The sequence below is a fragment of the Bradyrhizobium sp. Leo114 genome (assembly GCF_055229415.2).
Window position 1 is genome coordinate 115,343 of the sequence record NZ_JBUYEN020000015.1, and the last position, 55,637, is coordinate 170,979.

Consider the following 55,637-nt stretch of genomic DNA (forward strand, 5'->3'; position numbering starts at 1 on the left):
TTCAAGATGATCAACGAGCGCGGCGGCATCAACGGACGCAAGATCAACTTCATTTCGTACGACGACGGATACAGTCCACCAAAGACCGTCGAACAGACGCGAAAGCTTGTTGAAGGCGACGAAGTGCTGCTGATGTTCAGCATGATCGGCACGCCGACAAGCGCCGCCGCCCAAACCTATCTCAACGCAAAACACGTTCCTCAACTTTTCACTGCCAGCGGCGCAGCCAGGTTCGATGATCCGAAGGCGGCTCCATGGAGCATGGGATGGTCGCCGAATTACGTCACGGAGGGCCGAGTCTACGCCCAGTATATCCTGAAGAACTTTCCGGGCAGCAAGATCGGCATCCTCTACCAGAATGACGATATCGGCAGAGACTACCGCAAAGGCATTCGCGAAGCTCTCGGCGACAATGCTGCTTCCATGATCGTAGCCGAGGTGTCTCACGAGACATCCGAGCCGACGGCGGATTCGCAGGTCTACAAGATCAAGGCCGCCAATCCAGACATCTTCATGGCGCTGACGACCACCAAGTTTACTGCGCAGGTCATCCGGAAGATTGCGTCCCTGGGATGGAAGCCGGTCCGCATCATCTCGAGTTCGGCGGCCGGGATTACAAACGTGCTGCAACCGGCGGGCCTGGACAATTCAAAGGACGTCTTGAGCTCTCAATATATGAAAGATCCGAACGATCCTCAGTGGAAGGACGACGCCGGCATGAACGAGTTTAGAAAGTTCATGCAAGAGCACTATCCGGAAGGCGACAAGACGGATCTGTCCAATGCCTACGGATATGGATCGGCGACCGCCCTCGTGAAAGTTCTGGAGCAGTGTGGCGACGATTTGACGCGCGAGAACGTGATGAAGCAAGCGGAATCTCTCGATCTTTCGATCGGAGTCTATCTGCCCGGCTCGCGACTTAAGACCTCCCCGACCGATCACGCACCATTGGAGCAGATTCGCCTGATGAAATTCACCGGCGAGACGTGGGAGTTCTTTGGTGAACTAATCGACGGTCACAAGGATCGCTGATGAAGGCTGGGAAGCTCTCCCTACGGCAGGGGCGGATAGAATGAGGATTGAATGACCGGCGCGTTAGCGGGCAAGCGCATCGTCGACCTGAGCACTGTGATCGCGGGGCCGCTATGCGCCCGCATTCTCGGCGACTATGGTGCCGACGTTATCAAAGTCGAGCCGCCGGGTGGCGATCCGCTAAGAATTGCAGTTCCGGCGCGAAGCCGAAAGATGAGCGCCTATCACCTGCTCCTAAACAGAAATAAGCGCTCACTCACTCTGGATTTGAAGAAGGAAGACGCAATCGACGTCGTCCGCCGACTTGCGGCAGGAGCCGATGTGTTGATCCACAACATGCGTCCCCGTGCTCTGGAGCGGCTTGGGCTGGGCTACGAGTCACTCAATCGGGCAAACCCGAAGCTCGTCTGTACGAACATCATAGGCTTCGGCCGCCAAGGTCCTTATCGGGACCGTCCTGCGTACGACGATTTGATTCAGGCGATGAGCGGCATCGCTTCGCTCGCAGCTCGAGGAAAGGACGGCGTACCTCGCTATCTTCCGCTTAACGCGGTGGACAGGCTCACAGCCGTCACCGCAGCTCACGCAACTCTCGCCGCACTTGTCCGACAAGAACGAACGGGGCGCGGACAAGCGGTCGAAGTCCCCATGTACGAAAACGCTATCGAATTCATGTTGGGAGACCACATGACCGGAGCGCTGTTCGACCCACCGCTCGGCGACATCGGGAATGTGCGCGCCGTGTCACCCGCCCGGCGGCCCTTCCCTACCAAGGATGGCGCGATTTGCGTGATTCCGTTTACCGACAAGCACTGGCGCACCTTTTGCGACGTTACTGGTAAGACGGACTATAAATCGGACGTGCGCTTTTCGACCCAGGAGGCGCGCGCGAAGAACCCCGAGGCCGTGCTTGACGCAATGGCTGCCGTTCTCGCTACGCGGTCAACGGCCGAGTGGCTCGAGCTCTTCGTACAGTCGGAAATTCCCCATGGGCCAATGCACACCTTGGAAGACCTCCTTGAGGACGCTCACCTAAAGGAGGTCGGCTTCTTCGTCCGACGGACGCACCCGACTGAAGGCGACATCGTCGTTCCTCGCCCGGCAGTTTGGATGTCCGAGACTCCTCCCACTATCGCCGGAGACGCCCCGACTGAGGGAGCCGCGACCCGCGAGATTCTACGCGAGTCCGGCTATGACGACACTCAGATCGAACACCTCATTCAGTCCGGTGCAGCTTTCGAGGCCGGCAACGGCCCTTGATCAATTAAAGAGGCGCTTCCGCCTCGCCCAAAGTCGCGGCCACCATTCGAACACTTCACTGAGGCATCCAGACCATGCAGTTCACTCACATTAAGCTCGATATCGAAGATCAGATTGCGACTTTGACGCTCAATAGGCCGGACGCGAGAAATGCACTTTCGGACCCAATGCGGCACGATCTTGACGAAGCTCTCAAGATCCTACGCGCCCGCGCCGGCGCCGACGTCAAGGTTGCTATCCTAACTGGCTCGGGCGGTGCCTTCTGCGCGGGTGGCGACGTCAAGTCCATGCACGAACGCGGCGGCAGTAGAACCGCCTTTGCCGCCCGCGAGGGCTTACGCGAATCCCATAATCGGATGATGGATTTGCTAAATCTAGAAGTTCCTGTGGTGGTAGCGGTAGACGGCGCGGCAGCCGGTGCCGGCTTCAACTTGGCTCTCGTGGGCGACTTCATTCTGGCGAGCTCCCGCGCATTTTTCGTTCAGAGCTTCGTTCGCATCGGCCTGGTGCCGGACTGGAACGGGCTCTTTCTGCTTCCACGCCTGGTCGGACTCCAGAAGGCGAAGGAGATCATGTTTACGGGCCGACGGATCTCAGCGGAAGAAGCACGAGGCCTGGGAATCGTGCACTCGATCTACGAGCCGGAAGCGCTTATGGATGCGGCTCGAGAACTTGCTCGCCGCCTCTGCTTGGCGCCAACGCGCGCAATTGGACTGACCAAGAACATTCTGAACCAGTCGTTCCATCTTGACGCCCGTACCGTCCTTGAGCTGGAGGCATATGCCCAGGCGACGGCTCGCACCGACGAATATCATGCCGCAGCGGTCAGGCGATTCGTAAACAAGGAGCCGACACTATTCGATTGGAACGCGAAAGCGAAGGAATAGAGGACGGAAGAGATCGGCAAGCTCGCAACCTGATTGCGAGCATCGCCACATTGCCTCGCAGAAGCTCTGGGTGCGCATCGATGACCGCCATTGCCTATGACTACCCCGAAGATGTCCGCATGCTTCTCGACGCGGTCGCAAGCTTTCTGAAGACGAAAGTATTCCCGCTTCACGAAGGGCATGAGCGGCTGCTGACCGATCAACGCCTGCTATACGAGAAAGACGGTCGGTTCAGCCCCGACGTGCTCCACCTGATCCAAAACGTCCGTGTCGCCTCTGCGCAAGAGGGGTTCTATGCGATGTGCGCTCCTCAGCACATGGGCGGCGGCGGCTTTCCGCTCGTCGCCTATTTCGCTGTCTGGGAACAGATATTCCGCATGTGCGGGATGAAATATTGGCTAGGTCACCACGTGTTGAGCCATTGGGCCAAAGGCCCCAGCGCGGTTCTCGACAATTTGCATCCCGATGCGAAAGCGTCGCTGCTACCCAATATTATGAACGGCAAGGCGACGCTTTGCTTCGGTCTCTCCGAGCCGGAAGCTGGCTCCGATGCGGCGATGATCAAGACCCGTGCAACTCCCGAAGGCGACGGCTGGCGTCTCAATGGCAACAAGATCTGGACTACCAACAGCCCTCACGCAGACTACGCGGTCATCTTTGCAGTGACGGATCCTGAGCGCGCCGAACGTCGCGCCGGGGGCATCAGCACGTTTATCGTTCCAACTGCCTCGAACGGCTTCATTATCGAAAAGGTCATTCGAATGTGGGGCAGCTCTGGTGGCGACGAAGCGATGCTTCATTTTGATAACGTGCGGCTCGAGCCGATGCATCTAGTGGGAACATTGCACAGCGGCTTTCGTACGGCAATGCTCGGAGTGAACCTCGGGCGCATCTATAACTCGGCTCGCGTCGTGGGCATCGGACGATGGGCTCTCGAAATGGCTTTCGAGTACGCAAAAGTGCGCCAAACCTTCGGGCAACCGCTCTCAGAGTACCAAGGCGTAATGTTTCCGCTGGCCGAGTCGGCGATGCAAATTCATGCCGCTCACTTGATGAGTTTAAACGTCGCCCAACTGATCGATCGAGGCGCCACTGCGCAAAAGGAACTCTCGATGACCAAGGCCTTCGCGGTCGAAGCCGGCGTTAAGGCCGTTGATCGGGTCATCCAACTTCACGGCGCGATTGGCATGACGAACGAAATGCACCTAACCGACGCTTACATTACAATGCGAAAGATCAACGTCGCCGACGGGACGAACGAAATTCTTCCGCGTCAGATCGTCAAGCAAATGCTCGCCGGCGATCTGGCGCTTTAGAAAGGGATCTTTTGTGACCAGCCGTATTCCTGAAAAGACCACGCTGTTCGCGGACCTGGCTGTGCCAATCATTGCGGCTCCAATGTTCCTCGTAACCGGCCCAGAGCTCGTCGCCGCCGCGGCCGAAGCTCGCGTGGTCGGCGTCGCCGCGTCATCGTCTACGCGATCGTCAGAAGAGTATGACGAGTGGTTTGACAAGATTGATCAACGGCTCGTTGCATTCACCAATCGTACTGGCAGGACGGTCGGTCCTGTTGCCGCGAACATTGGGGCTCCGTCGCGCGAACGAGGCGACACGCCGAGGCATGTTCGGGATTTGGAAGTCTGCCGGAAGCGGCGAGTTCCGCTAGTTATCACCGTGAAAGGCGATCCGACCGAACTCGTTAGTGAGGTGCACGGCTGGGGCGGCCAAATCTTCCACGATGTAACCACGCTTCGCCACGCAGAGAAGGCCGCTGCTGCCGGAGTGGATGGACTAATACTCATCTGTGGTGGAGGCGGCGGGCATGCAGGCACGCTGAATCCATTCGCGTTCTTGCCGCAGGTAAGAAAATTCTTCTCAGGCACGATCGTACTAGGTGGAACGATCTCAGACGGTCGATCCATCCGAGCCGCACAAGCTCTCGGTGCCGAACTTTGCTACATGGGTACTCGCTTCATCGCTACGCAGGAATCGATGGCTCCTGCCGAATACAAGTCGATGATTGTGAATAGCCAAAGTCATGAGATTGTTTACACGCCGGTCTTCACTCGAGGCGTCAACTGCAACTTCCTCCATAGGTCGATCGCAGACAATGGATTCCCGGTTGATCGCCTTGTCCAGTTCACACGGGAGAACCCGGATCGTCTGGCAGAACGAAAGCCGTGGCGCGATCTGTGGTCCGCAGGCCAGGGCGTTGGCTTGATCGACGACATCCCGAATGTACACGAGCTCGTCGCACGGTTGGCGCGCGAGTATGAAGCGGCCGCCCCAACATCGTGAGGTGCAAGAAAGACCGCGACAAAATGACCTGCTTCGCCCTCGGTCGGCCTGGTCCAGCTACTACTTACCGTCGCAAGGATGCGGAGGCGCATCCTAGCGAGCAGGCTTGTCGCTCCAAAGGACGGGTGGCGATCCCATGATGGCGGTTCAGATCGAAAGATATGGTGGGCCAGAAGCACTCATATTGCGCGAGGTTCCCAAACCTGTGCCGCGACGGGATGAGGTGCTGGTCAAACTTGCATTCTCCGGCATCAACTTCATGGATATTCACACTCGCGAAGGCAAGTACGCGAACTCGAACACCTATCCGCAGACGCTACCAACCACTCTTGGCATCGAGGGCTCGGGTGTAATCGAGGAGATCGGCAGCGACGTTCACGATCTCGTTCCGGGCGATCGAATAGCATACTGCCTGACCTGGGGTAGCTATGCCGAGTTCGCGGTCGTTCCGGCCTCACGTGCTGTTCGGTTGCCAGCAGAGATCTCGCTAAAGATCGCCGCGGCAGCGCTGTTTCACGGCCTCACCGCGCACTATCTTGCTAACGATGTCGGCAGGCTGGGGCCTGGGATCTCGGCAGCGGTGCTCGCTGCCTCGGGCGGCATTGGCCAACTCCTCGTTCAGTTAGGGGCGAGAGCCGGTGCAACAATGTATGCCGTCACTAGCTCCGGCGAACGAACGATTGCAGCCGAGGCGCACGGCGCCGCCAAAGGTATTCTCTATGAAGGTGGGCGCTTTGCTGACATCGTTCGGAATCTTACCAGTGGGCAGGGAGTGGACGTGGTCTATGATCCGATCGGCAAGCCGACCTTTCACGATAGCTTGCGAGCCGCTCGGAAGAAAGGCCTAATTGTTAGCTTTGGTAGCGTCGGCGGCCCCATTCGCGATATCGATCCAATTGAGCTTGGCGAGAGCGGCTCTTTGTTCTTGACGCGCCCTCGGCTGGCCGATCACATTTCCGATTCTCCAACGCTTCGCAGGCGCGCGATGGAGATATTCCAAGCCATCATCGAGAGATCGCTCTTCGTTGATATTGAGGAAACGTTCAAGCTGGCAGACGTCGAGAGAGCGCATCACAACCTCGCTCGTCGCAAAACGAGAGGAAAACAATTGATTGGCTTTTCTTAGATGTCGTCGTTGCCGAGGGCCGGTCTGGCTGTCAAGTCCAACTCAGACTCGGTCTTCCTGGTCGGGTGACACCCTAAAGAATCTCGTTTGCCCGGCTTGATCGGCGGATCTCAACGGCTCTCAGGATATGGGATCGAGCTAGGCCATCCTTAACGTTCGACGCACCTCCAAGCCGATCTCACAGCATCCACTCGTAGGTATAGAATAGCAGAATGGCATGCCATTCTATATAGTGGAACTCCGAGCATACACAGCCTGTCTTTTCATCTCCAGCAAGCAAGCTTAGAGCTGCTTTCAATCGGCGCCTGGTAACGCGCGGGCACGCGGAAGGCTGTTGATCGCCTACACTCGACCCCACTCGCTGTGGCCGTGTCAGCGCGCACCTGGTCAGCGTCATGGTGCTTCTATTGGAAGGTGAGATTGCGCTCACGCACGATCTTGGCGGCGGAATCATAAGATTCCTGGATCAATTCACCCCACTTTGGGCCGTCAATGTACTCAGGAATTCCATCGGAACCATCAAAGACCTTGCGGTAGGCATCTCCCTCGACGATGCGCTGGAGGGCCGCCCTTAGCTTGAGCACAATCGGTTCTGGCGTGCCTGCCGTTACGGCGATGCCGACGTATACCGGCACCCGGAAGTCCGAATAGCCTTGCTCCGTCGACGTTTTGACGTCCGGAACATAGGACTGTCTCTCAGGCGAGAGTGCAGCGATCGCTCTTATACTTCCGTCGTCGACGTAGGGTTTGATCGACGTAAGCGTCGATAATATTATTGGCACTCGACCTGCGATCACATCCATAATCGCCGGTGCGATCCCGCGGTAGGCAATATGAGTGAGATCCAGTCCCAGTCTGGCCGCCCAAGCTTGAGTGTGCAAGTGTGAGGGACTGCCCGACCCTGACGAAGTGTATCCTGTTCCTGGATGCATTCGAAGATAAGCGACAAGTTCCTCCAGAGACGTTGCGCCGATAACCTTGGGGTTTACGAAGAGGAACGCTGATTGCGTCAATATATTCCCCAGCGGGGTTGCCTGCTGAACGAACTGAAACGGCTTTTTTTGGGCGACATGAGCTACGGCCGTGGAGCTCGGTAAAAGTATTAGCGTATGGCCGTCAGGTACGCTTCGTTCAAGAGCGGCCAGCCCGACAATTCCTGTTGCGCCTGGCTTATTCTCAACGACTACGGTCTGCCCGAGCTCCTTCGATAGCCCGTCGGCGATCGTCCGCCCCATAAGGTCTGTCGGCCCACCGGGCGCGAACGGCACGATCAGGGTTATTATCCTGCTTGGATAGCTTTGTGCGTTTGCGGCGAAGGCGAGCTGGACGCCAAAAATACAGAGGAAAATGCTTCGGATAGCGCTTCCCATTTGTCGTACTCCTGTCCTTTCAATTGAAATACAGGCGGATGGGAGCCGGGCTCCTCACAGCTTGACAACAGCGCGCGCAGGTGCAAATTGTCAACAGTTTTCATCGAGCCACCAAGAGCGCACAGCCGGGCCACCGTCAGTTACCGCTCGACGGAAATCTGAAGCACGCTCGGGTTGAGCATGCCGCGGGTTTAGCAATGCATCGCGTCTTTCAGAATTTCATAGATCGTCTGTCAACAGCAGACGACGCTCGTGACTTTTCGAGAGTACTGGCGGACACAGCGGCTGGATTGGACCTATCTTGTTTCGCCTATCTCGCTCTCCAGAGTGAAGCAACAACGACGCCACACCTAATATCAACGTACCCTTCTTGCTGGACAACTCGCTATTTGAACGAGAATTATCACACGATCGATCCGGTCATTGGAGAAGCTCTGCAGACGCCGGAACCCTTCCGATGGGGAGCCGATTTCACTTCGAGATCTAGTTCGTTTGAGGAGCAGCAGTTCCTCGATGAAGCCGCTCAGTTCGGGATCCGATTTGGCTTTACCGTTCCCATTCACGACGGGCACGGTCCAGTTGCCGCTCTGACCTTCGCTGTCGACGAGAAGCGGCCGCCATTTGAGAAATGCATCGATTCTTATGAACGCGTTCTTCAGCTCATGGCGATGTATTTTCATGCACACGTACGCCGCAAGCTCGCGGATGAATGTAGGGTAGATAGGATCCGCCTGTCTCCACGCGAATTCGAATGCTTGGAATGGGCTTCACAAGGAAAGAGCGCTTGGGAAATAGGATGCATTCTCGGCATCTCGCGCAACACAGTGGCCTACTATCTGGAAAACGCGAAGGAAAAGCTGGATGTTCGCACGATTGCACAAGCCGTGACGCGCCTACCCGCTGCAAATAAAAGAAAGCAGAATTAGGACACAGCCCCCCTACAACTACAGGTAATGATTCAGGTCAATAATCTCGCTTCAAAAGAGGTCTTGAACGCCTCTGGAGGGATTATGATTCAGTTGATCACACCTGCTTCGTATGGAGAGTTTTCTGACACTCTCGTTGAGATGCATCGGTTGCGACATCGTGTTTTCAAGCTGCGAATGGCATGGGAAGTTCAGACCAGTGGCGGCATGGAGATCGACGATTTCGATGCGCTGCATCCCGACTACCTAAGTCAAGTCGGTGATGACGACGAAGTGCAAGGTTCCGTTCGCCTACTTCCCACAGTCGGCCCGACCATGCTTCGCGATACGTTTCCTGCGCTTCTAGGAGGCCAACCCGCGCCGTCAACTCCGCTAGTTCGGGAAAGTAGTAGATTCGCAATCGACGTTGCTACCGACGCTCCAAAGGGGGCTCACGGCATAGCTCTTGCTACTTACGAGCTTTTTGCTGGAATGGTCGAGTTCGGTCTATCATGACAGCTTACTGACATCGTTAAGGATCCCGATACAGGCAAACGATTGTCTCGCCCAAACCCTCGTGAGGAGTGGCAGAGCATTGATGTGCCCAACTGCGGATCGTCGAACAGTCCGTTTGGGAGCAGGCGCACGCTTTGAAGACTGAGAAGGGGCATTTGGCCAGCCACATGAAGCGACGGTCGCCGCATCTCCTGTCTGGTCTCCTTCGGTGCGGTTGTTGCGGATCTGGCATGTCAGTTCACGACCGCGACAAGACTGGAAAGACCAGGATTCGTTGCTCAGCTGTGCGCGAGAGTGGCAGTTGCTCGAATCGCAGGATCATCTACCTGCGCGACATCGAAAGACTCGTGCTCAGCGGGATGGTCGAGGAGTTGAAGGACCCACGGCTGATCGAGACCTACGTCCGCAACTACAACAGTGAGCGAGAGCGGCTTGCGGGGAACGCCTCCTCGGAGCGCCTGCGGCTAGAGGCGAAACGTGACCGGATCGAAGGCGAGCGTCAGCGCAACATTGATCTCGTGATCAGGTACGTGATTTCCGAGGAGGATGCCAAGCAACGGATCGCCGAGCTGAAGCAAGAACGGTTGCGCGTCGAGGCGGAGCTGGCTGCCCTCGAGGAGGCCCCGACCCCCACCTCACTGCATCCGGCAACGCTGGACCGCTACATCGAGACCGTCAATGCGCTTGCCGACACGATAGCAAGCCACGCAAGCGCGGAGGACGACCGCGGACCGTTGGTCGCCGACTTCAGGTCCCTTGTGCACAGTGTCATTGTACACCCGAAAGGCCCTTGGGAAGGCTTCGAGGTCGAGGTGAAGGGAAAGCTGGCTGCCCTGCTCGGCGGACGTGTCTTTCCGGAGGCCCACCATAATAGTGGGTCATACGTGGTAGCGGGGGAGGGACTCGAACCCCCGACCCCAGGATTATGATTCCCGTGCTCTAACCAGCTGAGCTACCCCGCCACGGCGGCGCCGTTGCAGCATGCAGATGCCGCGGCGCGAATGCGCGGCATATAAGGAGTGGGCGGACGGCCTGTCAAGCAAAGCAGGCCGTCGGCCGGCCTTCTGCCAATATGCCTCCTGCCAACAAGCCGCCAGCCAAGGTGCTGCGAAACGGGGGGCTATTTTGGCCGGACGGAGGGATCGCCGCCGGGGCTGCCGGGCGGCGGGATCACCGGAGTATTGCCGCCGTCCGGGGGCGGTGCCCGCATCTCGGGATCTACGCCCGCAGGCGGGCACAGCACGCCATCGGAGCGCGACAGTTTTTCGCCGAGCGGCTCGGATCGCTGCCCGGTGGTGGTATCCGGCTTTGCGTTGGGATTCGCCGGCTGTTGCATCGGCGTGCAATTCTCGCCGCGCTGGGGCTGGGGCGGCGCGGTCTGCGCCGGGGGCGTCGTCGGCGCAGGCGGGGCCTGTGCGACCGCCGCACCCGGCACCGCCATCAGCACACCGAAAAAGACAAGTGACTGGTTCATCCGCATGCGAAGCAAACGGCCGGCGCGCGCGGAGGTTCCGGCCAAAACCGCATTCACGATTTGCGGAAGCGGATCAGCGAAAAATGCCCCATTGGCGGCATCGGGCGCCGCTCGGCAAGGCTGACGCCGCCATGTTTCCTGGCCCAGTTGGCGAGCCGCGCCCATGGAAATTCCGGCCGCCAGCCGAGCCTTCGGGCAAGCGGCGCGAAAGCCAGTTCGAACAGGCGCCGCGGCCCGCTTTCGGCGCCGATGTGATTGACCAGGATCAACTCGCCGCCAGGCTTCAGCACGCGGATGAAATCATCCAGCGTCGCCTCGGGATCCGGAACCGCCGTGATGACATATTGCGCCACCACGGCGTCGAAGAACGAATCCGGGAACGCGAGGTTCTTGGCGTCCATCACCGCCAGCGTCTCGACATTGGTCAGGCCCAGCGCCCGCACGCGCTGCTGCGCCCGCCGCAGCATCGGCTCGGAAATATCGACACCGCAAAGTCTGGTGCTGCGCGAATAATCCGCCAGCGACAGTCCAGTGCCGACGCCGACATCGAGCACGCGACCACCGATCCGGTCGGCTTCGGCGATCGTCGATTGCCGGCCCTGATCGAACACCCTGCCGAACACGAAATCGTAGATCGGCGCCCAGCGCCCATAGGCCTTTTCGACCCCCTCGCGGTCGATATCCGCCGCCATCCCCTGCCCCGAATTTATGTCAGCGCACGGCCTCGGCGAGAGGCCGCACCATCGCAGCCACGTTCCTCGCGGCCGCGCTCTTGATGAATCCGCCGCCGAGCACGCGCGCCTGGCCAGACGGCGCGTCGTAGAACACGCAGGCCTGCCCGGGCGATACGCCCTCTTCGCCGGCGACGAGCTCAACCTCGTAGCCGCGATCGGTCCTACGCAGCCAGGCCGGTTGCGGCGCGCGCGTCGAGCGCACGCGCACGAACAGCTCGATACCCTCGCCGATGACGCGGTCGAGCGCGCCATCGCCGATCCAGTTGACGTCGCGCAAGAGAATGCGATCCATGCGCAGCGCTTCGCGCGGGCCCACCACGACACGGCGGCTCGCCGCATCGAGCCTCACGACATACAGCGGCGCGCCGGTGGCGATCCCCAGCCCCTTGCGCTGGCCCACCGTGAAATGAACGATGCCCTGGTGCTGGCCGATCACCTTGCCGTCGAGATCGACGATGTCGCCGGGTGCGACCGCATTCGGCTTCAGGCGGCTGATGATGTCGGTGTAGCGGCCGGTCGGCACGAAGCAGATGTCCTGGCTGTCCTGCTTGTCGGCGATCTCGAGACCGAAGCGGCGCGCGAGTTCGCGAACCTGCGGCTTGGTCATATCGCCGAGCGGAAAGCGCAAATAGTCGAGCTGCTCGCGCGTGGTCGCGAACAGGAAATAGCTCTGGTCACGATCGGCGTCGGCGGCGCAGACCATCGCCCGCGATCCGTCGGCGAGGGGCCGCGAGGCGACATAGTGCCCGGTCGCGAGCACGGCGGCACCGAGCTCGCGCGCAGTCGCGAGCAGATCGCGGAACTTGATGGCGCGGTTGCACTCGATGCATGGCACCGGCGTCTCGCCGAGCGCGTAGCTGTCGGCGAAATTGTCGATCACCGATTCGCGGAAACGACTCTCATAGTCGAGCACGTAATGCGGAATGCCGATCCGCTCGGCGACATTGCGGGCGTCGTGGATGTCCCGGCCGGCGCAGCAGGCGCCCTTGCGATGGGTCGCGGCGCCGTGGTCGTAAAGCTGCAGCGTGATCCCGACCACATCGTAGCCTTCCGACTTCAAGAGCGCAGCCGTCACCGATGAGTCGACGCCGCCGGACATGGCGACCACGACCCTGGTGTCCTCGGGACGGCCTTCGAGATCGAGACTGTTGCGCATGGAAGAGGTCATCGATTTCTGTCGCGAGCAGCCGTTGCCCCCGCGACCAGCGTTAAAAGCGGACTTTACCCAGAAGGCTTTGGAGCATCGCCGAAAAAGGCCGATTTGCCTCGTCGGGGCGCAGGAAAAGCCACCCTTTAATATAGGCCGTATCGCCGCGAAGCAATCAGCCGTCCTTGGAAGAGATGTAGACGGCAAATCTTGCCGCCGGGCAAAAAGCGAACCGCCGGGCCATTGTTCCAAATCCCGCATCCTTCTCGTAAACCACTGTAATATATGGATATTTTTTCGCAGACTTGCTGGCCCGCTCCTTGCTGATGGGGAACTGAATTCCATCCTGAGGGTCGGTTGTGGTCAAGGTCGCGCAAGAAGCATTGGCAGGCATGTCGTTTCAGGCCAATTCGCCGAGGTCGGCGCGACCGGATTCCGGCCCCGCGCCCGGAAATGACAGTTTTGCCGCACTGGTCGACAGCAACACGGCGGCCCGCAACGAGCGCCCCGACGACAGTTCCCGTGCGCCGCCTGCATCGGCGCGCCGGAACGATGATCCTGCTCCGGCGGCGGACTCGAGGTCGCGCGATGACGGCGCCGGCCCTGACCGCTCTGAGCGGAACGATGTCGGTGCGCGCAACGACGTCGGCTCCAGCACCCGGGCCGACAAAGCCGATCAGCCTGATTCGAAACCCGACACGCCAAAGTCCGATTCGGCAAAGTCGTCGAAGCCGAAGGACGATGTCCCAGCCAAGGACGATGCCAAGAATGGTGACAAGGATGGTGATGAGTCCAAGCAGGACGACGGCACCGCTGCAACCACGGTGATAACAGCGACGGTTTCCGCAGTCGTCGGGAGCCCCGCGAATGCAGCGCCCGCAACACCGCCGGTAGCGGACCCGGCCGCCGCTCCGCTCGCGACGGCAGCCGCGGCCATCGCGGCTGTGGCCTCGGTCGCCGGTACAGCTCCCGCAGCGGCCGACGCGGCCAAGACCGATGCCCAGGCCGAAGCTCAGGCGGACGCCAAAGCCGTAACCGCCGTTTCCGTTGGCGCGGAGGCAGTTGGCGACACCGCGACCGGCATCGCACTGTCTGCAGCCGCCGCCCCCTCGCCGACGCCGCAGGCGAAGGCCACAGCCCAGTCAAAGCCGACGCTGACCGCGAAGGACGCCATCCCCACGTCCGGCGCACAAGACAGCGCGACAGACTCCACGCCGGCCGAAACACCGACTGGCCTTGTCCCGGATATCGCCCCGCCAGAAGCAGCCGCCGGCAAGCAGAAAGCCGAGCACGCCTTTGTTGACGCGGTGAAAGCGGACGCCTCAGGCAATTCCGCGCAGACGCCGTCCGCGCACGCGGCAAGCCATGTGGAGTCGGGCGCAGCGAACACCGCGCAAACGCTGGCCGCCGCATCCGACAACGCTGCGCAGGCGGCCGCCATGATCCAGCCGCAGATGCCATCCACGCCCACAACGCCGGCGGCCAATTCGCAACTGACCGTGACCGCGGCAACAACCCATGGCAATGCGGTGCCGGTCAGCGGCCTCGCACTGGAGATCGCGGCCTCGGCCAAGAGTGGCAAGAGCCGCTTCGAAATCCGGCTCGATCCGCCCGAGCTCGGGCGCATCGATGTTCGCATCCATGTTGACACCCATGGTCAGGTGACGTCGCATCTGACCGTCGAGCGGCCGGAAACGCTGCAGATGTTGCGCCAGGACGCCAACCAACTGCAGCGCGCGCTGGACAATGCCGGCCTCTCAACAGGCAATAGCGGACTGCAGTTCAGCCTGCGCGACCAGTCGTCGTCCGGACAGAACGGCGGCAATCAGCCCAATCCCAATGCACATCGCCTGATCGTCAGCGAAGAAGACAGCGTGCCGGCGACCGTCGCCGGTCGGAGCTATGGCCGCATGCTCGGCGCGAACGGCGGCGTCGATATTAGAGTCTAGAGGAGCGCACCATGGCAACCGACGTATCCATGCCGTCGCCGGTCGTATCGGCACCCGGGACCGGGACGGCCTCGGGCAATAACACCGCGTCGACCCAGACGAAGGGCATTGCCGACAACTTCCAGACCTTCCTGACGCTGCTGACGACGCAACTGCAGAATCAGAACCCGCTCGATCCGCTCGACACCAACCAGTTCACGGCGCAACTCGTGCAGTTCGCCGGCGTCGAGCAGCAGCTCAAGATGAACGACCAGTTGAGCTCGATCGTCGCCCTGGAGAAGAGCGCGCAGTCGACGCAGGCGCTGATCTATGTCGGCAATACCGTCGCGGTCGACGGCAGCAAGGCCAATTTCAACGGCTCGGCGACCTGGAACATCAATTCGCCGAAGGAGAGCAGCGCCACCATCACGATCACCGATTCGACCGGCCAGACCGCCTATTCCGGCAATTTTTCGCTGAAGACGGGCGGCTCCAGTTTCGTCTGGGATGGCAAGGGCAATGACGGCACGCAATGGCCGCCGGGCAGCTACACGCTCACCGCAACCGGCAAGGACGCCTCCGGCAACAACGTCGCGATCTCGACCGAAGTCCAGGGCATTGTCGATTCCGTCGACCTGACCGCCACCCCGCCACTGCTCTCGATCGGTGGCCAGACCTATACAACCGACCAGATCAAGCGGGTGATCCGCCCGAGCACTGGCGGCAAGGATTCTGATGCAGGCTCCGGCGATGGGTCGGGATCGACCTAGAGCTATTCGGTTCTGATGAATCAGAACCGAATAGCTCTAGATTCTTTGTTTGACGCGTTTTCTTCGCGCGAACCGGTACCCACTTCGCTCGAAAATGCTCTAATCCGCCGCGATGGCGGCAATGAAAAGGGCGCAGGCCGCGGTGGAGGCGATCGTCCGCACGTGATTCCAGAAGGTCCATTCCTTGAGATACCGCATCCATAGGGAGGCCGCCTCAGCGCTCGCCGGATCGGCCGCGGCCAGCGCATTGTTGAGCGGCACGTTGAAGATCATCGTCACGACGAACATGCCGACGACGTAGAGCACCCCGCCGGCGAGCATCGCCGCCGCGCCGGGCTCGCCCAGGCGGAAGACCGCAAGGGCGGCGAGGATCGCGCTCACCAGCGTCGTGCCGAGGAAGAGCGGCATGAACGGAGAGCGGACGATGTCGACATTGATGGCATTCATGGCCGCGATGCCGGATGCCCGCTCGATGCGGCCGAGCGCCCTCATCACGAAGGTCGAGAACGCAAAATAGAGCCCGGCAAGCAGGCCACAGCCGATCGCCGCGAACCAGAGCAGGATCGGCACTACAATCTCGCCCACGGGCGACCTCGCTTCCACTGGGTTGTGATTCGGACCCCACCAGGCGCCCGTCGGCTCCGGCCGGGGCCGCTTTCCCACACTGGGACAGGTGCCGGGGCGGAGCCACCCTACCGGCATTTCCAACGATTCGTATTGCAGGATTGCGCTTAGGCAAATTTTAAGCCGACACGCGTAGGTTGGCAGAGTGAGTTCAGTGGTCGAGAGTTTGTGAGTACGCCATGACAGAACCCCATCGCCCGAGGGTGAAATACGTCATCGGGCCCGACGGCAGTCCGCTAACCATTGCCGACTTGCCTGCGCCCGGTACAAAACGGTGGGTCATTCGCCGGAAGGCTGAAGTTGTTGCCGCGGTGCGCGGCGGTCTGCTTTCCCTGGAGGAAGCCTGCAGCCGCTACACGCTGACGGTCGACGAATTCCTTTCTTGGCAATTTTCCATCGATCAGCACGGGCTGGCCGGGCTGCGCACCACCCGGATCCAGCAATATCGACAATAAGCCCTCGAAACCAATCGAATTTGATGAAAACCGGCCTCGCTTTGCGAAGCCGGTTTTTTTCATGTCCTACTTTCTGCCGCGGTTCTTAACCGTCGTTAACCGGATGGAAACCATACCCTAGGCAATAATTGCCCAGTCGGACCCTCCGAGGGCCGAATCCCTGGGGGCGGTTGGTGCAAAGTCTGGTTGCTTTCCTGAAGGGCCTGGGCGCGGCCCGGTTGGCGGCGATGGTGGCGGTCACCGCCGCGCTCATCGGCTTCTTCGCGTTCGTCATCTTGCGCGTCACCACGCCGCAACTGACGACCCTGTTCACCGATTTGAGCGTCGAGGACTCCTCCGCGATCGTCAAGGAGCTCGAGCGGCAGGCGATCCCGTTCGAGCTGCGCAATGACGGCGCCGTCATCATGGTGCCAAAGGACAAGGTCATGCGGCTGCGCATGAAGCTCGCCGAGGGCGGCATGCCCAAGGGCGGCGGCGTCGGCTACGAGATCTTCGACAAGTCGGACGCGCTCGGCACCACGAGCTTCGTCCAGAACATCAACCATTTGCGCGCCCTGGAAGGCGAGCTCGCCCGCACCATCCGCGCTATCGACCGTATCCAGGCCGCGCGCGTGCACCTGGTGCTGCCGGAGCGGCCGCTGTTCTCGCGCGAGACGCCGGAGCCGTCCGCTTCCATCGTGGTGCGGGTGCGCGGCACCCTCGAGCCGCAGCAGATCCGCGCCATCCGCCACGTGGTCGCCTCGGCCGTCAACGGGCTGAAGCCGCAGCGGGTGTCGATCGTCGACGAGGCCGGCCAATTGCTCGCCGACGGTGCCACCAGCGATGCCGACAACGCCGTCGGCGACGAGCGCCGCGCCGCCTTCGAGAAACGGATGCGCAAGCAGGTCGAGGACATCGTGTCCTCCGTGGTCGGCCAGGGTCGCGCCCGCGTCCAGCTCTCGGCCGATTTCGACTACAACAAGATCACCCAGACCTCCGACAAGTTCGACCCCGAAGGGCGCGTGCTGCGCTCGAGCCAGACCCGGGAGGAATCAAGCCTCTCCGCCGACAATAGCGGTCAGGTCACGGTCAACAACGAGCTGCCCGGCAACCAGAATCAGGACAATGCCGCGCGCGCCCGCGACCAGAGCAAGAAGAGCGAGGAGACCAACAATTACGAGATCTCCCGCACCACCAAGACCGAGGTGACCGAAGCCGGCCGCGTCAACCGCATCTCGGTCGCTGTCCTCGTCGACGGCAGCTACGCCAAGACCGAAAAGGGCGAGATGGTCTACCAGGACCGCCCCAAGGAGCAGCTCGAGCGCATCGCCGCCCTGGTGCGCTCGGCGATCGGTTTCGACCAGAAGCGCGGCGATCAGGTCGAGGTCGTCAACTTGCGCTTTGCCGAAGCGCCCTCGGTGGCCCCGCTCAACGAGCCCACCGGCTTCCTCGGCATGCTGCAGTTCACCAAGGACGACGTGATGTATGTGATCGAGCTCGGCGTGATGATGCTGCTCGGCCTGGTCGTGCTGTTCATGGTGATCCGCCCGCTGGTCAAGCGCATCCTGGCCAACGAGGTCGTACCCGGCCGTGCCGAGGCCTCGGTGCCCGCACTGGTCGACACCAGCGCGCAAGCCGGCAGCGAAGGCGGACAGGGCCAGGCGCTCCTGACCGGCGGCGGCGCCGCGCACATGATCGACGTCGCCCAGATCCAGGGCCAGGTCCATGCCCAGGCCGTGAACCGCGTGGGCGAACTCGCCGAACGCAATCCGAACGAAACCGTCTCCATTGTTCGCCAATGGCTGACTGAGCCTGCCGAGACCTGAGATGGCCAGCGTCCCGCAAACCGCAAACGCCAACGATATCACGAGCGTCATCTCGACCCTGTCGAGCCGTCAGGGCGACCGTCCGAAGAGCAAGCCGATCTCCGGCCCGAAGCGCGCGGCGATCCTGATGCTGGCGCTCGGCGAGAAATACGGCGGCAAGGTCTGGTCGCTGCTCGACGATGACGAGGTGCGCGAGCTATCGATGGCAATGTCGACGCTCGGCACCGTGGAAGCCGACGTGGTCGAGGACCTCTTGCTCGAATTCGTCTCGCGGATGTCGGCCTCCGGCGCGCTGATGGGCAATTTCGACGCCACCGAGCGGCTGCTGCAGCAATATCTGCCGGCCGACCGCGTCAGCGGCATCATGGACGAGATCCGCGGACCCGCGGGCCGTAACATGTGGGAGAAGCTCTCCAACGTCCAGGAAGAGGTGCTCGCCAACTACCTCAAGAACGAATATCCGCAGACCATCGCCGTGGTGCTGTCGAAGCTGAAGTCCGAGCACGCCGCGCGCGTGCTGGCGATCCTGCCCGAGGATATCGCTCTCGATGTCGTCGGCCGCATGCTGCGGATGGAGGCTGTGCAGAAGGAAGTAATCGAGCGCGTCGAGCAGACGCTGCGCACCGAATTCATGTCCAACCTGTCGCAGACCCGCCGCCGCGACGCCCATGAGGTGATGGCCGAGATCTTCAACAATTTCGACCGCCAGACCGAAACGCGCTTCATCACCTCGCTGGAAGAGGAAAACCGCGAATCCGCCGAACGCATCAAGGCGCTGATGTTCACCTTCGACGACCTGGTCAAGCTCGATTCAGGCTCGGCCCAGACGTTGATGCGCCATGTCGACAAGGAGAAGCTTGGCATTGCGCTGAAGAGCGCCAATGAGGAGGTCCGCAACTTCTTCCTCGGCAACATGTCCTCGCGCGCCGGCAAGATGCTGATGGATGACATGGCGGCGATGGGACCGGTGCGCCTGCGCGACGTCGACGAGGCGCAGGCGCTGCTCGTCAATCTCGCCAAGGACCTCGCCGCCAAGGGCGAGATCATGCTGACCAAGAACCGCGCCGACGACGAACTGGTGTACTGATGGCCGCGCCCGCAAAATTCCTGTTCGATACCGACTTCTCGGTCCCCGCCAAGTCGCGCGAGCGCGCCGCAACCGCCGCCGAGATCGCCCAGAAGGTCGCGGAAGCCGAAGCGCGCGCCTATCGCAACGGCTACGATGCCGCCCAGCACGAAGCGAAGGTGGAGAGCGACCGCCGCGCCGCGCTCGCGCTGGAAGAGATCGGGCTTGCGATCAAGACCATCGCGTCGCGCTTTTCCGGCATCGAGGCGCGGATGGAGACCGAAGCCGTCGACGTCGCGGTCTCGGTCGCGCGCAAATTGTGCGGCGAAATGATCGCGCGCGAACCGCTTGGCGAGATCACGGCGCTGGTGTCCGACTGCTTCTCGCATCTGGTCTCGACACCTCACATCGTGGTCCGCATCAATGATGCGCTATACGAGGGCGCGCGCGATAAGATCGAGCGGCTGGCCGCGCAGAGCGGCTTTCAGGGTCGCCTCGTGATCCTGGCCGAGCCGACCATTGCGATCGGCGACTGCCGGATCGAATGGGCCGACGGCGGCATCGTGCTGGAACGCGCGACGATCGACGCCAAGATCAACGAACTTGTCGGACGCTACATGGCGTCCCGTGACCAACGGCCATGAGGATTGAGCCAAAGGATCGACGATGAGTGACACCGACACACATGTCCCGCTCCCCGACCTCAACTCGGCGGACGCGCCAAGGGACGACGATGTGGGCTATAACGAGGACGAACATGCTTCGCGCATCGCCTCCGACTTGGAAGCCGTCTTCGACGTGCCGGTGCAGGTCTCGGCCGTGCTCGGCCGCTCCAAGATGGATGTCGGCCAGCTCCTGAAGCTCGGCCCCGGCACCGTGCTCGAGCTCGACCGCCGGGTCGGCGAGGCCATCGATATCTATGTCAACAACCGCCTGGTGGCGCGCGGCGAAGTGGTGCTGGTCGAGGACAAGCTCGGCGTGACCATGACCGAAATCATCAAGGCAGAGCGTAGCTAGCCTTTAACCGATAGACGCGCGACGGACGCGCGGGAGACAGGAGACACTCATGCGGCTTCTCATCGTCGGCACCCTCAAGGGCCAGCTCACGACCGCCACCAAGATCGCGATGGACAACGGCGCCTCCGTGACGCACGCGGAAGGCAACGAGCAGGCGATGGCGGTGCTCCGCGGCGGCAAGGGCGCCGACCTGCTGCTGGTCGATGTCGGCCTCGACATTCGCGACCTCGTGATGCGCCTGGAAGCCGAGCACATCCACGTGCCGATCGTCGCCTGCGGTATCTCCAATGACGCCCGCGCCGCGGTGGCGGCGATCCGCGCCGGCGCCAAGGAATACATCCCGCTGCCCCCGGAGCCGGAATTGATCGCCGCCGTACTCGCCGCGGTCGCAAATGATTCCCGCGACCTCGTCTACCGCGACGAAGCCATGGGCCGTGTGATCAAGCTGGCGCAGCAGATCGCGGGCTCGGACGCCTCCGTGATGATCACCGGCGAATCCGGGACCGGCAAGGAAGTGCTGGCGCGCTACGTCCATTCCCGCTCGGCGCGCGCCAAACGGCCGTTCATCTCGATCAATTGCGCCGCGATCCCCGAGCATCTGTTGGAATCCGAATTGTTCGGCCACGAGAAGGGCGCGTTCACCGGCGCGATCGCTCGCCGTATCGGCAAGTTCGAGGAAGCCACCGGCGGCACGCTGTTGCTCGATGAAATCTCGGAAATGGACGTGCGGCTGCAATCGAAATTGCTGCGCGCGATCCAGGAGCGCGTGATCGACCGCGTCGGCGGCGCCAAGCCGGTGCCTGTCGACATCCGCATCATCGCGACCTCGAACCGCAATCTCGCAGACGCGGTGCGCGCCGGCACCTTCCGCGAGGACCTCTTGTTCCGCCTCAATGTCGTCAACCTGAAGATCCCGCCGCTGCGCGACCGGCCGGCCGACATCCTGGAGTTGGCGCAGCATTTCGCGAAGAAATACGCCGAGGCCAATGGCGTGTCGGCGCGGCCGCTGTCATCCGAGGCACGGCTGGTGCTGACCACGAACCGCTGGCCGGGCAACGTCCGCGAGCTTGAAAACACCATCCACCGCTCCGTGCTGATGGCGCAGGGCGACGAGATCGGCCCCGCCGCCATCGTGACTCCGGACGGCGACCGCCTCGACCTCGCCAAGACCGCGCCGGCGGTCGCTCACGCCACCCTCGCCGCCGAGCAGGTGACGCGCGCGCTGGTCGGCCGTACCGTTGCCGACGTCGAGCGCGATCTGATCCTGGAGACGCTGAAGCACTGCCTCGGCAACCGCACCCATGCCGCCAACATCCTCGGCATTTCGATCCGCACGCTGCGCAACAAGCTGAACGAATATGCCGATGGCGGCCTGCCGATCCCGCCCGCGGGATCGGGCACGGCGGACTATCAGCGCCTGGCGACGGCCGGGTAATCGCCACCACCGCCATTGCGAACGCAGCGAAGCAATCCATAGCGCCGCACGCGGAGGCATGGATTGCTTCGTCGCTTCGCTCCTCGCAATGACGCATGGAGCTACGAATAACTCGGCGCGTCCGGCTTGCGGAAGATGTGAATGGGATCACCGGGCGTAAAGTCGCGCCCAGTGAAGGCGACATAGGCATAGAGCGCGAGATAGGCGATCGCGAGCGCACCGATGCCGTAGAAGACCCAGGTTGCAAGACGTTTCATCGAGCCCATGACGCGCTTCGTTCCCTTCCGGCGATAGAAGACTGATGCCTTCTATTGCGCGAGGAGGCAAAACGCCACGGCTGGCGTGTCCGTTCCCAAAAGCGATGACGGCCGTTCTTCCTCGCCCCGTTCTTATGGGAGAGGGTTGGGGTGAGGGGCTGTCTCCGCGAATACGATAGCAGTTGCGCTCGCGGAGGCTCCCCTCACCCGGAATTCCGCTTCAAAGAGAAGTCATCGACCCTTAACGCAGATGCACACCGCGTGTGGGTACGCTGACGTCGGCCAGCTTGGCGGCATCCTCGTCCTGGTCGACGGCGACATAGCGCCCCTGCCAATAGGCGAGCGCTCCCGTGCGCGAGGAGACCTGCAGGTCGAGCACGCGCCCGATGACGATTGCGTGCGAATGACGCTCCACGACATCCTCGACCTCGCAATCGATCGCCGCCAGCGCGCCGACCAGAAGCGGCACGCCGGAGGCGCGCGTCGTCCATTCGGCGCCGGCAAAGCGCTCGGCGCCTTTCAGCCCGCCCTTGCCGGTGAAGCGCTCGGCGATCTCGACCTGGTCCGAACTCAGGATGTTCACGCCGAAAACGCCGTGACGCTTGACCAGCGGCCAGGACGACGCGGCGCGATTGAGACTCACGATCAGCGAGGCCGGCTCGACCGACAACGAGGAGACGGAAGTCACCGTCATCCCGGAGATGTCCTTGCCGCGCCCCGCCGTGATGACGTTGACCCCGCCGGTCAGATGGCGCATGGCGCCGCGAAACTCGTCGGAGGTGACCACGGGATCGATCGCGATGTTGCGGACGGCGGAGTTCATGTGGGCCTCACAGATCGTCGGAAGTGTCTTCGGTGCCTTCCAGGAGATTCTTCAGGATCGCGCCCTCGAGCGCCGCGAGTTCGGCGGAGCCGCGCTCGCGCGGGCGCGCGATGTCGACATTGAAATCGTGTGCGATGCGGCCATTTTCAATGACCAGCACCCGGTCGGCCAGCGCCACCGCTTCCGAGACATCATGCGTCACCAGGATCGCGGTGAAGCCCTGATCGCGCCAGACTCGCTCGAGCAGCCGCTGCATCGAGATCCGGGTCAGCGCATCCAGCGCGCCGAGCGGCTCGTCGAAGGCCAGCACCCGGGGCTGGCTAACCAGCGCGCGGGCCAACGCGACGCGCTGCTTCTGGCCGCCCGAGAGCACCGAAGGCCATTGCCCGCGCTTGTCGCCGAGGCCGACCTCGACCAGTGCCTTCTCGGCGCGCGCCTGCGCATCGGCGGACGATCGCTCGCGCCCGAGGCCGACTTCGACATTCGACAGCACGCGCGCCCATGGCAGGAGCCGCGGCTCCTGGAACATGACGCGGATATCCTCGGCGCGCGCCTGCTCGCCGAAACCGATGCTGCCGGCGGTCGGCTTCTCCAGCCCCGCGATCAGCCGCAGCAATGTGCTCTTGCCGCAGCCACTGCGGCCCACGATCGCGACCGACTGGCCGGCCGGAATGTGCAGGTCGATGCCGCGCAGCACCTCATTGTCGCCGAAGGATTTGCGCAAGCCGCGGATGGTCAGCGACAGCCCGCGCGACGGCATGTCGGGGCTGCGGCGGAACTGACGCGCCTCCTCGGCAAAATCCTCGCGCGCGACAGCCTCGGCCTCGAGCGGACGAAAACGAAGGACTTCCTGCATTTCTTCCTCAGTTCCTTAGTGTTTCTGGAAGGCCGGATGCCAGGACAGCGTCAGCCGCTCCAGCGCGCGCGAGGCGCTGTCGGCGAGCTTGCCGAGCAGGGCGTAGATCAGGATCGAGAGCACGACGACGTCGATCAGCATGAATTCGCGCGCCTGCATCGCCATGTAGCCGAGCCCCGAGGAGGCCGCGATTGTCTCGGCCACGATCAAGGTCAGCCACATGATGCCGAGGGCAAAACGCAGGCCGACGAAAATCGAGGGCAGCGCGCCGGGGAAGATCACGCGGCGGAACAATTCGCCGTCGGTCATGCCATAGATGCGGCCCATCTCGATCAGTTGCGGATCGACGGTGCGGATGCCGTGCAGCGTATTGAGATAGATCGGGAAGAACACGCCGAGCGCCACCAGGAACAGTTTTGCCGACTCGTCGATCCCGAACCATAGGATGACCAGCGGGATCAGCGCCAGATGCGGGATATTGCGCACCATCTGCAGCGTGGTGTCGGTCAGTTTCGCCGAGAGTTGCGACAGGCCGTTGGCGAGGCCGAATGCGAAGCCGATGCCGCCGCCGATCAAAAAGCCGATGCTCGCGCGCCAGAAGCTGACCCAGATGTTGCGGACCAGTTCGCCTGACAACAGCAGTTTCCATCCCGCCAGCGCAACGTCGGTCGGTGCCGGCAGCACCCGCGCGGGCACAAACCCGGTGACGCAGGCAAGCTGCCAGATGACGATAATGGCAAGCGGCACGATCCAGGGGATCAGGCCGTCAGCCCGCGGCAATTTGGGCGCGCGGACGCGCGGGAGGCTGTCGATGAGGCTCATGATTCCGATACCTGCTTTTGCGGCCGATATTCGTTGCCGATGGTCTCGCCGAACGGTCCGGTGTTAACGCGGATCGGCGTCACGTTGCCGCCATGCTCAAGCGACAGCAGCGGGAACACCAGTTCGGCGAAGCGGTAGGCTTCTTCGAGATGCGGGTAGCCCGACATGATGAAGGTATCGATGCCGAGGTCCTGATACTCCTTGATCCGCGCCGCCACCGTTTGGGCATCGCCGACCAGCGCGGTGCCGGCGCCACCGCGCACGAGGCCAACGCCCGCCCACAGGTTGGGGCTGATCTCGAGCTTGTCGCGGCGACCGCCATGCAGCTCTGCCATGCGCTGTTGACCGACCGAGTCCATGCGCGAGAAGATCTTTTGCGCCGCGGCCACCGTGTCGTCGGTGACGTATTGGATCAATTCGTCGGCGGCCTTCCAGGCTTCCGCATTGGTCTCGCGCACGATCACGTGCAAGCGAATGCCGAAGGAGATCTTGCGGCCGCGCTTGTCGGCAACCGCCTTCACACGCGCAATCTTGTCGGCCACCTGCGCCGGCGGCTCGCCCCAGGTCAGATACTTGTCGACGGTATCGACGGCAACATCGATGCCGGCATCCGAAGAGCCGCCGAAATAGAGCGGCGGCCGCGGCGACTGGATCGGCTTGAACAAGAGCCGGCCGTCCTCGATGCGGATGTGCTTGCCCTCGACATTGACGGTCTTGCCAGCGAGCAGGTCGTTATAGACGTTGAGAAACTCGCGCGTCACCTCGTAGCGCTCGTCATGCGCCAGGAAGATGCCGTCGCCCTTGTTCTCGACGGGGTCGCCGCCGGTGACGACGTTGATCAGGAGCCGACCGTTCGACAGCCGGTCCAACGTCGCGGTCATGCGTGCAGCGACGGCTGGCGACTGCAGGCCGGGCCGCACCGCCACCAGATAGCGCAGCCGCTCCGTCTGAGGCGCGACCGCGGAAGCGACCACCCAGGAGTCCTCGCAGCTTCGTCCCGTCGGCAGCAGCACGCCGTAATAGCCGAGTTGGTCGGCCGCCTGCGCGATCTGGCGCAGATAGTTGAAGTTCACCTCGCGTCCGCCGATGGAGGTGCCGAGATAACGGCCATCGCCATGGGTCGGCAGGAACCAGAGGATATTGGCGTTGGGTTGCTGAGTCACGATCCGGACCTCCGCGCGACGTCTGAAATCTTGATGGCTTTCGGCAACAGGCCGAGGGCAAAGAACGTGTCCGCCACCTGCTGCTGGTCGGCGATCACGGAATCGGTGAGCGGCTTGATGCCGTAGGATTGGCGCTTCAACGCCACCTCGACCACCGGGACCGAAAGGCCGATCGACGGCGCGAGTTGCTCGGCGACCGCGTGGATGTCGCCCTTGGCCCAGTCATCGACCTCGCTCAGTTGCGCGAGCACGAGATCGACGATCTTCGCATCGCTCTCCAGGAACTTCTTCGAGGAGAAATAGAACTGGTAGTTCGAGACAACGCCGGTGCCGTCGGCGAGCGTGCGCGCGCCGGTCGCAGCTTCCGCCGCGGCCTGGAACGGATCCCAGATCACCCAGGCATCGACCGAGCCGCGCTCGAAGGCGGCGCGCGCATCGGCGGGCGCGAGAAACACCGGCTCAATCTCGGAATATTTGACGCCGGCTTTCTCCAGGGCCTTTACCAGGAGATAATGGACGTTGGAGCCCTTGTTCAGCGCGACCTTCTTGCCCTTGAGATCGGCAACCGACTTCAGCGGGCTGTCCTTCGGCACCAGGATCGCTTCGCCTTTCGGCGCCGGCGGCTCATAGGCGACATATTGGATGGGCGCGCCAGCGGCCTGCGCGAAGATCGGCGGCGCTTCACCGGTGTTGCCGAAATCGATCGCGCCGACATTGAGCGCCTCGAGCAGCGGCGGTCCGGACGGGAATTCGGTCCACACCACCTTGTAGCCGACCGCCTTCAGCTTCTCCTCGAGCGTGCCCTTGCTCTTGAGCAGAACCAGCTTGCCGTATTTCTGGAAGCCGACGCGGACGGTTTTCTCCTGCCCGTAGGACGCGCTGACGGCGGCAGCGACAATGCTGACTGAAACCACCGCGCTGGTGATCCAGCGTTGAATAATACGTCGCATGATGACCTCTGCGTGGAAATGAACTCAGCTCTGGGGGTTGCGCCAGACGATGTCGCGGATCGCGATCTGTTTCGGGATCAGGCCGAGCTTGAAGAAGCGGTCGGCAACGCCCTGCTGGGTCGCGACGATGTCGTCGGTGACCGGTCCGATCTTGAACGCGGCGCGATTGGCAGCGACGGCCTGGATGTCGAGCGGAACGCCGGTCACAGTGCTGAGCGACTTGGCCACTTCGTCGCGGTGCGCCTCCGCCCACGTCGCGGTCGACGCGATGACGTCGTTGATCTGCTGCAGGATCGGTCCGTGGTTTTTCGAAAAGTCGCGGTTGGCGATGAAGAACGAGTTGGTCTTGGTGATCTCGTAAGAGTTGATCAGGATGCGGCCGTTCTGCTTGGTCTCGCCGATCGCGAAATAGGGATCCCAGACCGCCCAGGCATCGATGCTGCCATTGGCGAATGCCGGGCCCGCATCCGGGGGCGTCAGGTAGACCGGGGTGATGTCGCTATAGGTGAGCCCGGCCTTTTCCAGCGTCTGCACCACGATATTGTGCGCGCTGGAACCCTTGGTGAAGCCGATGCGCTTGCCCTTGAGATCGGCAATCGTGCGGATGGCCGAGTTCTGAGGCACCAATATCCCTTGGCCGTTGGTGATCGGCTGGCCGGCGGCATAAACGATCGCCGCGCCGGCAGCTTGCGCAAATACCGGTGGCGAGTCGCCGACCGCACCGTAGTCGATGCTACCGACATTCATCGCTTCCATCATCGGCGGGCCCGAGGAAAACTCGACCCATTTCACCTCGATGCCGGCCGACTTGAAATGATTTTCCAAGGTTGCGCGCTGCCGCGCGATAACCAGCACGCCGGTTTTCTGGTAGCCGACACGAATTTCCTTTAGCGCCGCCTCGGCCTGCGCGCGCAAGGGCAAAGCAGCGACGGCGGCAGAGCCGAGCGACAGTGTTAGGAACTCGCGACGCTTCACTACCAAATTCTCCTGACGATCGAGCGCGTTATCCGCGCGCCATCATGCGGCGTCAGGGAATGATGGGGGGCACGAATGAGGCTGTCGAGGACCCCGAAAAAATAGCGATGCCCGCACTGCCATCGGGCACCGGACGCGCGGTTTCTTTCAAGCCGCGGATTGTGCGTAGCGAAATATTTCCTTCACGAAATCGGGATGCGGACAGCTCTCCGCTGGCATCGTCCGCGAAAGCAGACGATCCAGTAACCACCGGCGCCAGAGCGTGAGCCGAAATGCCGCGGCGCACTGGATGCCCGCCGGAGCCTGTCATCGGGCGGCGCTTCGCGCCGATCCGTTGGCGGGCATGACGGTGGAGTGTGGCGCTGCCTTCAAATTTGTCAGCCGCTCGCTGCTGCCTTCTCCGCTTGCGAGCCAGGGTTGATCGACAGTTTGCCGTAGCGATCCTTGAACGCTTCGGTGTCGATCTCCTCGAGCTTGATCTCGCCGCTCATCACGCCCTGCTTCCATGCATCGTGCTCGGGATCGTGCTGGAACTCCGGCATCACTTCCCGGGCGAACAATTCGAGCGACTCGCAGATATGGTCGTGCGTGTTCTTGCCGGCTTGATTGAGCAGGATCACCTGGTCGATGTGCGAGGTGCGGAAGCGGCGCAGCTTCCTGCGGATGGTTTCAGGCGATCCGATCAGACCGCCGCGCAATGCGGCTTCCTGCGCTTCCGGATTGTCGCGCTTCCATTTGTTGTACTCGTCCCACATGTTGACGGTGCCCGGCGCCGGCCGCTGCCGGTTCTGCGACGCGCCATAATAGCGCAGCGCGAACTGGAAGAAGGTGGCGCCGTCGGCGCGGGCGCGCGCTTCTTCATCCGTCTTGGCGCACATGAAGAACGACACCAGCGCCATGTTGGGATTGATCTGGTAGTCGGCGAGCTTCTTCAGCCGCTTGGTGATCGCGTTGTAATAGGCATGCACCCAGGCATGCGCCGCGTCCGCGCTGACGAACTGAAAGCCGAGCGCGCCGAAGCCGTGCTGCCCGGCGCGCTCGATGGTCGGCAATTGCGAACACGCCATCCAGAGCGGCGGATGCGGCTTCTGCACCGGCTTCGGCACCACGTTGCGCAAGGGGATATCGAAATATTTGCCGTGATGCTCGGTGCCGATCTTGGTGAACATCGGGAAGATCGCCGCGACCGCCTCTTCGAACACTTCCCGCTTGGTCTCCATGTCGCGGCCGAACGGCGTCAATTCGGTGATCGAGGCGCTCTCGCCCATCCCGAACTCGCAGCGCCCGTTACTGAGGAGATCGAGGACTGCGACCCGCTCGGCGACACGCGCGGGATGGTTGGTCGTGAGCTGCAAGATGCCATGCCCGAGCCGGATGTTGCGGGTGCGCTGGCTTGCCGCACCCAGGAACGATTCCGGCGCCGGCGAGTGCGAGTATTCCTCGAGGAAATGATGTTCCACGACCCAGGCATAGTCGTAGCCGAGCCGGTCGGCGGTCTCGAGCTGCGTCAATGCGTCCTGATAAAGCTTGAGCTCGTCGCCCTCGTTCCACGGACGCGGCAGTTGCAGCTCGTAGAAGATGCCGAATTTCATGGCGTCGCTCCCGTACGTCTTGTTTGTTTGCTGCAGTGTATTGCCGGGGCGCGCGAAGTCCAGCCTTTGCCAATTCCGGATGGCGGAAGACGCGCGCCGCAACCAAACAGTAACCTTGCGGGTAGCGGCGCCGCCGAATCCGCTTCGAGCTAGTATAGTTTTGGCGCGCATTGATTTAGATCAGTGCTAAAGTATCCCAGCGACGTTACTTTTTTTCGGAAGGCAACGAGGCCTTCCCCCACACAATCCAAATCGAATCGAGACGACGTATGTCGGCAACCAGCGACGATGCGAGCGCGAGGCCGCGCCGTAGGCGCATGGAGATCTTCGCATTTCTTTTTCTCACGGCAGTTGTGATGCCCGCTTTGGCCGTGGCCACGGTGGGCAGCTACGGACTTGCTGTGTGGATCTATCAGATGATCGCGGGCCCGCCGGGCCCTCCCCCGCCACATTGAGCAGCCGATTTCTCAAGGAACACCCGACATGATCAGAGCTCAGACCACCATCGACCGCCGAGCGCTCATCACGGGGCGCGTCCTGCAGGCCGAGCCTGTCGTGCCGCCGCCCGGCGGCGAGATCGCCAGCATCCTCGTGCAAACCCGGCCTGAGCGGCTCGATGCCACCGAAGCTGCGATCACGGCACTGCGCGGCTGCGAGATTTACGGCCGCGATGAGAAGGGAAAGCTCGTGGTCGTCGTGGATGCGCCCGACGCAAGCTCGCTCGGCGCGACCCTCAACACGATTTCCGCGCTGCCCAACGTCTATTCCGCCTCGCTCGTGTTCCACGCCGTCGACGCCGATAACGTGTGATGACACGTGATCGGCCGCCCCTTGATGAAGGGAAGGAAATGCCATGACCGCCCCCAAGCTGGATCGCCGCCAGGTCCTGAAACTGGAAGCCGCCGCAATGGCGGCGCTCGCCGGAGGCATGCCGGTTGCGGCAGGTGCCGCCAACCTCGTCACCGAACGCGCCGAGAGCGAAATGAAGTGGGACAAGGCGCCGTGCCGCTTCTGCGGCACCGGCTGCAGCGTGATGGTCGCGACCAAGGACAACCGCGTCGTCGCCACCCACGGCGACATCAAGTCGGAAGTCAACCGCGGCCTGAACTGCGTCAAGGGCTATTTCCTCTCCAAGATCATGTACGGCCATGATCGCCTGACCAAGCCTTTGCTGCGCAAGAAGGACGGCAAGTACGACAAGAACGGCGATTTCACCGAAGTCTCATGGGACGAGGCCTTCGATGTGATGACGGAGAAGTTCAAGGCCGCGCTGAAGAAGCGCGGGCCGAGCGGCATCGGCATGTTCGGCTCCGGCCAGTGGACGATCTTCGAAGGCTACGCGGCATCAAAGCTGTTCAAGGCCGGCTTCCGCTCCAACAACATCGATCCCAATGCGCGGCATTGCATGGCCTCCGCTGCCGTCGGCTTCATGCGCACTTTCGGCATTGACGAGCCGATGGGCTGCTATGACGACATCGAGGCCACTGATGCCTTCGTGCTGTGGGGCTCGAACATGGCGGAGATGCACCCGATCCTGTGGACCCGGGTCGCCGACCGCCGCCTCTCGGCGCCGCATGTGCGCGTTGCCGTGCTTTCGACCTTCGAGCATCGCTCGTTCGATCTCGCCGACATCGGCCTCGTGTTCAAGCCGCAGACTGACCTCTATCTGCTCAACGCGATCGCCAACCACATCGTCAAGACCGGACGGGTCAACAAGGATTTCGTCGACAAGCACACGCTGTTCAAGCGCGGCCAGACCGATATCGGCTACGGCCTGCGGCCCGACCACCCGCTGGAGAAGAAGGCGACCGGCCGCGCCAAGGCGGGCGATGCCCAGGACATGACTTATGACGAATACGTCAAGTTCGTCTCCGACTACACGCTGGAGAAGGCGGCCGACATGGCCGGCGTCCCGCTCAGCCGGCTGCAGGCACTCGCCGAGCTCTATGCCGATCCGAAGGTCAAGGTCACGAGCTTCTGGACCATGGGCTTCAACCAGCACACCCGCGGCGTCTGGTGCAACAACCTCGTCTACAACATCCACCTCCTGACCGGAAAAATCTCCGAGCCCGGCAACAGCCCGTTCTCGCTGACCGGCCAGCCATCGGCCTGCGGCACCGCGCGCGAGGTCGGCACCTTCTCGCACCGCCTGCCGGCCGACATGCTCGTGACCAACAAGGAGCATCGCGCCAAGGCCGAGCACATCTGGAAGCTTCCGGAAGGCACCATTCCCGACAAGCCCGGCTATCATGCCGTGCTGCAGAACCGAATGCTGAAGGACGGGCTGCTCAACGCCTACTGGATCCAGGTCAACAACAACCTGCAGGCCGCCGCCAACGGCAACGAGGAGACCTATCCCGGCTATCGCAACCCCGAGAATTTCATCGTGGTGTCGGACGCCTATCCGACCGTGACGGCGCTGGCCGCCGACCTCATCCTGCCGACGGCGATGTGGGTCGAGAAGGAAGGCGCCTATGGCAACGCCGAACGCCGCACGCATACCTGGCACCAACTGGTGTCGGCGCCGGGCGAGGCGCGCTCCGACCTCTGGCAGCTCATGGAGTTCTCCAAACGCTTCAAGGTCGAGGAAGTCTGGCCGGAAGAGCTGATCGCGAAGATGCCGGAGTATCGCGGCAAGACGCTGTTCGACATCCTCTACCGCAACGGCCAGGTCGACAAGTTCCCGGTCACCGACATCGAGGCCGGCTACGCCAATGACGAGTCGAAGGCCTTCGGCTTCTACGTCCATAAGGGCCTGTTCGAGGAATATGCCTCGTTCGGCCGCGGCCACGGCCATGACCTCGCGCCGTACGACACCTATCACCAGGTGCGCGGATTGCGCTGGCCTGTCGTCAACGGCCAGGAGACCCGCTGGCGCTTCCGCGAGGGGCTCGACCCCTACGTCCAGCAGGGCACCGGCGTTCAGTTCTATGGCTTCCCCGACGGCAAGGCGCGGATCTTCGCACTGCCCTACGAGCCGCCGGCGGAATCGCCCGACAAGGACTTTCCGTTCTGGCTCTCGACCGGCCGCGTGCTGGAGCATTGGCACTCCGGCACCATGACCCGCCGCGTTCCCGAACTCTACCGGGCATTTCCTGAAGCCGTCTGCTTCATGCACCCCGACGACGCCGCTGATCTGAAGCTGCGCCGCGGCGACGAGGTCAAGGTGGAATCCCGCCGCGGTTTCATCCGCGTCCGGCTGGAGACCCGCGGCCGCGACAAGCCGCCGCGCGGCCTGGTGTTCGTGCCCTGGTTCGATGAATCCAAGCTCATCAACAAGGTGACGCTGGATGCGACCGATCCGATTTCGCTGCAGACCGACTACAAGAAATGCGCTGTGCGCATCGAGAAGGTGACGACGACATGATCGGAAAGTCCGCTATCGTTGTTCTTGCCATTGCGCTTGTCGCCGCTTCAAGCTCGCTGCTCGCGCAAGGCGTCACGTCCGGCCTGCGCGGTCCCGCCCCGCTCAACGAGGAGGGACCGGCGCCGCCGATGACGCCGATGCGCAACACCGCTGAACGGGAGATCCGCAACTACCCGGAGCAGCCGCCGGTGATCCCGCATTCGATCGACGGCTACCAGGTCGATATGAACGGCAACAAATGCCTGTCCTGCCATGCCCGCGCCCGCACCGGCGAATCGCAGGCGCCGATGGTGAGCATCACCCATTTCATGGACCGCGACGGCCAGTTCCTCGCCTCGGTGTCGCCACGCCGCTACTTCTGCACGGAATGTCACGTTCCGCAGAACGTCACGACGCCGCCGGTGACCAATGATTTCGTCGACATCGACACCATCCTGAATCGCCCAGCACCCGGTGGCCCTCGATGAGCGACGTCGACAAGGCTCCGCCAGGCCAAGGCTGGTTTGCGCGGCCGTGGCGTTTTGCCCTCGAACTATGGGACGTGCTGATCCGGCCGAGCTCGGTGTTCGGGCTCGGCGTCTTGGTGCTTGCCGGTTTCGTCGCCGGCGTGATCTTCTGGGGCGGCTTCAACACCGCGCTGGAACTGACCAACACCGAAAAATTCTGCACCGGCTGTCACGAGATGCGTGACAACGTCTTTGCCGAATTGAAGTCCACCATCCACTTCACCAACCGCTCCGGCGTGCGCGCGACCTGCCCGGACTGCCACGTCCCGCACAACTGGACCGACAAGATCGCCCGCAAGATGCAGGCCTCCAAGGAAGTCTGGGGCCATCTTTTCGGCAGCATCGACACCCGCGACAAGTTCGTCGACAATCGGCTCGAGCTCGCGCTGCATGAATGGGCGCGGTTCAAGGCCAATGATTCGCTCGAATGCCGCAACTGCCACAGCGCGCAATCGATGGACATCACCAAGCAGTCGCCGCGGGCGAGCGTGGCGCATCAGCGCTTTCTGTTCACGGGCGAGAAGACCTGTATCGACTGCCACAAGGGTATCGCTCACCACCTGCCGGATATGCGCGGCGTTCCCGGCTGGCAATAGGCTTGGGTATCTTTGGGTATCCTGGGGCGGCCGGCCGGCACCTTGCGCCGGCAGCCTGAATGGCTAGGTTGAGGGGCTGAGTCGGCGGGCGATCGCCCGCTTGTCCTCTCCTCCGCCGAGACCCATGACCACCTTTACGCCGCATCAGGATTCCGCGCTGAAAGCCGTCGCCGACTGGCTCAAGGCAAAACCGGGTAAGAACGGCACACCGCCGATCTTCCGCCTGTTCGGCTATGCCGGCACCGGCAAAACGACGCTGGCGCAACATATCGCCGACGGCGTCGACGGCGAGGTGAAATTCGCGGCATTCACCGGCAAGGCCGCGCTGGTCATGCGCAACAAGGGCTGCGAGAACGCCTCCACTATCCATTCGCTGATCTACCGCGCCCGCGAATCCGGCGTCGAGCAGCCGACTTTCGAATTGTGGGACGACGCGCCGGCATCGAAAGCCAAGCTGATCGTGATCGACGAATGCTCGATGGTGGACGCCGAGCTCGGCCGCGACCTGATGTCGTTCGACTGTCCACTGCTCGTGCTCGGCGATCCCGCGCAGCTTCCGCCGATCCAGGGCGCCGGCTTCTTCACCAATGCCGAGCCCGACGCGATGCTGACCGAGGTGCATCGCCAGGCGCAGGACGATCCGATCGTGCGGATGTCGATGGACATCCGCGAAGGCCGCGAGCTCGAGATCGGCCGCCATGGCGAGAGCGAGGTGGTGCCGCGCAACGAGCTCGATCCCGAGCGCGTCATGAATGCCGACCAGGTGCTGGTCGGCCGCAACAACACCCGCCGCGCCTACAACATGCGGATGCGACAGCGGCAGAACATCGAGGATCCCTTGCCGGTCGCCGGCGACAAGCTGGTCTGCCTGCGCAACAACCGCAAGAAGGGCCTGTTCAACGGCGGCCTGTGGCGGGTGAAAGCGCGCGCGCAATCGAAATCCAAGATCATCACCATGCGCGTGATGCCGGACGAGGATTTCGGCCACAAGGTCACCAAGGTCTCCGTGCGCGGCGAATGCTTCGGCGGCGCCATCGAGACCATCCCATGGGAACAGCGCAAGCCCTACGACGAATTCGACTACGGCTATGTGCTCACCGTGCACAAGTCGCAGGGCTCGCAATGGGACGACGTCGTACTGTTCGACGAAAGTTTTGCGTTCCAGGACAGCCGCGCGAGGTGGCTGTACACGGGGATCACGCGCGCGGCGAAGCGGCTCTCCGTGGTGGTGTGATCCTCTCCCCCGTCATTGCGAGCGAAGCGAAGCAATCCATTTATCCCCTTGCGGAGGCATGGATTGCTTCGTCGCTCCGCTCCTCGCAATGACGGGGCTGGTTCACAGACTCGTGTCCATCCGGCCGTAACACCCCCCTCCTCAGCCCGTATCTTCGGCATCCAGGGGAAGACCGCCCGATTTCCGAAACCCGGCTTCCGTTCTAGACTGGCTCCAGGCCCTCCCATCCAAAGAGGAAACCATGTCCAATCGCCCGTTCCGCCGCCTGTCGCTCTGCGCTGCCGCCCTCGGCGCGCTGGCCATCGCCGCACTTGCCGCAGCCCCCTCGCGGGCGGCTGAAGACGCCGTGATCATTCCCGTCCCGACGCTCGACGCAAAGGCCACCGATGGCATCCAGACCGCGGTGCTCGCGGGCGGCTGCTTCTGGGGCGTGCAGGGCGTGTTCCAGCACACCGCTGGCGTCGTCAGCGCGGTTTCCGGCTATGCCGGCGGCAACAAGGCGACCGCCGACTACAACATGGTCTCCACCGGCACGACCGGACACGCGGAATCCGTCGAGATCAAGTACAACCCGAAGCAGGTTTCCTACGGCAAGCTCCTGCAGATCTTCTTCTCGGTCGTGCACGACCCGACGCAGATGAATCGCCAGGGTCCGGACACCGGCACGCAATACCGCTCGGCGATCTTCGCCACCAGCGACGATCAGAAGAAGGTGGCGGAGGCCTATATCGCCCAGCTCAATGCCGCCAAGGTCTACAAGAAACCGATCGTGACCAAGGTCGGACCGCTCGAGGGGTTCTATCCCGCGGAGGCCTATCACCAAGACTACCTGACGCTGCACCCCAACCAACCCTATATTGCGTATAATGACATCCCGAAGGTCGAGAACCTGAAGAAGATCTTCGCGGAAAACTACATCGAGAAGCCGACACTGGTCGGCAACACCAAGGTCACGAATTAAGCGCCACAGTTTCCGTCATTGCGAGGAGCGAAGCGACGAAGCAATCCATCTCTCCACGTGCTGCGGCATGGATTGCTTCGCTTCGCTCGCAATGACGGTATAGTGAGAGGAGCCTTCATGTCCGATACCAAGACCCCAGACAAGGTCGTCAAGAGCGACGCCGAATGGCGCAAGGAATTGACGCCGATGCAATATGCGGTGCTGCGCGAGAAAGCGACCGAGCGTCCCTTCACCGGCGAATACGAGCATGAGCACCGCCAGGGCACCTATGTCTGCGCCGGCTGCGGCCAGACCTTGTTCGAATCCGATGCCAAGTTCGATTCCGGCTGCGGCTGGCCGAGCTTCACGCAGCCGGCGACGGAAGGCCATATCGACGAGGAGACCGACCACAGCCACGGCATGGTGCGCACCGAGGTGCTGTGCTCGAAATGCAGTGGCCATCTTGGCCACGTCTTCCCCGACGGCCCCGGCCCGACCGGCCTGCGCTACTGTATCAACTCGGCAGCGCTGAAGCTGCAGCCGAAGTGATCAATTCTCGTCATGCCCGGGCTTGTCCCGGCCATCCACGAAGACACTTGCTCAAGCTACAAAGACGTGGATGCCCGGGACAAGCCCGGGCATGACGGCATTGTACTGAGGTCAGGCTACGCCGCCAACGCGCCGCGCTCCATGGCGAGCTCAGCCGCGAGGCTCGCAATATCCCGATAGATTGATGCCACCGCGAGCACGCGGCCGCCTCTCTTGTAGCGCACCACGCAGTCCTTTGCGGCAATATCGCCGTCAACGTCGATCTCGTCCCATTTCTCGGCATGGCCGACATAGTTGATCGGCACGTCGTAATGCTGGCTCCAGAAGAACGGCACCGTATTGAACACTTCCCGCTGACCGAGCATGTTGCGCGCGGCAGTCTGGCCCTGGCGCTCCGCCACCACCCAGTGTTCGACGCGGATGTTCTCGCCGGAATGCGGATCCGGCCAGCGGGCGATGTCGCCCGCTGCATAAATGCCGGCGCTGCTGGTTTCGAGATAGGCATTGACGGTGACGCCGCGATCGATCGCAAGCCCGGCCTTTTCGGCCAGCGCGAGACGCGGCCGCACGCCGACGCCGATCACGACGAGATCGGCCTCGAGCACGCCGCCGCTCTGCAGGCTCGCGCGCTTGCCGTCCATCGCGGTGACGGTATCGCCGAGGTGAAAGACAACGCCGTGCTCTTCGTGCAGGCTGCGGACGAAGTCGCCCATTTCGGGCCCGAGCACGCGCTCCATCGGCCGCTGCTCCAACCCGACGACGTGGACCTCGATATCCCTCGCCCGCAACGAGGCCGCGACCTCGAGCCCGATGAAACTTGCGCCGATCACAACCGCGCGGCGCGCGCCGCTCGCTGAAGCGATGATCGCGCGGCAATCATCCAGCGAGCGCAAAAGATGAACATGGGGCTGGTCCGCGCCCGGTATCAATAGACGCACCGGCTCCGCGCCGGTCGCCAGCAACAACCGGTCATAGGGCAAGGCCTTGCCATCGGCGAGAACCACCTGGTGCGCAGCCGGATCGATCGACGCGACCTTGGTCTTGAGCCGCAGATCGATCGCGGCGTCAGAATAGAAATCGTCAGGCCGCAGCGGCAGCCAGTCCTCCGGCGCGCTGCCGGCAAGATAGTCCTTCGACAGGTTCGGCCGATCGACAGGCGCCGCGGCCTCGCCGCTCAGCATCGTGATGCTGCCGTGATAATCCTGTCGTCGCAGCATCTCGGCGGCGGCAAATCCCGCCGCGCCACCGCCCACGATCACGATGCGGCCGGGCGCATCGATCGCGCCTTTCACGCGCGGCTTGGGCTGCTCGCGCTTCTCGCGGACAAAGATGCGCTCGCCTTCGTGCTCGACCTTCCACACCGCGAGCGTGCTCAACGCCGGAGCGCGTGCAGCCTCGCCGGTGCGCAGATCGAAACAGGCGTGATGCCAGGGACAGCGGACGCTCTCGCCGACGACGAGGCCTTCCGCCAGCGGCCCGTGATAATGGCTGCAACGGGCGTCGATCGCGAAGACGTCCGACCCCGAACGCACCAGCAGCACGTCGTCATCGCCGACATGGCCGAGCAGAGTGGCGCCGGAGAAGTCGGAGGGCGCCACGCCTTGCGACAGATCGGGACCGGAGGGTTGGGCTTGCTGGTCGGCCATGATGTCCTCCGTCGGTTTGAAACTGGTCCGTTCGAAGCCCTATCCCAGCGCCGCCTTCACCAGGCCACTGGCCTTCGCGAAATCCATCTGCCCGGTGTACTTCGCCTTCAATGCGCCGATTACCTTGCCCATGTCCTTGACCCCGGCAGCATTGGTCTCGGCGATCGCGGCTGATATCGCGGCCTTCACCTCATCCTCCGACATCTGCTTCGGCAGATAGGCTGAGATCACCGCGATCTCCTCGCGCTCCTGCGCGGCGAGCTCGGCGCGGCCGCCCTTGTCGTAGAGCTCGACCGCTTCCTGGCGCTGCTTGATCATCTTCTGCAGCACGCCGAGCAATTCGGCATCAGAAAGCGGCGGCTTGCCTTGGCCGCGCGCGTCGATATCGGCGTTCTTGATGGTCGAATTGACCATGCGCAGCGTGGAGAGCTTGCGCTCCTCCTTCGCCTTCATGGCGTCCTTGACCGCGTTGTTGATGTCGTCGCGCAGCATGGCCGTGTCCCTGAATGATGAAACCTTCCATCTAGGCCGTTCGTTCCGCGAGAACAACCTCAGTTCCGCAGCCATTCGACCAGCGCGTTCGCGGTCGCCTCGGGTTGTTCCGGTTGTGGCAGATGCCCGCAATTGGGCAGGATCACGAGCTTGGCGCCGGGAATGCGGTTCGCCATCTCCACCGACAGCGAATTCGGGATGGTATGGTCCTCGTCGCCCGTCAGCACCAGGGTCGGGCACCTGATCCAGGCCAGCGTCGGCCGCGAGTCGGGGCGGCTGATCACTGCCGTCTGCTGGCGGATGAACCCCTCGACCCCGACATCGTTGCCCATGTCGTGGACGAGCTGGCGCAGGCTCGCATCCTCGCGCCGCGACGGGTGCACGAAGCCGGGAAACAGTTCATCCAATACGCTGCGGAAATCGCCGCTTTTGGCGCGGGCCATCATGCCGCGGCGGCGCTCGGAGGCCTCCGGCGTATCAGGGCGGGCCTGGGTGTTGATCAAGGCCAGCTTTGCCACCCGCGCCGGCGCCTGGCGCATGATCTCAAAGGCGATGTAGCCGCCCATCGAATGCCCGGCCAGCGCAAAGCGCGGCGGCGCTTCCGCCAGGATCCGGCGCGCGATCGCCCCCATATGATCGTCGCGGATGTGGTTGGCGACCGTGACCGGTCCGAGCCGCCACAACGCCGGCACGACAGGGACAAAGATCCGCGGCGACGAAACCAGGCCCGGGACGAGCAGGATCGGCATCGTGTTGTCCATGCGGGCTCCGAAACGGGCAATTTGGCCGGGAAACGAGGTTATGGCGGGAACCCTAGCTTAAAACCCCGGAACCGCCAGTCAAATAGGCGCAAAACCCGTGTGAATGGACGCCCTTTCGCTTTGACGCGGCAGGATGTGGGAACTATGTAAAGGGCTCATGACCACATCCGAAAACGCTTCAGCCTGGCCGGACCACAAACCGACCGCGCTCCTCGTGCTCGCCGATGGCACCGTGCTGGAAGGCTTTGGCCTCGGCGCGGAAGGCCAGGCCGTCGGCGAAGTCTGCTTCAACACCGCCATGACCGGCTATGAGGAGATTTTGACCGATCCCTCCTATGCCGGGCAGATCATCACCTTCACCTTCCCGCATATCGGCAACGTCGGCACCAACGACGAAGATATCGAGACGGTGAACATGGCGGCAACGCCGGGCGCGCGCGGGGTGATCCTCCGCACCGCCATTACCGATCCGTCGAACTACCGCGCCACCCGCCATCTCGATCAATGGCTGAAAGCGCGCGGCATCATCGGCCTGTCGGGCATCGACACCCGCGCGCTCACGGCGCTGATCCGCAGCAAGGGCATGCCGAACGCCGTCATCGCGCATTCAAAAGACGGCAGGTTCGACCTGCACGGCCTCAAGGAAGAAGCGCGGGAATGGCCCGGCCTCGAAGGCATGGACCTGGTGCCGATGGTGACCTCCGGTCAGCGCTTCACCTGGGACGAGACGCCCTGGGAATGGGACAAGGGCTACGGCCGGCAGACCACCCCTGAATTCAACGTGGTCGCTGTCGACTACGGCATCAAGCGCAACATCCTGCGTCTGCTCGCCGGCGTCGGCTGCAAGGTCACGGTGGTGCCGGCGACCACGTCGGCCGAAGACATCCTCGCGGTGAACCCGGACGGCGTGTTCTTGAGCAACGGCCCCGGCGATCCCGCCGCGACCGGCAAATATGCCGTGCCCGTCATCCAGAAGGTGATCGAGTCGGGTACGCCGACCTTCGGCATCTGCTTGGGGCATCAGATGCTCGGGCTCGCCGTCGGCGCCAAGACCAAAAAGATGCACCAGGGCCATCACGGCGCCAATCACCCGGTAAAGGACGAGACCACCGGCAAGGTCGAGATCACCTCGATGAACCACGGCTTTGCTGTGGACCAGGCGACATTGCCCGCCGGCGCAACGCAGACCCATATCTCGTTGTTCGACGGCTCCAATTGCGGCATCCAGCTCGACGGCAAGCCGGTGTTCTCCGTGCAATATCACCCGGAGGCGTCGCCCGGCCCGCGCGACTCGCATTACCTCTTCAAGCGCTTCGCCGACATGATGCGCGACAAGAAGCGGGCGTAGGAACGTAGGCGGCCGAAATGACGTTGTAGGATGGGTAGAGCGAAGCGAAACCCATCATCTGGTGGCTCACGGCAATCGCGATGGGTTTCGCTCACGCTCTACCCATCCTACGGGAGCTTCCCATGTCCGTCGTCAAGGCCGATACAACGCCGCTCACGATCGTCTTCGAGGATGACGGCCTGGTGCCGAACAATCGGCTGCCGTTCCTCGTCTACAAGGCGACCGTCGACGTCGACAACGAGCATCCGGAGAAGACTATCGAAGGGTTGTTCGGCGCCAATGGCTGGGGCGCGATGTGGCGCAACGGCGTCTACGATTACCTGCACTATCATTCGACCGTGCACGAGGTGCTCGGCGTCTCACGAGGACATGCGCGCGTACAGTTCGGCGGCGATCGCGGCAAGGTGCTGGAGATCTCCGCCGGAGACGTCGCGATCCTGCCCGCCGGCACCGGGCACCAATTGATTGCCGCGAGCGATGATTTCTGCGTGGTCGGCGCCTATCCGCCGGGACCGCCGATGGAGATCACGCGACCGACGCCCGAAAATCACGCCAAGGCGCTGAAGACGATCCCACAGGTCGCGACACCCAAGACCGATCCGGTGATGGGCGAGAATGGGCCGCTGGTGAGGTTGTGGAAGCGCGGCTGACCGTGCGGGCCAAGTGGCACCATCGCGCGTCCCCATGGGGTCAGCAGGACCGAAAGATGCGGGAAGTGCCCGCGGGGATATGCCCACGAGCGGGCACACAGCGCAACGAGCTAGCGATGGTCCGACTGGTTCACATTCACGCTTGTGCTAGATTGTACTCGTGGAGGTAGTTGAAACAGTCGTTCTTCGACATCGGACTTTATAGCATTTGATTCAATAATCTGCCCCGCGGGCGTCGTGTGGCGTCTTATGCTGCACACCCCCTGCACACCCCCTCTTGCACACCTGACATCCCTTGCCTGAACGCGAAGACTTCGAAGTCGAAGCATCCAACGATTGTAGAGGCCTGCCCCCATAAATCACGACAGCACACATCAGTTGAGGAGTAGTCGATATGTTTCGAGGAATTCTGACGCTGACTTTGTCTCTCGGCCTGGGCGCGGCGGCTGTGCCCGCTGCGCTTGCGCAACAAGCGGCGCCGGCAATCACCGAGCAGGAAGCGCACGCCATCGCGGTGGACGCCTATATTTATTTCTACCCTATCCTGTCGATGGACGTGACGCGGAAGCAATTCACCAACGGCACCACCGATTTCAAGGGACCGATGAACACGTTCGTCAACGTATCAGAATATCCGCCGGCGAATTTCAAGGGCGTGGTGCGCTCCAACTTCGACACGCTCTATTCCGTATCATGGCTCGACATGACCAAGGAGCCTGTGGTGGTCTCGGTACCCGATACCGACGGGCGCTACTACCTGCTGCCGATGCTGGACATGTGGAGCGATGTCTTTGCCTCGCCGGGGTGGCGAACGACGGGCACCAAGGCGGGCACCTTCCTGCTGACGCCTCCCGGCTGGCGACCGGATCTGCGTGACAGATTTATCGATGAGTTCAAGCTCCCGAGAGACACGCAGCGGATCGACGCACCAACGCCTTATGTCTGGGTGATCGGCCGTACCAAGACCGACGGCCCGGCAGACTACGATGCGGTTCACAAGATCCAGGCGGGTTACAAGGTCGCGCCGCTTTCAGAATTCGGCAAGACGCCCAAACCCGTCGAATTCAAGCCCGACCCAAGCGTCGACATGACGACGCCACCGAAGGTCCAGGTCGATACGATGACGGCCGGCGTGTATTTCGCCTATGCGGCCGAACTGCTGAAGCTTCACCCGCCTCATATCACCGATCAGCCGATCATCGCGCAGATGAAGAAGATCGGCATCGAGCCGGGCAAGAGCTTCGACATCGGCAGGATCGACCCTGTCCTGCAGCGCGCCTTCGAGACCGCCCCGCAGGACGCGCAGAAGCTGATGGCCTGGAAGGTGCCGACGCTTGCGCGGGTTGCCAATGGCTGGTCGATGAACACCGATACGATGGGTGTTTACGGCAACTACTATCTGAAGCGTGCCATCGTCTCGCAATTGGGGCTCGGCGCGAATCTGCCCGAGGACGCCATCTATCCGCTCAATCTCGGCGACGAAACCGGCAAGCCGCTCGACGGCGCAAGCAAGTACACCATCGCGTTCGAGAAGAATGCCGCCCCGCCGGTCAACGCGTTCTGGTCGATCACGCTGTACGATCCGGAAGGCTTCCAGGTCGGCAATGTGCTGAACCGCTTCGCAGTCAGCAGTTGGATGCCGTTCAAGTATAACGCGGACGGCTCGCTCGATCTTTACTTCCAGAACGAAAGCCCGGGCAAGGACAAGGAAGCCAATTGGCTTCCGGCGCCGAAGGGCCCCTTCAACCTGACCATGCGCCTCTACAGTCCGAAGTCCGAGGCGCTGACCGGAAAATGGAATCCTCCGCCCGTCGTCAAGACGCAGGCAACGCTGGGATTGTCGGCACAGTAAATCTCGATCGGGCGTCGGCGGCGTCTCAAGACCCACTAAAGCGGGATGACTTTTCTTCGAATCGTCATCCCGCTTTGATCTTTTTCAGAAAACCGGTGCCCACTTTTCTGGATCATGCTCTAGATTGGCTCGCGCAATCAATTGGGCGAGTTGATCAGACGGCTGGCGGATGACGGATCCGGTTCGCAGCCTCCGCACTTTCGGACGCCGCCCCCGTCTCAGTGACGGCCCATCGAGGGAGCAAGAAGATGCCGACCACCTTCACGCCGATGACCGCGCTGCTGGGCGGAGCCTTGATTGGCCTTTCCGCCGTGGCGTTGATGGCGTTCGCCGGGCGGATCGCAGGAGTGAGCGGCATCGCCGCCCGCCTGCTTCCGCCGTTCAACGATCAGGAATGGCCCGGTCGTCTCGCCTTCATTGCCGGGCTCGTCGCCGCGCCCGTCGTGGTACGGGTTGCGACCGGCAGCCTTCCGCTGCAAGCCATCGAGACCGGCGGTATCCTTTTGGCGATCGCGGGCCTTTTGGTTGGCTTCGGTTCGGTATGGGGCAGCGGCTGCACCTCCGGCCACGGCGTCTGCGGCATATCGCGGCTGTCGCTTCGATCCATTGTCGCTACACTGGTCTTCATGGCGACGGGACTTGCGACGACCTTCGTCATCCGGCATCTCGCATGAGGTCCCGCATGTCTGTTCTGATCCAGTTCGTCATCGGCCTGGCATTCGGACTCGGGCTCCTGGTCTCCGGCATGTCCAATCCGGCGAAGGTCCTGAACTTCCTCGACCTCGCGGCGATTCGCACGGGATCGTGGGATCCCAGTCTCCTGTTCGTGATGCTGGGCGCCGTCACCATCACGTTTATCGGCTTCAGGGTTGTGCTGAGGTGGCCGCGACCGGTTCTTGCGGGTGCATTCCATCTGCCAACCAAAACCGATTTCGATTTGCGCGTGATCGTCGGACCTGCGATTTTTGGGGTAGGCTGGGGTATCGCCGGTTTCTGTCCCGGTCCAGCCTTCGTGGCGCTTGGTTATGGATCGTCGGCGTCGATCCAGTTCATGATTGCCATGCTGGTCGGGATGGCCGGCGCCCGCGCGCTCGCCGACCGGCAGCCGGCGCTTGCCGGATCACTTTACGAGTAGAGGAGCAGCCCATGTCCGACATTCCTCACACCGTCGACCTCTCCGTGAAGCCCGAGGTCACCGCATTCTTCGATCCGGCGACCAACACCGTCAGCTACGTGGTCAAGGACCCCACATCGAAGGCCTGCGCCGTGATCGATTCCGTGATGGACATCGATTACGCGGCCGGCCGCATCGCCTACCAATCCGCCGACAAGATCATCGATTTCATCACGAAGCACCGCCTCAAGCCGGAATGGCTGATCGAGACCCATGTTCATGCCGACCATTTGTCGGGCGCGCCCTACATCCAGAGCAGACTCGGCGGCAAGATCGGCATCGGCGAGAAGATCACGGTCGTGCAGGAGACGTTCGGCAAGATCTTCAACGAGGGCACCGAATTCCAGCGCGACGGCAGCCAGTTCGACCGCCTGTTCAAGGACGGCGACACCTACGAGATCGGCGCGATGAAGGCCTTCGCGCTCTATACGCCCGGCCATACGCCCGCCTGCATGACGCATGTGATCGGTGACACGGCCTTCGTCGGCGACACCTTGTTCATGCCGGACGGCGGCTCGGCGCGCGCGGATTTCCCGGGCGGCAACGCCCGCGATCTCTACCGCTCGATCCACCGGATTCTGTCGCTGCCGAACGAGACCCGCCTGTTCATGTGCCACGATTACGGCCCGAACGGCCGCGAGATCCGCTGGGAGACGACGGTGGCCGAGCAGCATGCCCACAACATCCACGTCCATGACGGCATCACGGAGGACGAATTCGTCGCCACGCGCGAAGCGCGCGACAAGACGCTGCAGATGCCGAAGCTGATCATCCCCTCGCTGCAGATCAACATGAAGGGCGGCAAGCTTCCGGCGCCGGACGCCGACGGCAAGCAATATCTGAAGGTGCCAATTAACCTGTTATAAGCTCAAACGGCGGCGAGGCAGCCCGCTGCCGTTCCGCACTCTTCGTCGCCGTTGCGCACCGTCTTTGGTGCTATGCCGCATTACTGCCTTCCTGGCGGCTGGCCTCGAACAGGAACCAGGTGCGCCGCTCGGTCTCGTCGATGAAGGTCTCGAGGATGCTTGCGGTCGCAGCGTCGCCGTGCTCGTCGGCGAGGTTGCGTGCCTTCCGCATTGCGGCCGCGACGTGCTTGTTGTCTTCCATCAATTCGCGCAGCATCTCGCGCGGCGGCACGTAATCCTCGTTGTTGTCCTTGATGGTCTGCAATTTGCTGACCTGGCTGATCGATTTCAGCGTGGTCCCGCCGATCTTGCGCACCCGCTCGGCCAGTTGATCGGTGGTGGCGAAGATTGCGTCCGACTGCTCGTCCAGCATCAGGTGGTAATCGTGGAAATGCCGGCCGCTGACATGCCAGTGGAAATTCTTGGTCTTCAGGTAGAGTGCGAAGGCATCCGCGAGCAGCGTATTGAGCGCTGCCGAGACCTTCGTGACCGCCTCGTTGGGCAGGTCGGTCGGGGTATCGAGGTCGGGGGAGATTTTGTCGGATTTTGGATCAGGCTTGGCTTTGCTCACGTTGAACCTTCCTGTTAGGACACCGGACACCGGCGGCCCGAACTCCTGGTCGCCGGCCCCTCTAACGCATCATACGGATGCCGGTTCCTATGCCGGAACCCCAAGTTTTTGCCGGGCCCACTGCCGATGGATGAATGGATCGATTATTACGATTCCACGCATACGATTTATGTCAGCAAGCTGCATCGCGACCTGCATTTCCGGATCGTTGCGCGGGATATCATTGCCTATATCTCCTCGCCCGACGCCGTCGTGCTCGACTATGCCTGCGGCGAAGCGCTGTCCGCAGCAGAGGTCGCGGATGCCTGCGCCACGCTCTATCTCGCGGAGCCCGCGCCCGGCGTGCGCGGACGGCTGATCGCGCGCTTTGCGCCCAACACCAAGATCCGGGTGCGTTCGCTGGATGAGGTGCGGCAGATGGCCGAAGGCTCGGTCGATCTGGTCATCATGAATTCGGTCGCGCAATATATGACGGCGGAGGAACTGGACGCGGCATTCGCCGTCATTCGCCGCCTGCTCAAACCCTCCGGGCGCCTCATACTCGGCGATGTCCTGCGACCCGAAGTCGGCATGGGCAGGGACGTTCTCGCGCTGTTGGGTTTCGGCGCCCGCCACGGCTTCCTCAAGGATGCCCTGCTCGGGCTGATCAGCACGGCGCTGTCGGACTATCGGCAATTGCGCACACGGATCGGCCTGGAGCGTTACGGCGAGGAGCAAATGCTGAAGAAGCTCGCGGCCGCCGGCTTCAAAGCCTCCCGCGCCCCCCGCAATATCGGCCACAATCCATGGCGGATGACGTTCGTCGCGCATCGTCCCGACGCGTGATCGTGCAACGCAACCGTTAGGGTTAATCCGGGCTAAGGATGGCTAGCGCCTGCGAAATGGGCAATGATCGCCTCGGCCCGGTGGCGGAACGCGTCGACGCGGGAGCAGTGCATTGCTCTTTATCCTGGTTCAAATCCAGGCCGGGCCTCCAACCTTCGCCGCTTTGCGGCTTCCGCTCGCGAGCCAGTCAGCTCGCAGCCACCACTTCGCATTCAGGAAATTGTAGCCGGTCGGCATCCCGCGCGGCCGAGGCGATGATCACATCGAGCAAACCGGGAAAGCGCGCGTCGAGATCCGCGCGGCGCAGCCTCATATAGCGCGTGGTCCCGGCGATGCGGGTCTGCACCAGCCCCGCCTCGCGCAATTTCGCAAAGTGATAGGCGAGGTTCGACTTGCCGCTGAAGGCGTTGAAGTCGCCGCAGCGCAGCTCCGTGCTCGCGGAATCATATTTCGCCAGGTTGTAGACGATCGCGAGCCGCGTCGGATCGCTCAGGCAGTCCAACACCATCGGCAATTCAAGTTGATCCCGCGTGGGGTGCAAAGGCGTTCGGCTCATGACCCAACATAACCACGCGGGTTTGCTGTCGCAATGTTCAATTATCATTGAACCAATTGACATTCGTCACCGCTCGCTCGATAGTTCAATAAACCTTGAACATCGGGGACCATCATGAGCGTGTTCTGGCTGGCGCTTGCCGCCTTTGCGATCGGCACTGAAGCCTTTGTGATTGCTGGTCTTTTGCCAGGGATCGCCAGCGACGTTCAGATCTCGGTCGCGGCCGCCGGCCAACTGGTGACGGCCTATGCCCTTGCCTACGCGATCGGCTCACCGATCCTGGCCGTCGCCTTCAACAATTTCGACCGCCGGAACGTACTTGCGCTGGCGCTTTCCTGCTTCATCGCGGGCAATCTGGTGGCCGTATTCGCTCCCGGGTTTCCGCTACTGCTGGCCTCGCGCGTGCTGATGGCGCTTGGCGCCGGCCTGTGCATGCCAACGGCGCTCGGCGTTGCGGTTGCCGTTGCCTCGCCCGAACGGCGTGCCCGGGCGGTTGCGCTGGTCACCTCAGGCATCACGGTCGCAACCGTGGTCGGTGTTCCCCTGGGCACCCTGATCGGGCATCAGTTCGGCTGGCGCGCGACCTTTGTCATGGTGGCGATCCTTGGCGCCATCGCACTGGCTGGCCTGCTGTTCGGCTTGCCGCGTGGCCTGCCGAGCAGCACCGCAACGCTCGGCGAGCGGCTCGCGGTGGCGCGGCACGGCGCCGTGCTCCATGCGCTCGGCACCACCGTGCTGTGGGCGCTCGGCGGCTTCACCGTCTTCACCTATCTCTCGGTCCCACTGCAAAAGCTCGGCTTCGACGCCTCGGATATCAGCCTGACGCTGCTGGTGTTCGGCTCGGCCGCCGCGATCGGCAACATGCTCGGCGGCACGCTGGCGGATCGATTTGGCACAACGCCGACCTCGGCGCTCGGACTTGCCGGCATGTCGATGGCGCTGATTCTGCTGTCGGTCACGCTGAAGACCGCCGCTCCCGAATCGGCGCGCTACATCGTGCTTCTGCTGGTATTTTGCTGGGCGATCTCGGGATGGGCGTTCTATCCCGCCCAGATCGCCAGCATCATCCGGATCGAGCCGCAGGCCGCGATGATCGCGGTCTCGCTGAACGCCTCCAGCATGTATCTCGGTTTCGCCCTCGGCGGGGCGGCCGGGGGCGCGGTGCTCTCGGCGCTCGGGCCGACCGACCTCGGCTGGGTCGGCGGTGCCAGCGTCGCTGCGGCACTTGCCGTGCTGTGGCGACGCGCCCGGCAGGAACGGCTCAGACTCTACAAAATTGCCGGTTGACGGGGACTTTTTCGGGGTTTCGCACGCCAAAAATCTGGTCTAAAGACCAGCCGCGCGCGAGGGCATCCCTCACGCTGTGGCGATAGGGACGCGCGGTAGCGCGCCCTTTTTTTGTGCCCGAAAATTCCTGTTCCGCGAGAGCCGATGCCCAAACGAACCGACATCTCCACCATCCTGATCATCGGCGCCGGTCCCATCGTGATCGGCCAGGCCTGCGAATTCGATTATTCCGGCACCCAGGCGGTGAAGACACTGAAGGAAGAGGGCTACCGTATCGTCCTGGTCAATTCCAATCCGGCGACGATCATGACCGATCCGGAGCTCGCGGACGCCACCTATATCGAGCCGATCACGCCCGAAATCGTCGCCAAGATCATCGAGAAGGAGCGCCACGTCATCCCGGGCGGCTTTGCGCTGCTCCCGACCATGGGTGGCCAGACCGCGCTGAACTGCGCGCTGTCATTGCGCAAACAGGGCACGCTCGAGAAATTCGACGTCGAGATGATCGGCGCCACGGCCGATGCCATCGACAAGGCCGAGGACCGCGGCCGCTTCCGCGAGGCGATGACCAAGATCGGCCTGGAGACGCCGCGCTCGACCCAGACCAAGACCCTGCCCGACGCGCTGCGCGCGCTCGACCATATCGGCCTGCCCGCCATCATCCGCCCGTCCTTCACCATGGGCGGCACCGGCGGCGGCATCGCCTATACCAAGGCGGAATTCATCGAGATCGTCGAGCGCGGCATCGACGCCTCCCCCACCGACGAAGTCCTGATCGAGGAAAGCGTCCTCGGCTGGAAGGAATTCGAGATGGAGGTGGTGCGCGACAAGAAAGACAACTGCATCATCATCTGCTCGATCGAGAACCTCGATCCGATGGGCGTGCACACCGGCGATTCCATCACGGTGGCGCCAGCGCTGACGCTGACCGACAAGGAATACCAGGTCATGCGCGACGCCTCGCTGGCGGTGCTGCGCGAGATCGGGGTGGAGACCGGCGGCTCCAACGTGCAGTTCGGCGTCAACCCCGCCGACGGCCGCATGGTCGTGATCGAGATGAACCCGCGCGTCTCGCGCTCCTCCGCGCTCGCCTCGAAGGCGACGGGCTTCCCGATCGCGAAGGTCGCGGCCAAGCTCGCGGTCGGCTACACGCTCGATGAGATCGCCAACGACATCACCGGCGGTGCGACGCCGGCATCGTTCGAGCCGACGATCGACTATGTCGTGACCAAGATCCCGCGCTTCGCGTTCGAGAAGTTTCCGGGCGCCTCCACCACGCTGACCACCTCGATGAAATCCGTCGGCGAAGTGATGGCGATCGGCCGCACCTTCCAGGAGAGCCTGCAGAAGGCGCTGCGCGGACTGGAGACCGGGCTGACCGGCCTCGACGAGATCGAGATCGAGGGCCTCGGTCAGAGCGACGACAAGAATGCGATCCGCGCCGCACTCGGCACGCCGACGCCGAACCGCTTGCTGCAAGTGGCGCAAGCGATGCGGCTCGGCTGGTCGAACGAGGAGATCTTCAATTCCTGCAAGATCGACCCCTGGTTCCTCACCGAGCTGCGGGGCATCGTCGAGATGGAAGCTAAGGTCCGCGCCCACGGCCTGCCGCCGAACGGCTACGGCATGCGCATGCTGAAGGCGATGGGCTTTTCGGATGCGCGGCTCGCCGTGCTGGCCGACACCACGGAAGGTGAGATCACTGCCAAGCGCCACGCGCTCGGCGTCCGCCCCGTATTCAAGCGCATCGACACCTGCGCCGCCGAATTCGCCTCGCCCACGGCCTATATGTACTCGACCTATGAGGCCCCGTTCGCAGGTCTCGCTGCCGACGAGAGCGCGCCGTCGGACAAGAAAAAGGTCGTCATCCTCGGCGGCGGCCCGAACCGCATCGGCCAGGGCATCGAGTTCGACTATTGCTGCTGCCATGCCTGCTTCGCGCTCGACGATGCCGGTTATGAGACCATCATGGTCAACTGCAATCCGGAGACGGTGTCGACCGACTACGACACCGCCGACCGGCTCTATTTCGAGCCGCTCACCGCTGAGGACGTGCTCGAGATCATCGCGACCGAACGCAAGAACGGCACGCTGCACGGCGTGATCGTGCAGTTCGGCGGCCAGACCCCGCTGAAGCTCGCGCGCGCGCTCGAGGCCGCGGAGGTGCCGATCCTCGGCACCTCGCCGGATGCGATCGATCTCGCCGAGGACCGCGACCGCTTCAAGCGCGTGCTCGACAAGCTCCGCCTGAAGCAGCCGAAGAACGGTATCGCCTATTCGGTCGAGCAGGCGCGCCTGGTGTCCGCCGATCTCGGCATGCCGCTCGTGGTGCGCCCATCCTACGTGCTCGGCGGCCGCGCGATGCAGATCATCCGCGACGAAAACCAGCTCGCCGACTACCTGCTCGGGACGCTGCCCGAGCTGGTGCCGGGCGACGTCAAGGCGCGCTACCCGAACGACAAGACCGGGCAGATCAACACCGTACTCGGCAAGAACCCGCTGCTGTTCGACCGCTATCTCTCCGATGCGACCGAGGTCGATGTCGACTGCCTCTGCGACGGCAAGGACGTCTTCATCGTCGGCATCATGGAGCATATCGAGGAGGCCGGCATCCACTCTGGCGATTCCGCCTGCTCGCTGCCGCCGCATTCGCTCGATGCCAAGACGATCGAGGAGCTCGAGCGGCAGACCCGCGAGCTTGCGCTCGGCCTCGACGTAGTCGGGCTGATGAACGTGCAATATGCGATCAAGAACGGCGATATCTACGTGCTCGAGGTCAATCCGCGCGCCTCGCGCACGGTGCCGTTCGTCGCCAAGGTGATCGGCACGCCGGTCGCGAAGATCGCGGCGCGCATCATGGCCGGCGAGAAGCTCGCCGACTTCAAGCTCAAGAAGAGGAAGCTCGAGCATGTCGGCGTGAAGGAATCGGTGTTTCCGTTCGCGCGCTTCCCCGGCGTCGACACCGTGCTCGGGCCGGAGATGCGCTCGACCGGCGAAGTCATGGGCATCGACCGCTCCTTCGAAGTCGCCTTCGCCAAGAGCCAGCTTGGCGGCGGCACGCGCGTACCGCGCAAAGGCACGGTGTTCGTGTCGGTGCGCGAGACCGACAAGAACCGCATCACCGATGCGGTCAGCCTGCTGCATGGGCTCGGCTTCAAGGTGATGGCGACGTCGGGCACCCAGCGCTTCCTCACCGACAAGGGTGTGCCGGCAGAAAAGGTAAACAAGGTGCTGGAGGGGCGGCCGCACATTGTCGACGCCATCACCAATGGCGACGTCCAGTTGGTGTTCAATACCACCGAGGGTCCGCAGGCACTCGCCGACAGCCGTTCTCTGCGGCGCGCTGCCCTCTTGCATAAAGTGCCGTATTACACCACTCTTTCAGGCGCTGTAGCGGCCGCCCAGGGCATCCGTGCCTACCGGGACGGGGACCTTGAGGTCCGGACGCTGCAGAGTTACTTTTCCGAGAACTGACCGTCAGCCTCGGCCCGAGATTTGTTCCCAGGGCCCGCTAAACGGTTGGTAATGAAGCCGATACGGCTGGAACTCACCGCCCGTTTGGATGTGTCTCGGCCCCTCAGGGGCCGCGAATCACTAAGCGGGCGGGCTGGCGTTTTGAGCCGTGATGGCCGGAGTCTAGCGCAACCGAAGCAACGCCTGCCCGCGCTCCGCTGCGGTTCGCCCCGATTTGAAGGATGAGAGATGATGGAAAAGGTTCCGATGACCGCGACCGGATATGCGGCTCTCACGGACGAATTGAAGCACCGCCAGTCGGTGGATCGTCCGCGAATCATCGAGCATATCGCCGAGGCGCGATCACATGGCGACCTCTCGGAAAACGCGGAATATCATGCCGCCAAGGAAGAGCAGTCCCATAACGAGGGCCGCATTGCGGAGCTCGAGGACAAGCTCGCGCGCGCCGACGTCATCGACATCACCAAGCTCTCGGGCGACACCATCAAATTCGGCGCCACCGTTACGCTGATCGATGAGGATACCGAAAAGAAAGCGGTGTGGCAGATCGTCGGCGAGGTCGAGGCGGACGCCAAGAAAGGCCGCATCTCCATCACCTCGCCGCTTGCGCGCGCGCTGATCGGCAAGACCAAGGGTACGACCGTGGAAGTGATGGCGCCCGGGGGCGCCAAGGCCTACGAGATCACCAAGGTCGAGTGGCGCTAGATCTATTCCATTTCGCGCATTCAAAAGAGGCCGCGTTCTCCCGACGCGGCTTTTTTCTTGCTGTAGCCCGGTGGGAGCCATCGGGTCGCGCGAACGCGCGCCCCGATGGCTCCGCCCGGCTACAGGTTACGGTTTATATTCCGTTAACGGGATTGTGAGTGGAACCGCTGTCGCATTTCCCTCGTCTGCGACACGTACACTTGATTATGCTTCATAACTATCGCGAGGGGACATTCCGGTAACGGCGCCGATTTTTTGGTTCGGCACAAGGAACTGCGCGCGCAGTTCTGCGTATCGAGCTGACCGGCTGTGGGCAGCGGCACTTCAGCGAGACGACCATTCGCCGCGGACGATGCCCGCGGTCATGCACCAGAGGGGGTAGAACATATGGACCAGATTTTCTCGAAATGGCAGCCGCTCGCGCTCAGCCTGTTTCGCTTCATCACCGGGCTTCTGCTGTTTCAGTACGGCATCGCCAAGATCTTCAAATTTCCGGTCATCCCCTATTTCGCCGACATCCCGCCGCTGATCGTGGCCGCCGGCATGCTCGAGCTCGTGCTCGGCGCGCTCTTGATGGTTGGCCTGTTCACTCGGCTGTCCGCGTTCATCCTGTCGGGCGAGATGGCCTTCGCTTACTTCCTCGGGCACATGTTCAAGAACCCGTCCGCGCCGGTGTTTCTCCCGCTGCTCAACAACGGCACCGCAGCGATCCTGTTCTGCTTCGCCTGCCTCTATCTCGCAACCGCCGGCGGCGGCCCCATCAGCATCGACGCCGCAAGGAAGAAGTAGACTTTAGCCTTCGTAGCCCGGGTGGAGCGCCAGCGTAACCTGGGGCACCTGCATCAGCGTCGACGAGTGGCCCCGGGGTTGCGCGTTCCGCTTCACCCGGGCTACCGATCGTTATCGCCACCTCACCTCGCCGCTTTCACATCCAGCGGCACGGCGGCCTCATATTTCGAATTATGCAGCACCAGCGATGTCCTGACATTGCGCACGTGAGGCGCGGCGGTGAGGTGGGTGACGAAGTTCTGGAACGTCGCCATGTCAGGGGCCACGCATTTCAGGATGAAATCCACCTCGCCCGACAGCATCCAGCACTCCCGCACCAAGGGTTCCTTGCGCACGAAATCCTCGAACGCGCGCAGATCCGCGTCCGCCTGGCTCGACAGGTGCACCGCGGCAAACACCGTCACATCGAAGCCGAGCCGCTGCGGGTCGAGCAATCCGCGATAGCCCAGGATATAGCCCGCTTCCTCCAGCGCCCGGACGCGGCGCAGGCAGGGCGGCGGCGAAATGCCGACGCGCTTGGCCAATTCCACATTTGTGATTCGGCCATCGGCCTGGATTTCGGCGAGAATCCGAAGATCAATCTCATCAAGATTCTTAGACACGCGGGTCTGGTTCCCAAGGCTTGGAGGATTTGGTGGTTCTGACGGCAACTCTCATAACCCAGTCGGCTCGAAGGGCGCAATTTTATTGCGCGTGCAGTGCGAGATTTGACGCGGTCCCGGGGAAAAACCGCTGATATGGATTGCAATTCTTGCATAGCTACCCAGATATATTAGAGTTGGATTTGACTCTGGCGGCGCCGCCGCGATGCCTTTCCAGGCGCTTTCCGCACAAGTCCTGACAAAATCGCCCCTGAGAAGGGATTCGCTATGCCTGCTCCAATCCATGCCAAGGTCGTCATCATCGGGTCCGGTCCGGCCGGCTACACCGCGGCGATCTACGCGGCGCGTGCGATGCTGGAGCCGGTGCTGATCCAGGGCATCCAGCCGGGCGGGCAGCTCACCATCACCACCGATGTGGAGAACTATCCGGGCTTCGCCGACGTAATCCAGGGCCCCTGGCTCATGGAACAGATGGAGAAGCAGGCCGCGCATGTCGGCACCAAGCTCGTCACCGATCTCGTCACCAAACTTGACCTGTCGCAGCGGCCGTTCCGCCTGACCTGCGATAGCGGCGACGTCTATCTTGCCGAGACCGTCGTGCTCGCCACCGGCGCGCAGGCGCGCTGGCTCGGGCTGCCGTCGGAAGAGACGTACAAGGGCTTCGGCGTTTCGGCCTGTGCAACCTGCGATGGCTTCTTCTATCGCGGCAAGGAGGTCATCGTGGTCGGCGGCGGCAACACCGCGGTCGAGGAAGCGCTGTTCCTCACCAACTTCGCCTCGCAGGTCACCATCGTGCATCGCCGCGATCATTTCCGCGCCGAGCGCATCCTGCAGGACCGCCTGTTCAAGCATCCGAAGATCAAGGTGGTCTGGGACAGCGCCATTGACGAGATCCTCGGCGCTGAGAACCCGACCAAGGTCACCCATGTACGCTTGAAGAACGTCAAGACCGGCGCACTGACCGAAGTGCCGGCCGACGGCGTCTTCATCGCCATCGGTCATGCGCCTGCGACAGATCTCGTCAAAGGCCAGATCAAACTCAAACCCTCCGGCTATGTCGAGGTGGCGCCCAATTCGACTGCGACCTCCGTGCCCGGGCTGTTTGCCGCCGGCGACGTGGCGGACGAAACCTATCGCCAGGCGGTGACGGCCGCCGGCCTCGGCTGCATGGCAGCGCTTGAGGCTGAACGCTTCCTGGCTTTGCGCGCGAGCGATCGCGCGGCGGCGGAATGATCATGGCTAGAACACGCGATGGATTTACGGACATGGACTGGGACAAGCTGAAGGTGTTTCACGCGGCGGCGGAAGCGGGAAGCTTCACGCATGCCGGCGAGCAGCTTGGCCTCTCGCAGTCGGCGGTCTCCAGACAAGTCAGCGCGCTGGAGCAGGAGCTTTCGGTCTCGCTGTTCCACCGCCACGCCCGCGGCCTGATCCTCACCGAGCAGGGCGACCTGTTGTTCCGCACCGCCCATGACGTCTTCATGCAGTTGCAGGCGGCGCGGGCAAAGCTCACCGACAGCC

At 62.6% G+C, this 55,637-nt stretch carries 58 protein-coding genes and 2 tRNA genes (2 of these 60 running past the window's edge); 39 read left to right on the plus strand and 21 right to left on the minus strand.

Annotated features, from left to right (window positions below; all coding sequences use genetic code 11):
- The 6 genes from ACZIRK_RS19775 to ACZIRK_RS19800 all read left to right on the plus strand — a co-directional run.
- Positions 1-1,032, plus strand: partial view of an ABC transporter substrate-binding protein gene (locus ACZIRK_RS19775; protein WP_463328024.1) — the 3' portion only. It extends 162 nt beyond the left edge of the window; the window shows 1,032 of its 1,194 coding nt (coding positions 163-1,194); its start codon lies off the left edge, out of view; its stop codon occupies positions 1,030-1,032.
- 51 nt (positions 1,033-1,083) lie between these two features.
- Positions 1,084-2,292: a CaiB/BaiF CoA transferase family protein gene (locus tag ACZIRK_RS19780; protein WP_463327998.1), complete on the plus strand. Its 1,209-nt coding sequence runs from the start codon at positions 1,084-1,086 to the stop codon at positions 2,290-2,292.
- Between the two features lie 74 nt (positions 2,293-2,366).
- Positions 2,367-3,179, plus strand: a complete 813-nt coding sequence (locus tag ACZIRK_RS19785; RefSeq protein ID WP_463327999.1) for an enoyl-CoA hydratase/isomerase family protein — start codon at positions 2,367-2,369, stop codon at positions 3,177-3,179.
- Between the two features lie 80 nt (positions 3,180-3,259).
- On the plus strand, positions 3,260-4,495 hold the full coding sequence (locus ACZIRK_RS19790; protein WP_463328000.1) for an acyl-CoA dehydrogenase family protein: 1,236 nt from the start codon (positions 3,260-3,262) through the stop codon (positions 4,493-4,495).
- 13 nt (positions 4,496-4,508) lie between these two features.
- Complete coding sequence (locus ACZIRK_RS19795) at positions 4,509-5,477, plus strand: NAD(P)H-dependent flavin oxidoreductase (protein WP_463328001.1); 969 nt, start codon at positions 4,509-4,511, stop codon at positions 5,475-5,477.
- A gap of 139 nt (positions 5,478-5,616) precedes the next feature.
- On the plus strand, positions 5,617-6,603 hold the full coding sequence (locus ACZIRK_RS19800) for a quinone oxidoreductase family protein (RefSeq protein WP_474418381.1): 987 nt from the start codon (positions 5,617-5,619) through the stop codon (positions 6,601-6,603).
- A gap of 404 nt (positions 6,604-7,007) precedes the next feature.
- Here the strand turns inward: ACZIRK_RS19800 and ACZIRK_RS19805 are convergent, their stop codons facing one another.
- Positions 7,008-7,973, minus strand: coding sequence for a Bug family tripartite tricarboxylate transporter substrate binding protein (locus ACZIRK_RS19805; RefSeq protein ID WP_463328003.1), 966 nt, complete (start codon positions 7,971-7,973; stop codon positions 7,008-7,010).
- A gap of 197 nt (positions 7,974-8,170) precedes the next feature.
- Here ACZIRK_RS19805 and ACZIRK_RS19810 point away from each other — a divergent pair, with 197 nt between their 5' ends.
- The 3 genes from ACZIRK_RS19810 (at position 8,171) to ACZIRK_RS19820 (ending at position 10,323) form a co-directional block, all read left to right on the plus strand.
- On the plus strand, positions 8,171-8,899 hold the full coding sequence (locus ACZIRK_RS19810) for a helix-turn-helix transcriptional regulator (protein WP_463328025.1): 729 nt from the start codon (positions 8,171-8,173) through the stop codon (positions 8,897-8,899).
- An 84-nt stretch (positions 8,900-8,983) separates the two neighbouring features.
- Positions 8,984-9,394, plus strand: a complete 411-nt coding sequence (locus tag ACZIRK_RS19815; protein WP_463328004.1) for an acyl-homoserine-lactone synthase — start codon at positions 8,984-8,986, stop codon at positions 9,392-9,394.
- A gap of 230 nt (positions 9,395-9,624) precedes the next feature.
- On the plus strand, positions 9,625-10,323 hold the full coding sequence (locus ACZIRK_RS19820; protein ID WP_463328026.1) for a hypothetical protein: 699 nt from the start codon (positions 9,625-9,627) through the stop codon (positions 10,321-10,323).
- On the opposite strand, the gene ACZIRK_RS19825 is transcribed toward ACZIRK_RS19820, so the two are convergent.
- The 5 genes from ACZIRK_RS19825 to ACZIRK_RS19845 all read right to left on the minus strand — a co-directional run bounded on the left by ACZIRK_RS19825 (position 10,280) and on the right by ACZIRK_RS19845 (position 13,143).
- Positions 10,280-10,356: transfer RNA gene (locus tag ACZIRK_RS19825), tRNA-Met, on the minus strand. The genes ACZIRK_RS19820 and ACZIRK_RS19825 overlap by 44 nt on opposite strands.
- A 158-nt stretch (positions 10,357-10,514) precedes the next feature.
- Positions 10,515-10,874 (minus strand): hypothetical protein, encoded by a 360-nt coding sequence (locus ACZIRK_RS19830; RefSeq protein WP_130225247.1) that lies wholly within the window; start codon positions 10,872-10,874, stop codon positions 10,515-10,517.
- Between the two features lie 47 nt (positions 10,875-10,921).
- On the minus strand, positions 10,922-11,560 hold the full coding sequence (locus ACZIRK_RS19835) for a class I SAM-dependent methyltransferase (protein WP_130225199.1): 639 nt from the start codon (positions 11,558-11,560) through the stop codon (positions 10,922-10,924).
- A 19-nt stretch (positions 11,561-11,579) separates the two neighbouring features.
- Entirely contained in the window at positions 11,580-12,758 is a 1,179-nt protein-coding gene (gene mnmA, locus ACZIRK_RS19840) for a tRNA 2-thiouridine(34) synthase MnmA (RefSeq protein WP_130225246.1), read from the minus strand.
- Between the two features lie 166 nt (positions 12,759-12,924).
- Positions 12,925-13,143: a hypothetical protein gene (locus tag ACZIRK_RS19845; protein WP_130225198.1), complete on the minus strand. Its 219-nt coding sequence runs from the start codon at positions 13,141-13,143 to the stop codon at positions 12,925-12,927.
- Between ACZIRK_RS19845 and ACZIRK_RS19850 the strand changes: the two genes are divergently transcribed.
- The gene (locus ACZIRK_RS19850; RefSeq protein ID WP_130225197.1) at positions 13,142-14,698 is read left to right on the plus strand and encodes a flagellar hook-length control protein FliK; all 1,557 of its coding nucleotides are present in this window, start codon (positions 13,142-13,144) and stop codon (positions 14,696-14,698) included. The genes ACZIRK_RS19845 and ACZIRK_RS19850 overlap by 2 nt on opposite strands.
- An 11-nt stretch (positions 14,699-14,709) precedes the next feature.
- Entirely contained in the window at positions 14,710-15,447 is a 738-nt protein-coding gene (locus ACZIRK_RS19855) for a flagellar hook assembly protein FlgD (RefSeq protein ID WP_130225196.1), read from the plus strand.
- A gap of 99 nt (positions 15,448-15,546) precedes the next feature.
- Here ACZIRK_RS19855 and ACZIRK_RS19860 read toward each other — a convergent pair whose 3' ends face one another.
- Complete coding sequence (locus ACZIRK_RS19860) at positions 15,547-16,032, minus strand: anthrone oxygenase family protein (protein WP_207230995.1); 486 nt, start codon at positions 16,030-16,032, stop codon at positions 15,547-15,549.
- A 218-nt stretch (positions 16,033-16,250) separates the two neighbouring features.
- Here ACZIRK_RS19860 and sciP point away from each other — a divergent pair, with 218 nt between their 5' ends.
- The 6 genes from sciP to flbD all read left to right on the plus strand — a co-directional run bounded on the left by sciP (position 16,251) and on the right by flbD (position 21,849).
- Positions 16,251-16,526, plus strand: a complete 276-nt coding sequence (gene sciP / locus ACZIRK_RS19865; RefSeq protein WP_002714638.1) for a CtrA inhibitor SciP — start codon at positions 16,251-16,253, stop codon at positions 16,524-16,526.
- 173 nt (positions 16,527-16,699) lie between these two features.
- Positions 16,700-18,331, plus strand: coding sequence for a flagellar basal-body MS-ring/collar protein FliF (gene fliF / locus ACZIRK_RS19870; protein WP_463328005.1), 1,632 nt, complete (start codon positions 16,700-16,702; stop codon positions 18,329-18,331).
- A gap of 1 nt (position 18,332) precedes the next feature.
- Entirely contained in the window at positions 18,333-19,418 is a 1,086-nt protein-coding gene (fliG, locus tag ACZIRK_RS19875; RefSeq protein ID WP_028165359.1) for a flagellar motor switch protein FliG, read from the plus strand.
- On the plus strand, positions 19,418-20,041 hold the full coding sequence (locus ACZIRK_RS19880; RefSeq protein ID WP_130226000.1) for a FliH/SctL family protein: 624 nt from the start codon (positions 19,418-19,420) through the stop codon (positions 20,039-20,041). Before fliG ends, ACZIRK_RS19880 begins: the two co-directional genes overlap by 1 nt.
- 22 nt (positions 20,042-20,063) lie before the next feature.
- Positions 20,064-20,414, plus strand: a complete 351-nt coding sequence (fliN, locus tag ACZIRK_RS19885; RefSeq protein WP_028165361.1) for a flagellar motor switch protein FliN — start codon at positions 20,064-20,066, stop codon at positions 20,412-20,414.
- Between the two features lie 49 nt (positions 20,415-20,463).
- On the plus strand, positions 20,464-21,849 hold the full coding sequence (gene flbD / locus ACZIRK_RS19890; RefSeq protein ID WP_463328006.1) for a sigma-54-dependent transcriptional regulator FlbD: 1,386 nt from the start codon (positions 20,464-20,466) through the stop codon (positions 21,847-21,849).
- Positions 21,850-21,950: 101 nt separating this feature from the next.
- Here the strand turns inward: flbD and ACZIRK_RS19895 are convergent, their stop codons facing one another.
- The 8 genes from ACZIRK_RS19895 to ACZIRK_RS19930 form a co-directional block, all read right to left on the minus strand.
- Positions 21,951-22,115: a hypothetical protein gene (locus tag ACZIRK_RS19895; RefSeq protein ID WP_165435215.1), complete on the minus strand. Its 165-nt coding sequence runs from the start codon at positions 22,113-22,115 to the stop codon at positions 21,951-21,953.
- A 232-nt stretch (positions 22,116-22,347) separates the two neighbouring features.
- Positions 22,348-22,929: a flavin reductase family protein gene (locus ACZIRK_RS19900; protein WP_130226001.1), complete on the minus strand. Its 582-nt coding sequence runs from the start codon at positions 22,927-22,929 to the stop codon at positions 22,348-22,350.
- Between the two features lie 7 nt (positions 22,930-22,936).
- Positions 22,937-23,785 carry an ATP-binding cassette domain-containing protein gene (locus ACZIRK_RS19905; RefSeq protein WP_028165365.1) on the minus strand — a complete coding sequence of 283 codons (849 nt, stop codon included), beginning with the start codon at positions 23,783-23,785 and terminating at the stop codon, positions 22,937-22,939.
- Positions 23,786-23,800: 15 nt separating this feature from the next.
- A complete protein-coding gene (locus ACZIRK_RS19910) occupies positions 23,801-24,607 on the minus strand; it encodes an ABC transporter permease subunit (protein ID WP_130226002.1) in 807 nt (268 codons plus the stop codon).
- On the minus strand, positions 24,604-25,770 hold the full coding sequence (ssuD, locus tag ACZIRK_RS19915; RefSeq protein WP_463328007.1) for an FMNH2-dependent alkanesulfonate monooxygenase: 1,167 nt from the start codon (positions 25,768-25,770) through the stop codon (positions 24,604-24,606). Before ssuD ends, ACZIRK_RS19910 begins: the two co-directional genes overlap by 4 nt.
- Positions 25,767-26,720, minus strand: coding sequence for a sulfonate ABC transporter substrate-binding protein (locus ACZIRK_RS19920; protein WP_130226004.1), 954 nt, complete (start codon positions 26,718-26,720; stop codon positions 25,767-25,769). Before ACZIRK_RS19920 ends, ssuD begins: the two co-directional genes overlap by 4 nt.
- A gap of 24 nt (positions 26,721-26,744) precedes the next feature.
- Positions 26,745-27,695, minus strand: a complete 951-nt coding sequence (locus tag ACZIRK_RS19925) for an aliphatic sulfonate ABC transporter substrate-binding protein (RefSeq protein ID WP_463328008.1) — start codon at positions 27,693-27,695, stop codon at positions 26,745-26,747.
- Between the two features lie 377 nt (positions 27,696-28,072).
- Positions 28,073-29,287: an LLM class flavin-dependent oxidoreductase gene (locus ACZIRK_RS19930; protein ID WP_130226005.1), complete on the minus strand. Its 1,215-nt coding sequence runs from the start codon at positions 29,285-29,287 to the stop codon at positions 28,073-28,075.
- A gap of 269 nt (positions 29,288-29,556) precedes the next feature.
- Between ACZIRK_RS19930 and napE the strand changes: the two genes are divergently transcribed.
- The 8 genes from napE to msrB all read left to right on the plus strand — a co-directional run bounded on the left by napE (position 29,557) and on the right by msrB (position 36,479).
- Complete coding sequence (gene napE / locus ACZIRK_RS19935; RefSeq protein ID WP_028165371.1) at positions 29,557-29,742, plus strand: periplasmic nitrate reductase, NapE protein; 186 nt, start codon at positions 29,557-29,559, stop codon at positions 29,740-29,742.
- 28 nt (positions 29,743-29,770) lie between these two features.
- The gene (locus ACZIRK_RS19940) at positions 29,771-30,097 is read left to right on the plus strand and encodes a chaperone NapD (protein ID WP_028165372.1); all 327 of its coding nucleotides are present in this window, start codon (positions 29,771-29,773) and stop codon (positions 30,095-30,097) included.
- A 43-nt stretch (positions 30,098-30,140) separates the two neighbouring features.
- Positions 30,141-32,654, plus strand: coding sequence for a periplasmic nitrate reductase subunit alpha (napA, locus tag ACZIRK_RS19945; protein ID WP_130226006.1), 2,514 nt, complete (start codon positions 30,141-30,143; stop codon positions 32,652-32,654).
- A complete protein-coding gene (locus tag ACZIRK_RS19950) occupies positions 32,651-33,121 on the plus strand; it encodes a nitrate reductase cytochrome c-type subunit (protein ID WP_165435216.1) in 471 nt (156 codons plus the stop codon). The genes napA and ACZIRK_RS19950 overlap by 4 nt, the downstream gene beginning before the upstream one ends.
- Positions 33,118-33,756 (plus strand): NapC/NirT family cytochrome c, encoded by a 639-nt coding sequence (locus tag ACZIRK_RS19955; RefSeq protein WP_028165375.1) that lies wholly within the window; start codon positions 33,118-33,120, stop codon positions 33,754-33,756. The genes ACZIRK_RS19950 and ACZIRK_RS19955 overlap by 4 nt, the downstream gene beginning before the upstream one ends.
- A gap of 124 nt (positions 33,757-33,880) precedes the next feature.
- Positions 33,881-34,990: an ATP-dependent DNA helicase gene (locus ACZIRK_RS19960; RefSeq protein ID WP_130226008.1), complete on the plus strand. Its 1,110-nt coding sequence runs from the start codon at positions 33,881-33,883 to the stop codon at positions 34,988-34,990.
- Between the two features lie 241 nt (positions 34,991-35,231).
- Positions 35,232-35,951 (plus strand): peptide-methionine (S)-S-oxide reductase MsrA, encoded by a 720-nt coding sequence (gene msrA, locus ACZIRK_RS19965; RefSeq protein ID WP_130226009.1) that lies wholly within the window; start codon positions 35,232-35,234, stop codon positions 35,949-35,951.
- A gap of 117 nt (positions 35,952-36,068) precedes the next feature.
- Positions 36,069-36,479, plus strand: a complete 411-nt coding sequence (gene msrB / locus ACZIRK_RS19970; RefSeq protein WP_130226010.1) for a peptide-methionine (R)-S-oxide reductase MsrB — start codon at positions 36,069-36,071, stop codon at positions 36,477-36,479.
- Between the two features lie 116 nt (positions 36,480-36,595).
- Here msrB and ACZIRK_RS19975 read toward each other — a convergent pair whose 3' ends face one another.
- Genes ACZIRK_RS19975 through ACZIRK_RS19985 form a run of 3 tightly spaced genes read right to left on the minus strand, consistent with a single transcriptional unit; the run spans position 36,596 to position 39,378 of the window.
- The gene (locus tag ACZIRK_RS19975; RefSeq protein WP_130226011.1) at positions 36,596-38,125 is read right to left on the minus strand and encodes an FAD-dependent oxidoreductase; all 1,530 of its coding nucleotides are present in this window, start codon (positions 38,123-38,125) and stop codon (positions 36,596-36,598) included.
- 39 nt (positions 38,126-38,164) lie between these two features.
- Entirely contained in the window at positions 38,165-38,617 is a 453-nt protein-coding gene (locus tag ACZIRK_RS19980) for a GatB/YqeY domain-containing protein (protein ID WP_028165380.1), read from the minus strand.
- Between the two features lie 59 nt (positions 38,618-38,676).
- A complete protein-coding gene (locus ACZIRK_RS19985; RefSeq protein WP_130226012.1) occupies positions 38,677-39,378 on the minus strand; it encodes an alpha/beta fold hydrolase in 702 nt (233 codons plus the stop codon).
- A gap of 157 nt (positions 39,379-39,535) precedes the next feature.
- On the opposite strand from ACZIRK_RS19985, the gene carA reads away from it, so the two are divergent.
- The 6 genes from carA (at position 39,536) to ACZIRK_RS20015 (ending at position 45,268) form a co-directional block, all read left to right on the plus strand.
- Positions 39,536-40,726 (plus strand): glutamine-hydrolyzing carbamoyl-phosphate synthase small subunit, encoded by a 1,191-nt coding sequence (carA, locus tag ACZIRK_RS19990; protein ID WP_463328009.1) that lies wholly within the window; start codon positions 39,536-39,538, stop codon positions 40,724-40,726.
- A gap of 122 nt (positions 40,727-40,848) precedes the next feature.
- The gene (locus tag ACZIRK_RS19995; protein ID WP_130226014.1) at positions 40,849-41,376 is read left to right on the plus strand and encodes a cupin domain-containing protein; all 528 of its coding nucleotides are present in this window, start codon (positions 40,849-40,851) and stop codon (positions 41,374-41,376) included.
- A gap of 394 nt (positions 41,377-41,770) precedes the next feature.
- Positions 41,771-43,228, plus strand: a complete 1,458-nt coding sequence (locus ACZIRK_RS20000; protein WP_130226015.1) for a DUF1254 domain-containing protein — start codon at positions 41,771-41,773, stop codon at positions 43,226-43,228.
- Between the two features lie 248 nt (positions 43,229-43,476).
- Entirely contained in the window at positions 43,477-43,902 is a 426-nt protein-coding gene (locus ACZIRK_RS20005) for a YeeE/YedE family protein (RefSeq protein WP_130226016.1), read from the plus strand.
- 8 nt (positions 43,903-43,910) lie between these two features.
- Positions 43,911-44,363 carry a DUF6691 family protein gene (locus ACZIRK_RS20010; RefSeq protein WP_130226017.1) on the plus strand — a complete coding sequence of 151 codons (453 nt, stop codon included), beginning with the start codon at positions 43,911-43,913 and terminating at the stop codon, positions 44,361-44,363.
- A gap of 11 nt (positions 44,364-44,374) precedes the next feature.
- Entirely contained in the window at positions 44,375-45,268 is an 894-nt protein-coding gene (locus ACZIRK_RS20015) for an MBL fold metallo-hydrolase (RefSeq protein WP_130226018.1), read from the plus strand.
- A 70-nt stretch (positions 45,269-45,338) separates the two neighbouring features.
- Here ACZIRK_RS20015 and ACZIRK_RS20020 read toward each other — a convergent pair whose 3' ends face one another.
- Positions 45,339-45,878 carry a Dps family protein gene (locus ACZIRK_RS20020; protein ID WP_028165388.1) on the minus strand — a complete coding sequence of 180 codons (540 nt, stop codon included), beginning with the start codon at positions 45,876-45,878 and terminating at the stop codon, positions 45,339-45,341.
- A gap of 126 nt (positions 45,879-46,004) precedes the next feature.
- On the opposite strand from ACZIRK_RS20020, the gene ACZIRK_RS20025 reads away from it, so the two are divergent.
- Together ACZIRK_RS20025 and ACZIRK_RS20030 are read left to right on the plus strand one after the other, a co-directional pair.
- Positions 46,005-46,703 carry a class I SAM-dependent methyltransferase gene (locus ACZIRK_RS20025; RefSeq protein WP_130226019.1) on the plus strand — a complete coding sequence of 233 codons (699 nt, stop codon included), beginning with the start codon at positions 46,005-46,007 and terminating at the stop codon, positions 46,701-46,703.
- Between the two features lie 74 nt (positions 46,704-46,777).
- Positions 46,778-46,854, plus strand: a tRNA-Ala gene (locus ACZIRK_RS20030).
- Between the two features lie 36 nt (positions 46,855-46,890).
- On the opposite strand, the gene ACZIRK_RS20035 is transcribed toward ACZIRK_RS20030, so the two are convergent.
- Complete coding sequence (locus ACZIRK_RS20035; RefSeq protein WP_130226020.1) at positions 46,891-47,259, minus strand: ArsR/SmtB family transcription factor; 369 nt, start codon at positions 47,257-47,259, stop codon at positions 46,891-46,893.
- A 114-nt stretch (positions 47,260-47,373) separates the two neighbouring features.
- Here ACZIRK_RS20035 and ACZIRK_RS20040 point away from each other — a divergent pair, with 114 nt between their 5' ends.
- From ACZIRK_RS20040 to ACZIRK_RS20055, 4 genes are all read left to right on the plus strand, one after another.
- Positions 47,374-48,546 carry an MFS transporter gene (locus tag ACZIRK_RS20040; protein WP_463328010.1) on the plus strand — a complete coding sequence of 391 codons (1,173 nt, stop codon included), beginning with the start codon at positions 47,374-47,376 and terminating at the stop codon, positions 48,544-48,546.
- Positions 48,547-48,690: 144 nt separating this feature from the next.
- Positions 48,691-52,020 carry a carbamoyl-phosphate synthase large subunit gene (carB, locus tag ACZIRK_RS20045; RefSeq protein ID WP_130226021.1) on the plus strand — a complete coding sequence of 1,110 codons (3,330 nt, stop codon included), beginning with the start codon at positions 48,691-48,693 and terminating at the stop codon, positions 52,018-52,020.
- Positions 52,021-52,251: 231 nt separating this feature from the next.
- A complete protein-coding gene (gene greA / locus ACZIRK_RS20050) occupies positions 52,252-52,725 on the plus strand; it encodes a transcription elongation factor GreA (protein ID WP_130226034.1) in 474 nt (157 codons plus the stop codon).
- Between the two features lie 387 nt (positions 52,726-53,112).
- Positions 53,113-53,514 (plus strand): DoxX family protein, encoded by a 402-nt coding sequence (locus ACZIRK_RS20055; protein ID WP_130226022.1) that lies wholly within the window; start codon positions 53,113-53,115, stop codon positions 53,512-53,514.
- 122 nt (positions 53,515-53,636) lie between these two features.
- On the opposite strand, the gene ACZIRK_RS20060 is transcribed toward ACZIRK_RS20055, so the two are convergent.
- Positions 53,637-54,116, minus strand: a complete 480-nt coding sequence (locus ACZIRK_RS20060; protein WP_130226023.1) for an Lrp/AsnC family transcriptional regulator — start codon at positions 54,114-54,116, stop codon at positions 53,637-53,639.
- Between the two features lie 267 nt (positions 54,117-54,383).
- Between ACZIRK_RS20060 and trxB the strand changes: the two genes are divergently transcribed.
- The gene (gene trxB / locus ACZIRK_RS20065; protein ID WP_028165396.1) at positions 54,384-55,349 is read left to right on the plus strand and encodes a thioredoxin-disulfide reductase; all 966 of its coding nucleotides are present in this window, start codon (positions 54,384-54,386) and stop codon (positions 55,347-55,349) included.
- A gap of 2 nt (positions 55,350-55,351) precedes the next feature.
- Positions 55,352-55,637, plus strand: partial view of a LysR family transcriptional regulator gene (locus ACZIRK_RS20070; protein WP_028165397.1) — the 5' end (the start) only. The gene runs 638 nt beyond the window's last position; only the first 286 of its 924 coding nucleotides appear in the window; it begins with the start codon at positions 55,352-55,354; its stop codon lies beyond the right edge, outside the window.

Bases quoted from the DNA above. Each gene is read 5' to 3' on its own strand.
- flbD (WP_463328006.1), top strand. From the start codon at position 20,464: ATGCGGCTTCTCATCGTCGGCACCCTCAAGGGCCAGCTCACGACCGCC.
- ACZIRK_RS20025 (WP_130226019.1), top strand. From the start codon at position 46,005: ATGGATGAATGGATCGATTATTACGATTCCACGCATACGATTTATGTC.
- msrA (WP_130226009.1), top strand. From the start codon at position 35,232: ATGTCCAATCGCCCGTTCCGCCGCCTGTCGCTCTGCGCTGCCGCCCTC.
- carA (WP_463328009.1), top strand. From the start codon at position 39,536: ATGACCACATCCGAAAACGCTTCAGCCTGGCCGGACCACAAACCGACC.
- sciP (WP_002714638.1), top strand. From the start codon at position 16,251: ATGACAGAACCCCATCGCCCGAGGGTGAAATACGTCATCGGGCCCGAC.
- ACZIRK_RS19820 (WP_463328026.1), top strand. From the start codon at position 9,625: ATGTCAGTTCACGACCGCGACAAGACTGGAAAGACCAGGATTCGTTGC.
- napE (WP_028165371.1), top strand. From the start codon at position 29,557: ATGTCGGCAACCAGCGACGATGCGAGCGCGAGGCCGCGCCGTAGGCGC.
- ACZIRK_RS20005 (WP_130226016.1), top strand. From the start codon at position 43,477: ATGCCGACCACCTTCACGCCGATGACCGCGCTGCTGGGCGGAGCCTTG.
- trxB (WP_028165396.1), top strand. From the start codon at position 54,384: ATGCCTGCTCCAATCCATGCCAAGGTCGTCATCATCGGGTCCGGTCCG.
- fliG (WP_028165359.1), top strand. From the start codon at position 18,333: ATGGCCAGCGTCCCGCAAACCGCAAACGCCAACGATATCACGAGCGTC.
- ACZIRK_RS19960 (WP_130226008.1), top strand. From the start codon at position 33,881: ATGACCACCTTTACGCCGCATCAGGATTCCGCGCTGAAAGCCGTCGCC.
- ACZIRK_RS19900 (WP_130226001.1), bottom strand. From the start codon at position 22,929: ATGAACTCCGCCGTCCGCAACATCGCGATCGATCCCGTGGTCACCTCC.
- ACZIRK_RS19810 (WP_463328025.1), top strand. From the start codon at position 8,171: ATGCATCGCGTCTTTCAGAATTTCATAGATCGTCTGTCAACAGCAGAC.
- ACZIRK_RS19955 (WP_028165375.1), top strand. From the start codon at position 33,118: ATGAGCGACGTCGACAAGGCTCCGCCAGGCCAAGGCTGGTTTGCGCGG.
- ACZIRK_RS19850 (WP_130225197.1), top strand. From the start codon at position 13,142: ATGTCGTTTCAGGCCAATTCGCCGAGGTCGGCGCGACCGGATTCCGGC.
- ACZIRK_RS20040 (WP_463328010.1), top strand. From the start codon at position 47,374: ATGAGCGTGTTCTGGCTGGCGCTTGCCGCCTTTGCGATCGGCACTGAA.
- ACZIRK_RS20015 (WP_130226018.1), top strand. From the start codon at position 44,375: ATGTCCGACATTCCTCACACCGTCGACCTCTCCGTGAAGCCCGAGGTC.
- napA (WP_130226006.1), top strand. From the start codon at position 30,141: ATGACCGCCCCCAAGCTGGATCGCCGCCAGGTCCTGAAACTGGAAGCC.
- ACZIRK_RS19995 (WP_130226014.1), top strand. From the start codon at position 40,849: ATGTCCGTCGTCAAGGCCGATACAACGCCGCTCACGATCGTCTTCGAG.
- ACZIRK_RS19780 (WP_463327998.1), top strand. From the start codon at position 1,084: ATGACCGGCGCGTTAGCGGGCAAGCGCATCGTCGACCTGAGCACTGTG.
- ACZIRK_RS19985 (WP_130226012.1), bottom strand. From the start codon at position 39,378: ATGGACAACACGATGCCGATCCTGCTCGTCCCGGGCCTGGTTTCGTCG.
- ACZIRK_RS19920 (WP_130226004.1), bottom strand. From the start codon at position 26,720: ATGCGACGTATTATTCAACGCTGGATCACCAGCGCGGTGGTTTCAGTC.
- ACZIRK_RS20000 (WP_130226015.1), top strand. From the start codon at position 41,771: ATGTTTCGAGGAATTCTGACGCTGACTTTGTCTCTCGGCCTGGGCGCG.
- ACZIRK_RS19785 (WP_463327999.1), top strand. From the start codon at position 2,367: ATGCAGTTCACTCACATTAAGCTCGATATCGAAGATCAGATTGCGACT.
- greA (WP_130226034.1), top strand. From the start codon at position 52,252: ATGGAAAAGGTTCCGATGACCGCGACCGGATATGCGGCTCTCACGGAC.
- ACZIRK_RS19830 (WP_130225247.1), bottom strand. From the start codon at position 10,874: ATGCGGATGAACCAGTCACTTGTCTTTTTCGGTGTGCTGATGGCGGTG.
- ACZIRK_RS20055 (WP_130226022.1), top strand. From the start codon at position 53,113: ATGGACCAGATTTTCTCGAAATGGCAGCCGCTCGCGCTCAGCCTGTTT.
- fliN (WP_028165361.1), top strand. From the start codon at position 20,064: ATGAGTGACACCGACACACATGTCCCGCTCCCCGACCTCAACTCGGCG.
- ACZIRK_RS20035 (WP_130226020.1), bottom strand. From the start codon at position 47,259: ATGAGCCGAACGCCTTTGCACCCCACGCGGGATCAACTTGAATTGCCG.
- ACZIRK_RS19845 (WP_130225198.1), bottom strand. From the start codon at position 13,143: ATGCCTGCCAATGCTTCTTGCGCGACCTTGACCACAACCGACCCTCAG.
- ACZIRK_RS19975 (WP_130226011.1), bottom strand. From the start codon at position 38,125: ATGGCCGACCAGCAAGCCCAACCCTCCGGTCCCGATCTGTCGCAAGGC.
- ACZIRK_RS19950 (WP_165435216.1), top strand. From the start codon at position 32,651: ATGATCGGAAAGTCCGCTATCGTTGTTCTTGCCATTGCGCTTGTCGCC.
- ACZIRK_RS19835 (WP_130225199.1), bottom strand. From the start codon at position 11,560: ATGGCGGCGGATATCGACCGCGAGGGGGTCGAAAAGGCCTATGGGCGC.
- ACZIRK_RS20010 (WP_130226017.1), top strand. From the start codon at position 43,911: ATGTCTGTTCTGATCCAGTTCGTCATCGGCCTGGCATTCGGACTCGGG.
- ACZIRK_RS19880 (WP_130226000.1), top strand. From the start codon at position 19,418: ATGGCCGCGCCCGCAAAATTCCTGTTCGATACCGACTTCTCGGTCCCC.
- ACZIRK_RS19895 (WP_165435215.1), bottom strand. From the start codon at position 22,115: ATGGGCTCGATGAAACGTCTTGCAACCTGGGTCTTCTACGGCATCGGT.
- ACZIRK_RS19930 (WP_130226005.1), bottom strand. From the start codon at position 29,287: ATGAAATTCGGCATCTTCTACGAGCTGCAACTGCCGCGTCCGTGGAAC.
- ACZIRK_RS19980 (WP_028165380.1), bottom strand. From the start codon at position 38,617: ATGCTGCGCGACGACATCAACAACGCGGTCAAGGACGCCATGAAGGCG.
- ACZIRK_RS19805 (WP_463328003.1), bottom strand. From the start codon at position 7,973: ATGGGAAGCGCTATCCGAAGCATTTTCCTCTGTATTTTTGGCGTCCAG.
- ACZIRK_RS19800 (WP_474418381.1), top strand. From the start codon at position 5,617: ATGGCGGTTCAGATCGAAAGATATGGTGGGCCAGAAGCACTCATATTG.
- carB (WP_130226021.1), top strand. From the start codon at position 48,691: ATGCCCAAACGAACCGACATCTCCACCATCCTGATCATCGGCGCCGGT.
- ACZIRK_RS19910 (WP_130226002.1), bottom strand. From the start codon at position 24,607: ATGAGCCTCATCGACAGCCTCCCGCGCGTCCGCGCGCCCAAATTGCCG.
- ACZIRK_RS19905 (WP_028165365.1), bottom strand. From the start codon at position 23,785: ATGCAGGAAGTCCTTCGTTTTCGTCCGCTCGAGGCCGAGGCTGTCGCG.
- ACZIRK_RS19855 (WP_130225196.1), top strand. From the start codon at position 14,710: ATGGCAACCGACGTATCCATGCCGTCGCCGGTCGTATCGGCACCCGGG.
- ACZIRK_RS19815 (WP_463328004.1), top strand. From the start codon at position 8,984: ATGATTCAGTTGATCACACCTGCTTCGTATGGAGAGTTTTCTGACACT.
- ACZIRK_RS19790 (WP_463328000.1), top strand. From the start codon at position 3,260: ATGACCGCCATTGCCTATGACTACCCCGAAGATGTCCGCATGCTTCTC.
- mnmA (WP_130225246.1), bottom strand. From the start codon at position 12,758: ATGCGCAACAGTCTCGATCTCGAAGGCCGTCCCGAGGACACCAGGGTC.
- ACZIRK_RS19940 (WP_028165372.1), top strand. From the start codon at position 29,771: ATGATCAGAGCTCAGACCACCATCGACCGCCGAGCGCTCATCACGGGG.
- msrB (WP_130226010.1), top strand. From the start codon at position 36,069: ATGTCCGATACCAAGACCCCAGACAAGGTCGTCAAGAGCGACGCCGAA.